The 57,671-nt window shown below is 74.0% G+C and carries 40 protein-coding genes and 3 pseudogenes (2 of these 43 cut by a window edge); 16 read left to right on the forward strand and 27 right to left on the reverse strand.

Going from position 1 to position 57,671, the window contains the following annotated elements; all coding sequences use genetic code 11:
• The 3 genes from IPL61_19885 to IPL61_19895 all read left to right on the forward strand — a co-directional run.
• A protein-coding gene (locus tag IPL61_19885) for a tetratricopeptide repeat protein (GenBank protein ID MBK9033495.1) crosses the window boundary here: on the forward strand, positions 1-1,572 show its 3' portion. 1,203 nt of this gene lie to the left of the window's left edge; 1,572 of the gene's 2,775 nt are visible here — the last part of the coding sequence; the start codon falls outside the window, past its left edge; its stop codon occupies positions 1,570-1,572.
• Positions 1,573-1,738: 166 nt separating this feature from the next.
• The gene (lpdA, locus tag IPL61_19890; GenBank protein ID MBK9033496.1) at positions 1,739-3,169 is read left to right on the forward strand and encodes a dihydrolipoyl dehydrogenase; all 1,431 of its coding nucleotides are present in this window, start codon (positions 1,739-1,741) and stop codon (positions 3,167-3,169) included.
• A gap of 298 nt (positions 3,170-3,467) precedes the next feature.
• Positions 3,468-4,067, forward strand: coding sequence for a GNAT family N-acetyltransferase (locus IPL61_19895; protein ID MBK9033497.1), 600 nt, complete (start codon positions 3,468-3,470; stop codon positions 4,065-4,067).
• Between the two features lie 157 nt (positions 4,068-4,224).
• Here the strand turns inward: IPL61_19895 and dbpA are convergent, their stop codons facing one another.
• The 5 genes from dbpA to IPL61_19920 all read right to left on the reverse strand — a co-directional run bounded on the left by dbpA (position 4,225) and on the right by IPL61_19920 (position 9,335).
• Positions 4,225-5,625, reverse strand: coding sequence for an ATP-dependent RNA helicase DbpA (gene dbpA, locus IPL61_19900; protein ID MBK9033498.1), 1,401 nt, complete (start codon positions 5,623-5,625; stop codon positions 4,225-4,227).
• Positions 5,626-5,956: 331 nt separating this feature from the next.
• Entirely contained in the window at positions 5,957-6,766 is an 810-nt protein-coding gene (locus tag IPL61_19905) for a hypothetical protein (protein ID MBK9033499.1), read from the reverse strand.
• Positions 6,763-7,683: a tetratricopeptide repeat protein gene (locus tag IPL61_19910; protein MBK9033500.1), complete on the reverse strand. Its 921-nt coding sequence runs from the start codon at positions 7,681-7,683 to the stop codon at positions 6,763-6,765. Before IPL61_19910 ends, IPL61_19905 begins: the two co-directional genes overlap by 4 nt.
• Complete coding sequence (locus IPL61_19915; GenBank protein MBK9033501.1) at positions 7,680-8,084, reverse strand: hypothetical protein; 405 nt, start codon at positions 8,082-8,084, stop codon at positions 7,680-7,682. The genes IPL61_19910 and IPL61_19915 overlap by 4 nt, the downstream gene beginning before the upstream one ends.
• Positions 8,085-8,228: 144 nt before the next feature.
• Complete coding sequence (locus IPL61_19920; protein ID MBK9033502.1) at positions 8,229-9,335, reverse strand: beta-lactamase family protein; 1,107 nt, start codon at positions 9,333-9,335, stop codon at positions 8,229-8,231.
• A gap of 69 nt (positions 9,336-9,404) precedes the next feature.
• Here IPL61_19920 and IPL61_19925 point away from each other — a divergent pair, with 69 nt between their 5' ends.
• Positions 9,405-12,206, forward strand: a complete 2,802-nt coding sequence (locus tag IPL61_19925; GenBank protein MBK9033503.1) for a serine/threonine protein kinase — start codon at positions 9,405-9,407, stop codon at positions 12,204-12,206.
• Between the two features lie 1,320 nt (positions 12,207-13,526).
• Here IPL61_19925 and IPL61_19930 read toward each other — a convergent pair.
• The 5 genes from IPL61_19930 to IPL61_19950 form a co-directional block, all read right to left on the reverse strand.
• Complete coding sequence (locus IPL61_19930) at positions 13,527-14,108, reverse strand: hypothetical protein (GenBank protein MBK9033504.1); 582 nt, start codon at positions 14,106-14,108, stop codon at positions 13,527-13,529.
• 125 nt (positions 14,109-14,233) lie between these two features.
• Positions 14,234-15,187, reverse strand: a complete 954-nt coding sequence (locus IPL61_19935) for a hypothetical protein (GenBank protein ID MBK9033505.1) — start codon at positions 15,185-15,187, stop codon at positions 14,234-14,236.
• Between the two features lie 277 nt (positions 15,188-15,464).
• Complete coding sequence (locus IPL61_19940; protein MBK9033506.1) at positions 15,465-17,288, reverse strand: acyl-CoA dehydrogenase; 1,824 nt, start codon at positions 17,286-17,288, stop codon at positions 15,465-15,467.
• Positions 17,289-17,497: 209 nt separating this feature from the next.
• Positions 17,498-18,673 carry a PQQ-binding-like beta-propeller repeat protein gene (locus IPL61_19945; protein ID MBK9033507.1) on the reverse strand — a complete coding sequence of 392 codons (1,176 nt, stop codon included), beginning with the start codon at positions 18,671-18,673 and terminating at the stop codon, positions 17,498-17,500.
• A 108-nt stretch (positions 18,674-18,781) separates the two neighbouring features.
• On the reverse strand, positions 18,782-20,767 hold the full coding sequence (locus tag IPL61_19950) for a DUF4157 domain-containing protein (protein MBK9033508.1): 1,986 nt from the start codon (positions 20,765-20,767) through the stop codon (positions 18,782-18,784).
• Between the two features lie 47 nt (positions 20,768-20,814).
• On the opposite strand from IPL61_19950, the gene IPL61_19955 reads away from it, so the two are divergent.
• From IPL61_19955 to IPL61_19985, 7 genes are all read left to right on the forward strand, one after another.
• A complete protein-coding gene (locus IPL61_19955) occupies positions 20,815-22,884 on the forward strand; it encodes an ATP-binding protein (GenBank protein ID MBK9033509.1) in 2,070 nt (689 codons plus the stop codon).
• Between the two features lie 245 nt (positions 22,885-23,129).
• Positions 23,130-23,894 (forward strand): glucose 1-dehydrogenase, encoded by a 765-nt coding sequence (locus tag IPL61_19960; GenBank protein ID MBK9033510.1) that lies wholly within the window; start codon positions 23,130-23,132, stop codon positions 23,892-23,894.
• A 55-nt stretch (positions 23,895-23,949) separates the two neighbouring features.
• On the forward strand, positions 23,950-24,660 hold the full coding sequence (locus IPL61_19965; GenBank protein ID MBK9033511.1) for a DUF2012 domain-containing protein: 711 nt from the start codon (positions 23,950-23,952) through the stop codon (positions 24,658-24,660).
• A gap of 57 nt (positions 24,661-24,717) precedes the next feature.
• On the forward strand, positions 24,718-26,976 hold the full coding sequence (locus IPL61_19970; GenBank protein ID MBK9033512.1) for a serine/threonine protein kinase: 2,259 nt from the start codon (positions 24,718-24,720) through the stop codon (positions 26,974-26,976).
• A gap of 1,248 nt (positions 26,977-28,224) precedes the next feature.
• The gene (locus IPL61_19975; GenBank protein MBK9033513.1) at positions 28,225-31,395 is read left to right on the forward strand and encodes a DUF4215 domain-containing protein; all 3,171 of its coding nucleotides are present in this window, start codon (positions 28,225-28,227) and stop codon (positions 31,393-31,395) included.
• A gap of 262 nt (positions 31,396-31,657) precedes the next feature.
• Positions 31,658-32,356 (forward strand): hypothetical protein, encoded by a 699-nt coding sequence (locus tag IPL61_19980; protein ID MBK9033514.1) that lies wholly within the window; start codon positions 31,658-31,660, stop codon positions 32,354-32,356.
• Positions 32,263-33,732, forward strand: a complete 1,470-nt coding sequence (locus tag IPL61_19985) for a VCBS repeat-containing protein (protein MBK9033515.1) — start codon at positions 32,263-32,265, stop codon at positions 33,730-33,732. Before IPL61_19980 ends, IPL61_19985 begins: the two co-directional genes overlap by 94 nt.
• A gap of 158 nt (positions 33,733-33,890) precedes the next feature.
• Here IPL61_19985 and IPL61_19990 read toward each other — a convergent pair whose 3' ends face one another.
• Positions 33,891-35,381 carry a hypothetical protein gene (locus tag IPL61_19990; protein MBK9033516.1) on the reverse strand — a complete coding sequence of 497 codons (1,491 nt, stop codon included), beginning with the start codon at positions 35,379-35,381 and terminating at the stop codon, positions 33,891-33,893.
• A gap of 271 nt (positions 35,382-35,652) precedes the next feature.
• Here IPL61_19990 and IPL61_19995 point away from each other — a divergent pair, with 271 nt between their 5' ends.
• The 3 genes from IPL61_19995 to IPL61_20005 are packed head-to-tail and all read left to right on the forward strand — an operon-like array spanning position 35,653 to position 39,000.
• Positions 35,653-36,450, forward strand: a complete 798-nt coding sequence (locus IPL61_19995; protein MBK9033517.1) for an FHA domain-containing protein — start codon at positions 35,653-35,655, stop codon at positions 36,448-36,450.
• A complete protein-coding gene (locus IPL61_20000) occupies positions 36,447-37,301 on the forward strand; it encodes a hypothetical protein (protein MBK9033518.1) in 855 nt (284 codons plus the stop codon). Before IPL61_19995 ends, IPL61_20000 begins: the two co-directional genes overlap by 4 nt.
• A complete protein-coding gene (locus IPL61_20005) occupies positions 37,282-39,000 on the forward strand; it encodes a protein kinase (protein MBK9033519.1) in 1,719 nt (572 codons plus the stop codon). Before IPL61_20000 ends, IPL61_20005 begins: the two co-directional genes overlap by 20 nt.
• A 135-nt stretch (positions 39,001-39,135) precedes the next feature.
• On the opposite strand, the gene IPL61_20010 is transcribed toward IPL61_20005, so the two are convergent.
• From IPL61_20010 to IPL61_20070, 13 genes and pseudogenes are all read right to left on the reverse strand, one after another.
• Entirely contained in the window at positions 39,136-41,616 is a 2,481-nt protein-coding gene (locus tag IPL61_20010) for a VWA domain-containing protein (GenBank protein ID MBK9033520.1), read from the reverse strand.
• Between the two features lie 115 nt (positions 41,617-41,731).
• Complete coding sequence (locus IPL61_20015) at positions 41,732-41,992, reverse strand: hypothetical protein (GenBank protein ID MBK9033521.1); 261 nt, start codon at positions 41,990-41,992, stop codon at positions 41,732-41,734.
• A gap of 91 nt (positions 41,993-42,083) precedes the next feature.
• The gene (locus IPL61_20020) at positions 42,084-42,674 is read right to left on the reverse strand and encodes a hypothetical protein (protein ID MBK9033522.1); all 591 of its coding nucleotides are present in this window, start codon (positions 42,672-42,674) and stop codon (positions 42,084-42,086) included.
• Positions 42,671-45,745, reverse strand: coding sequence for a DUF4157 domain-containing protein (locus IPL61_20025; GenBank protein ID MBK9033523.1), 3,075 nt, complete (start codon positions 45,743-45,745; stop codon positions 42,671-42,673). Before IPL61_20025 ends, IPL61_20020 begins: the two co-directional genes overlap by 4 nt.
• A gap of 132 nt (positions 45,746-45,877) precedes the next feature.
• Positions 45,878-46,138, reverse strand: a complete 261-nt coding sequence (locus IPL61_20030; protein MBK9033524.1) for a hypothetical protein — start codon at positions 46,136-46,138, stop codon at positions 45,878-45,880.
• A gap of 162 nt (positions 46,139-46,300) precedes the next feature.
• Entirely contained in the window at positions 46,301-46,714 is a 414-nt protein-coding gene (atpC, locus tag IPL61_20035) for an ATP synthase F1 subunit epsilon (GenBank protein ID MBK9033525.1), read from the reverse strand.
• The gene (atpD, locus tag IPL61_20040) at positions 46,714-48,165 is read right to left on the reverse strand and encodes a F0F1 ATP synthase subunit beta (GenBank protein ID MBK9033526.1); all 1,452 of its coding nucleotides are present in this window, start codon (positions 48,163-48,165) and stop codon (positions 46,714-46,716) included. The genes atpC and atpD overlap by 1 nt, the downstream gene beginning before the upstream one ends.
• A gap of 60 nt (positions 48,166-48,225) precedes the next feature.
• A pseudogene (gene atpG, locus IPL61_20045) lies at positions 48,226-49,097 on the reverse strand (ATP synthase F1 subunit gamma).
• Position 49,098: 1 nt separating this feature from the next.
• Positions 49,099-50,624 (reverse strand): annotated as a pseudogene (locus IPL61_20050) (F0F1 ATP synthase subunit alpha).
• Between the two features lie 59 nt (positions 50,625-50,683).
• The gene (gene atpH, locus IPL61_20055) at positions 50,684-51,223 is read right to left on the reverse strand and encodes an ATP synthase F1 subunit delta (protein ID MBK9033527.1); all 540 of its coding nucleotides are present in this window, start codon (positions 51,221-51,223) and stop codon (positions 50,684-50,686) included.
• Complete coding sequence (locus IPL61_20060; protein MBK9033528.1) at positions 51,223-51,993, reverse strand: ATP synthase F0 subunit B; 771 nt, start codon at positions 51,991-51,993, stop codon at positions 51,223-51,225. Before IPL61_20060 ends, atpH begins: the two co-directional genes overlap by 1 nt.
• Positions 51,993-52,463, reverse strand: coding sequence for an ATP synthase F0 subunit B (locus IPL61_20065; GenBank protein MBK9033529.1), 471 nt, complete (start codon positions 52,461-52,463; stop codon positions 51,993-51,995). Before IPL61_20065 ends, IPL61_20060 begins: the two co-directional genes overlap by 1 nt.
• A 282-nt stretch (positions 52,464-52,745) precedes the next feature.
• Positions 52,746-53,315: a Uma2 family endonuclease gene (locus IPL61_20070; GenBank protein MBK9033530.1), complete on the reverse strand. Its 570-nt coding sequence runs from the start codon at positions 53,313-53,315 to the stop codon at positions 52,746-52,748.
• Between the two features lie 378 nt (positions 53,316-53,693).
• Here IPL61_20070 and IPL61_20075 point away from each other — a divergent pair, with 378 nt between their 5' ends.
• Positions 53,694-53,996 carry a hypothetical protein gene (locus IPL61_20075; GenBank protein MBK9033531.1) on the forward strand — a complete coding sequence of 101 codons (303 nt, stop codon included), beginning with the start codon at positions 53,694-53,696 and terminating at the stop codon, positions 53,994-53,996.
• Positions 53,997-54,019: 23 nt separating this feature from the next.
• On the opposite strand, the gene IPL61_20080 is transcribed toward IPL61_20075, so the two are convergent.
• Entirely contained in the window at positions 54,020-54,841 is an 822-nt protein-coding gene (locus IPL61_20080) for an aldo/keto reductase (GenBank protein ID MBK9033532.1), read from the reverse strand.
• 563 nt (positions 54,842-55,404) lie between these two features.
• On the opposite strand from IPL61_20080, the gene IPL61_20085 reads away from it, so the two are divergent.
• Positions 55,405-56,427 carry a DUF2279 domain-containing protein gene (locus tag IPL61_20085; GenBank protein MBK9033533.1) on the forward strand — a complete coding sequence of 341 codons (1,023 nt, stop codon included), beginning with the start codon at positions 55,405-55,407 and terminating at the stop codon, positions 56,425-56,427.
• A gap of 75 nt (positions 56,428-56,502) precedes the next feature.
• Here the strand turns inward: IPL61_20085 and IPL61_20090 are convergent.
• Both IPL61_20090 and IPL61_20095 read right to left on the reverse strand, forming a co-directional pair.
• Positions 56,503-57,259 (reverse strand): annotated as a pseudogene (locus IPL61_20090) (class II aldolase/adducin family protein).
• Positions 57,256-57,671, reverse strand: the 3' portion of a protein-coding gene (locus IPL61_20095; GenBank protein MBK9033534.1) for a Uma2 family endonuclease. Its footprint extends 358 nt past the window's final position; only the last 416 of its 774 coding nucleotides appear in the window; its start codon lies off the right edge, out of view; its stop codon occupies positions 57,256-57,258. The pseudogene IPL61_20090 and the gene IPL61_20095 overlap by 4 nt, the downstream one beginning before the upstream one ends.

Genomic DNA, 57,671 nt, shown 5'->3' on the forward strand with positions numbered 1-57,671 from the left:
GACGACGTCGCCCTGGCCTGGCGCCGCGGCCACCACGACGCCTGCACGGCCACCCGGGTCCGGCGCGAGCAGTCGACCGCGACGATGGAGCTGCGGATGGCGTGCCTGGCCAGCCGTCGCCGCGAGCTGGCCGCGTTGACCGAGGTGCTGGCCCACGCCGATCGCGACGTGCTCGAGCACGCGGTCGCGGCCTCGGCCGGCCTGACCAGCCCCGACACCTGCGCCGACGTCGAGGGCCTGCGCCGCGACGCACGCTCGCCGCCGGCCGGGGCCCAGGCCGAGGTCGACGCGATCGGCGGCGGGCTCGACCGCGCGCTCGCGCTGCGCGCAGCCGGCCGCTACGACGAGGCCCGCGCGGTCGCCGCCGCCGCGCTCGCGCGCGCGCGCCACCTGGCGTGGCCGCCGCTGACCGCCGACGCGCTGTGGCGCCTGGGCCAGATCGACGTCGATCTCGGCCGCCTCGACGACGCCGCCGCGCACCTCGACGAGGCCAACCTCGTCGCCGAGGCCGCGGGGCGCGACGACGTCGTGTTCGAGACGCTGCTGGCCCAGCTCGGGCTGATGACCGACGAGCGCGGCGCCGGCGACGTCGGCGCGCGCCTGGCCCGGCGGGCCGAGGCCGTGCTGATCAAGATCGGCGACGCGCCGGCCCGCCACGCGCGCCTGGCGCGCAGCCGCAGCGTGCTGGCGATGACCGTCGGCGACACCGCGACCGCGCTGCGCGAGGCCGAGGACGCGATCGCGGCGGCGACGCGCGCGTTCCCGGCGCACCACCCCGACCTGCTCGGCCTCCGGCGCTGGCACGCGAGCGTCCTCGATCGCGCCGGGCGCCCGGCCGAGGCCATCGTCGAGCTGCGCCAGGTCGTCGCCGAGCTGCGCCTGGCGCTCGGCGACGATCACCCCGAGCTGGCCCGCGCGCTCTTGTCGCTCAGCATCCTGGCCGGCGACCTGCTCGACTACGACGAGGCGGAGCGGACCGCGCGCGAGGCCCTGCGCATCCGCGTCGTCGCGCTCGGCGACGACCACCCGGAGGTCGGGCTGACGCTGACCACGCTCGGCGTCGCGCGCATGTGGCGGGGCGACCGCGCGCAGGCCCGCGCCGACTTCGAGCGCGCGCGCGCGATCTTCGAGCGCGCCCCCGGCACCCACCACCTGGCGTCGAGCCCGCTGGCGAACCTCGGCGCGCTGGCGCTCGAGGAGCGGGCCTGGGCCGAGGCCGAGCGCCACTACCGGGCCGCGCTGGCGATCGACGAGCCCGCGCTCGGGCCCGACCACCCCGACCTCGGGCTCGACCTCAACGGCCTCGCGGCGGCGCTGGTCGAGCAGCGCGGGCGCGCGACCGAGGCGCTGCCGGTCGTCGCGCGCGCGCTGGCGCTCTTGCGCGGCGAGCCCCGGGCCCTGGCCGAGGGCCAGTTCACGCTCGCGCGCTGCCTGGTGCTGGTCGGCCGCGACCGCGCGCGCGCGCGCACCCTGGCGCTGGCCGCGCGCGCGTTCTTCGCCCGGGCCCCGGCGGCGCACGCCGACGAGCTGGCGACGATCGACGCCTGGCTGGCGCGCGCGCCCGGCCGCTGACGGCGGCGGCGGCGCCTCGCCCCGTCACGCCCGGCGCCGCAGCACGACGGTGATCGCGGGCACCGGCCCGCTCGCCGACGCGAACGAGCCGGCGGCGACGACGACCAGCTCGCCACAGCGCCGGCGGCGCCTTGACGCCCCGTCGGCGGCGCGGTACCCCGGCCGCATGTCCGCACAGCGCTACGACGCCGTCGTCATCGGTGCCGGTCCGGGGGGCTACCCGGCCGCGATCCGCCTCGGTCAGCTCAAGGTCAAGACCGCGATCATCGAGCGGGAGTACATGGGCGGGGTGTGCCTGAACGTCGGGTGCATCCCGTCGAAGGCGGTCATCCACGCGGCCAAGACCTTCGACAAGATCGGCCACGCCGACGAGCTCGGCATCACGGTCGGCAAGCCGACCATCGACATGGCCAAGCTGCAGACCTGGAAGGGCGGCGTCGTCACCAAGCTGACGACCGGCGTGCGCGGCCTGCTCAAGGGCAACGGCGTCGACGTGATCGACGGCGCGGCCACGCTCGGCAAGCCCGGCCCCGACGGCCACGTCATCACCGTCACCGGCCCCAAGGGCCCGCAGACGATCATCGCCAAGAGCGTCATCCTCGCCACCGGCTCGCGGCCGTTCGAGATCCCGGGCTTCAAGACCGATCAGCGGCGCATCCTCGACTCGACCGGCGCGCTCGCGCTCGATCACGTGCCCGGCCGCATGGTCGTCATCGGCGGCGGCTACATCGGCCTCGAGCTGGGCATGGTGTACGCCAAGCTCGGCAGCAAGGTCACCGTGGTCGAGGCGCTGCCGTCGATCCTGGCGTCGATGGACAAGGACTGCGTCGCGGTGGTCGCGCGCAAGCTGCGCAAGATGGGCGTCGAGGTCATGACCGAGACCAAGGCCAAGAGCTGGGAGCTGAGGCCTTCCCCAGAAGGGGGCGACCGCGCGGTGCTCACCGTCGAGAAGGCCGGCGCGCTCGCGACGATCGACGCCGACGTGATCCTGGTGTCGGTCGGCCGCCGGCCCAACAGCGACACCGCGGGCCTGGCCGAGGCCGGGATCGCGCTCGGCAAGGGCGGGTTCGTCACCGTCGACGATCAGCTGCGCACGAACGTGCCGGGCGTCTACGCGATCGGCGATCTGGTCGGCGGCATGATGCTCGCGCACAAGGCCACCAAGGAGGGCGAGGTCGTCGCCGAGATCATCGCCGGCCACAAGGCCGCGGTCGACGTCCGCACGATCCCGGCGGTGGTGTTCACCGATCCCGAGATCGCGTCGGCGGGCCTGACCGACGAGGAAGCCAAGGCCAAGGGCCACACGACCAAGATCGGCAAGTTCCCGTTCGCGGCGCTCGGCCGCGCGCTGTCGGTCAACGACACCGAGGGCTTCTGCAAGGTGGTGATCGACGCCAAGACCGAGGAGGTGCTCGGCGTGCACATCGTCGGCAACGGCGCCAGCGACCTCATCAGCGAGGCGGCCCTGGCGATCGAGATGGGCGCCGTGGCCCAGGACCTCAACCTGACGGTCCACCCGCACCCGACCCTGTCGGAGGCGGTGCGCGAGGCGGCGGCGGCGGCGCTGGGCGAGGCCATCCACATCATCAACCGCTGAGCGCGCGACGGCGCGGCGTGCGGTCGCAAGCGCGACCCGCGCAGGTCGACCCGCGCGGCGTGCGGGCGCAGCCGCGACCCGCGCAGGCGCGACCCGCGCGACGTGCGGGCGCAAGCGCGACCCGCGCAGGTCGACCCGCGCGGCGTGCGGGCGCAGCCGCGACCCGCGCAGGCGCGACCCGCGCGACGTGCGGGCGCAAGCGCGACCCGCGCAGGCGCGACGCGCGCAGGTCGACGCGCAGGCCGACAATGACCCCGCGCGGTATCGGGGCCGCGGCCGCGAGCGGTATCGTGGCCGCGTGACCCGCACCCGCGTCCGCATCGCCTGGACCACCGCCGGCCTCGAGCTGGTCGCGCTCGAGCCGACCGCCGGCGAGCTGGCCGCCCACGCCGAGGAGCTCGCGGCCGCGTACAACGATCCGGCCAACGCGACCTTGCTCGGCCACGTCGACGAGCTGACCCAGGGCGACGTGATCGAGGCCTACGCCGACCTCGCCGACGAGGGCGCGCGCCAGTTCCTGCTGTACGTCGACGGCGCGCTCGCCGGCGACGGCGACCTGCGCGGGCTCGAGGACCGCGCCGCCGAGTTCGCGTTCCTGATCGGCCGGCCCAACGCCCAGGGCAAGGGCCTGGGCACGCGCTTCGCGCAGATGATCCACGCGTTCGGCTTCGCGGCCGAGCCGGCGGGCCTCGGGCTCGAGCGGATCTACGCGTCGGTCGTGCCCGACAACGTCGCGTCGCTGCGGGTGTTCGGCAAGCTCGGCTACCGCGAGGATCACAGCGTCGAGGCCCGGGCCTGGGCCGACGCGCCCGAGGACATCGTCCTGGCGATCGATCGCACGGTCTTTTCGACCCACCACGCCGCGGCGCTCGCCGAGATCGTGATCGCGGCGCGCTAGCGGACCGCGTCAGCGCGCCGACGTTCGATGAGCCAGCGCGCCCGCGTCAGCGCGCCGACGTTCGATGAGCCAGCGCGCCCGCGTCAGCGCGCCGACGTTCGATGGGCCAGCGCGCCCGCGTCAGCGCGCCGACGTTCGATGGGCCAGCGCGCCCGCGTCAGCGCGCCGACGCGCGGCCCGGCAGCGCGACCGCGTACGCGCGGAACGAGCGGTTCTTGATCCGGCCGCGGTTGATGCCGGCCAGCGCCCGCGGGCCCTGGGCCGCGGCGATCGCGACGAAGCTGAGGCGATCGGTGATCGTGATCGGCCCGAGGTCGGCGGCGGCCAGCCCGACCTCGGTGGTGAGCGCCCCGACGATGTCGCCGGGGCGCAGCTTGTCCTGGCGCCCGCCCTGGATCGCGATCGTGACCCAGCCCGGCGGCGGCGGCCGCGCATCGGTGGCCGCCGGCACCGGCGCCGGCGCGACCTCGCCCAGCGGGCCCTCGCGCAGGTTCGCGAGCGCGAACCGATCGCTGCGATCGGCCAGGCTGAGCGCGAGCCCCGCGCGGCCCGCGCGGCCGGTGCGCCCGACCCGGTGGACGAAGACGTCGCGCTCGCGCGGCAGCTCGTAGTTGACGACCGCGCCGAGATCGTCGATGTCGAGGCCGCGCGCGGCGACGTCGGTCGCGACCACCAGCCGCAGGCTGCCGTGCCTCAAGAGCAAGAGCACGGTGTTGCGGTCGTGCTGATCCATGCCGCCGTGCAGCGCCACCGCGGTGTAGCCGGCCGCGGTCAGCGCCGCCGCGAGCTGATCGCAGGTCTCGCGCTGGTTGCAGAAGATCACCGCCGAGGTCGGCTGGTGGTGGCCGAGGATGCGCACCAGCGCCGCCGGCCGCGCCAGGCCCTCGACGTCGTAGAGCGCGTGGGAGATCGGGGCGGTCACGACCGCGGTCGGCGCGGTCACCGCCACCGCGTCCTTCTGGTAGCTCGCGCTCAGCGCCCGCACCGCGTCGGGGAACGTCGCCGAGAACAGCAGCGTCTGTCGCCGCGGCGGCGTAGCCCGGACGATCTCGCCGACGACCTCGACGAAGCCCATCTCGAGCATGCGGTCGGCCTCGTCGAGGACGAGCGTCCGGATCGCGCCGAGATCGAGCCGGCCGCGCGCCAGGTGATCGGCGACGCGCCCGGGCGTGCCGACGACGATGTCGACGCCGTGCTCGAGCTGCGCGCGCTCGCGCTGGATCGAGCTGCCGCCGCTGAGCGTGACGACGCGGGTGTGCGCCAGCGGCCGGGCCAGCCGGCGCAGCTCCTCGGCCACCTGGGCCGCGAGCTCGCGGGTCGGGCACAGCACCAGCGCGCCGGGGCGGCCCGAGCGCGGCAGCGTCCGCGCCAGCACCGCGAGGCCGAACGCCGCGGTCTTGCCGGTGCCGGTGCCGGCCTGGCCCAGGACGTCGTGCCCGGCCAGCATCGGCGGCAGCGCCAGCGCCTGGATCGGCGTCATCTGCTGGTAGTCGAGCCGCGCCAGGTTGGCGAGCTGCGCCGGGTCGAGCGGCAACGTCGAGAAGGACAGGTCGGTCATGGGGCTCGCTGGGTGCGCGGCACCGGAGCGTGCACGACGAGGACAGCGGCGCACCCTAGCACCTGCGCCCGGACCGTGGCCCGGCGGACCCGCGCCACCCGCCCGCCGGGGCGCGCCAGACCCGACCGTTCGGCGCCGCCCATACACTTCCGCGGGCTTGCGGTCGGCCCGAAGGTTGCTGTTCCCGCCCGCCATGACCTTCTATGATCGCGTGCTTGAGCCCTTGGCCGTCCTGACCGTGGCGGTGAAGCTGCTGCTGAGCTGCTGGTGACCGCCGCGCGCGCCCGATCGGCGCGCCACGCCCCGCTGGCGTGCTGCATCGGCGCCCCCGTTACGCTGCGCCGTCGTCGCGCCCGCCGCCGACCCCGAGCAGGTGCTGGCCGGCGCCGTCGACGATGACCCGGGCCGCGTTGTTGAGCTGGAGCAGCTCGGCCAGGCCGTCGCGATCGTCGACGATCCACCAGGTGCGCTCGGGCCCGAGCTCGACGCCGTGGCGCGGCTGGCCCAGCTCGGCGCCGCCGGCGACCGCGGCCGCGACCTGGCTCACGACCGCGCCGACCATCGCGGCGTCGGGCTGGCCGCACAGCGCCACCAGATCGGGCGCGCCGAACTTCCGCAGGCCGCGGGTGTGCAGCGCGTGCGCGCGATCGGTGCGGGCCGAGTCGGTCTCGAACACCACGCGGACCTCGCGCGCGGGGTCGAACTCGGCGTCGGCGGCGGCCAGCGCGTCGCCGCGCCGGTAGGTGTGGGCGTGGACGTCGAGCACGACCGTGGCGCCGCGCGCGACCATCCAGCGCGCGACCGCCCACGCGGTCTGCAGGTAGCCGAGGTCGGGCGGCAGGTCAGGCGCGGCGATGACGACGTGCAGGTGATCGGCGGCGTCGAGCGCGGCCAGGCCGTCGCCGAGATCGGTCGCGGCGATCGCGCGCAGCGAGCCGGTGCGCCAGCCGTCGAACCACGCCGGATCGGCCGCGCGCGGGATCGCGCGCACGTCGAGGTCGCCGATCAGCTCGGCCCGCGGCACGCCGAACTGCCCGAGCGACATCGGCACGTCGTCGGCGAGCGCGCCGGTCGAGAACACCACCAGCATCGCGTGCGGCCGCCGGGTCGGCGCCGCGCCGGACCACGCCCACGCGGTCATGCGGCCAGGTGGGTCAGGTACGCGCGCGCGCGGCCGGCCCACTCGCTGCCCGTGTCGAGCTCGAGGTAGCGCTCGAGGTGGCGCCGGGCCTGGGCCGCGCCGCCGACCCGGGCCAGCGCGAGGCCGAGGTTGTAGTGGGCGTCGGCGAACTCGGGCGCGGCCTGGCACACCCGGCGCAGCTCCGCGATCGCCAGGTCGGTCTCGCCGGTGTCCTCGAGCAGGTTGCCGAGGTTGTAGCGGGCCTCGGTCTGGCCGGGGTCGTGGGCCAGCGCGCGCTCGTACAGCGCCCGGGCCTCGGCGAGATCGCCGGCGCGGTGGCGCAGGTTGCCGAGGTTGGTCATCGCCGCCGCCAGCCCGGGATCGATGTCGAGCGCGCGCCGGTACAGCGCCTCGGCCTCGACCGCGTCGTCGCGATCCTCGGCCGCGCACGCCTCGACGAAGCAGGTGTACGCGGTCGGGCCCAGGTTGGCCTCGGTCGGATCGTCGGCGACCTCGGTCGGCACCGCGTCGGCGGCCGCGGCGTCCGCCGGCAGCAGCTCGGCGATCTGTCCGCCGAGCGCCGGCAGGTTGAACGCCATCACCACCTGGCCGGTGGCCGGCGTGAACGCGACGTCGTCGGCCAGCGCCACGATCGACTCGCCGTCCGAGCACAGCCGCAGGCGCAGCGCCGGGTGGACGTCGCCGGGCAGCGCGCGGCGCAGCGCCTCGAGGTTCTTGCGCACCTTCTGGGCCGACAGCCCGGCGGCGAGCAGGTCCTTCGCGGCCTTGACCGCGCACAGATCGCGGAACGTGTAGTAGAAGCGGCCGCCCTTGCGGACGGTCGGGCCGACGAAGCCGGTCTGCATCCAGTAGCGCAGGCGCGACTCCTGGAGGGCGAACAGCTTGGCGACATCACGGACGCTGTACAGCTCGGTCATGCGGTCACGCCTTTCCGGACGAGGGCCTCGACGTCGAGGGCGAAGCGGACGATCGCCCCCTGGCTCTTCACGCGCAGGTCGATCTCGGGCTGGATCAAGTGGCCGCCGGCGCGGCGGACGGCCTCGTCGAACGCGATCTGCCGGGCGCGGTGGCGCACGCGGGGATCGTCGCCGGCGAGGCCCGCGATCTGGCGCGCGGTGGCGGCGTCGGGCAGGTCCGACAGCCGGTCGGCCAGCGCCTCCAGATCGATCGTGATCGTGGTCGAGCCGACGTAGCGCTCGCCGTCGGCGGCGCCCTCGGACGTCACGCGCGGCGCCGCGAACACCAGCTCGAGCGCGGTGGCCGACAGCCCCAGCTCGATCCGGCGATGAAACACCGACAGCCGCCGGGCCCCGGCCATCGGCTTCTTCTGTGGCGGTGGGTGCGACCGCGTCAGCGGCCGGGTAGAGATGCGAGCGCGTGGCGACACGGCCATGCGCTCACGGTAGGGCAAGCCCAGGCTTGGATCCAACTTTCCTACATGTAGGACACGATCAAGTCCGCGTCATGCTTCGAGCCAGGCCCACGCCAGGTCGCCGAACCCGCGCCGCAGGTCCTTGATCTTCGCGGCCTCGGGCCGGTCGCGGGCGGGGTGGACGCGGTTGGTCAGGAGCACCGCCCAGCGCCCGCGGGCCCAGTCGAGCCACATCGAGGTGCCGGTGAACCCGAGGTGGCCGACCGCGCCGACGCGCGGCCAGGCGTCGCCGGCGTGGGACACCCCGGCCACCGATGACGGCGTGTCCCAGCCCAGCCGCCACGAGGTCGCCGGCGCCGCCGACGTGGTGAACGCGTGCTCGATCCGCGCGGCCGCGATCGCCCCGACACCGTCGACCGGGCCCCGCGCCAGCGCCTGCGCGAACGCCGCGACGTCGTCGATCGGCGCGAACAGCCCGGCGTGCCCGGCGACGCCGCCGGCGGCGTGGCAGTTCTCGTCGTGGACCTCGCCCGCGACCAGGCCGCGGCGCGGGCACAGCTCGGTGGCCGGCGCGTCGGGGCGCGGGCCGGCCGTGCGCAGGTCGACGAAGCCGGTCGCCGCGAGCTCGAGCGGCGCCAGCGCGCGCGCGGTCAGCTCCTCGAGCGGCGCGTCGCCGGCGCGCTCGCACACCGCGGCCAGCGCGATGAAGCCGAGGTCGCTGTAGATCGCGGCGGCGCCGGGCGCGCGCTCGAGCGGCGTCGCGCTGGCCATGGCCACCAGCGCCGCGCGCGGCAGGTCGGCGCCGCCGAGGTCGCCGGCCCACAGGCGCTCGTACAGCTTGACGTGGGCCGGCAGCCCGCTGGCGTGGCCCAGCAGGTGGCCGATGGTGACGGCGCGATCGAGCGCGGGCAGCCAGCGCGCGGCCGACGCGTCGAGGGCGAGCCGGCCGGCCTCGACCAGCGCCAGCGTCACCGTCGCGGTCGCGATCGGCTTGGTCAGCGAGGCCAGGTCGAAGCGGGTGGCGGCGGCGATGGCCTCGCCGCGGTCCGGCACGGTCCGGGTCGTGCCGCGCACCCAGCGCGCGCGCCGACCAGGGGCCCCGACCGCCGCGGCCGCCGCCGAGCACACGCCGCCGGCGATCGCGTCATCGAGCAGCGCGCCGATGCCAGCCTCGGGATCGCGCGGCGGTGAGGTCACGCCGCCACGGTATCGCGACGACCGACGCGAGGCCAACCCGCCACCGGCCGCATGGTAGGGTCGCGGTCCGTGACCCGCTACGAAGTGATCGAGCGCATCGGCGCTGGCCGCATGGCGGAGATCTTTCGGGGCAAGGCCACCGCCGCCGGCGGGTTCGAGAAGCCGGTCGCGATCAAGCGGATCCTGCCGCACCTGTCGAGCGACCCGCGCTTCGTCGAGCTGCTGATCGCCGAGGCCAAGATCATGTCGGTCTTGCGCCACCGCAACATCATCCAGATCTTCGACGTCGGCGTCGGCGATGACGACGAGCACTTCCTGGTGATGGAGTTCGTCGACGGCGTCGACGTCGGCGCGCTGCAGCGGCAGCTCGAGAGCCACCGCCAGCGCCTGCCGATCGACCTGGTGCTGCACATCGGCGCCGAGGTGTGCGAGGCCCTCGACCACGCCCAGCACGCGCCCGGGCCCGACGGCGAGCCCATGCGCCTGGTCCACCGGGACGTCACGCCCTCGAACGTGCTGGTGTCCAAGGCCGGCGAGGTCAAGCTCACCGACTTCGGCCTGGCCAAGCGGCCCGAGGACGGCACCAGCGCCGGCGGCCTGCGCGGTCGCTACGGCTACGTGTCGCCGGAGCAGGCCAGCGGTCTCCCGGCCGACGCGCGCACCGACGTGTTCGCGGTCGGCGTGATCATGTGGGAGCTGGCGCTGGGCCGCCGGCTGTTCAGCCACCTGGCCGACTTCGACGCGCTGCGCGCGGTCCGCGCCGACGATGTGCCCCGGGTCCGCGACCACGATCCGTCGCTGCCCGCCGACCTCGACACGATCCTGAGCGAGGCCCTCGCCCGCGATCCGGCCCGGCGGCTGCCCAACGCCGGCGAGCTGGGCAAGCGCCTGCGCGGGCTGCGCTACTCGCTCGACGACAGCTCGGGCGATCCCGCGAGCGCGCTGGCGCGCATGGTCGCGCGGGCCGAGCGCACCCCGCCGCGACCGGTCGAGGCCCCGACCGCCGCCGCCCGCGGCCACGAGCGCAGCAAGCGGACCTCGAGCGGGTTCGACGTGTCCGAGCCGACGGTGCTGCGGATCCGCACCGCCGACGGCTTCGCCAGCGACGACGAGGGCACCAGCCTGCTCCACGCCCGGGCGGTGATCGATCGGTTCGACGAGGACGAGACCCGGATGGCCCGCCTGCCGGCCGCGTTCGGCGAGCAGCCGACCAGCCGCACCGATCGCGACTCGCTGGCGCTGCCGGCGCAGAGCGCGCCGATGCACCTGCCGCGCGACTCGGGGGAGGTCACCGCGACCGCGCCGCCGCTCGACGTCGGCCCACCCCGGGCGCGCCTGCGCCCGCGCGCGGCGTCGCAGGCCGGCGGCCGCGAGCGCGTCACCACGCCGCCGCCCGTGCCGGTGCGCCCACCGCCGCGGCCGGCCGCGCCGCCGCACGCCCCGTCGGCCGCGCCGACGTCAGCCCCACCGTCCGCGCATCCACCGTCGGCTGCGCCGCCGCGCGGGACCGAGCCCGTCGAGCGCCCGGCCCCACCCGCGGCCCCACCCGCCGCGCCGCCGCGCGCGCCGGTCGTGCACCAGTCGCGCCTGCCGTCGATCGCACCGCCGCCGTACGTGGCGCACCGGGCCGGCACGATGCAGCCGTATCCGACGCCGCCGTCGGGCACGCGCCGCTGGTGGATCATCGGCGGCGCCGCCGCGGTGATCGCGGCGCTGTCGTTCCTGATCACCCGCGCGGCCCTCGAGCCGCCCGAGCTGCGCCCGGCGGCGAGCGCCCTCGTGGACGCCGGCGTCCCGCTCGACGCGGCCCGCACCGTCAGCCCGGCCCGGGTCCCGATCGACGCCCGCGCGGTCGACGCGCGGCCCCCGGTCGACGCCGCCGTCGACGCGCCGCCGTCGACGCGCCGGTCGACGCGGTCGTCCCGGACGACGCCGCCGCGCCCGCCGACGCGGCGGTCGCCCCCGACGCCGCCGCGCCCACCGACGCCGCGGTCGCCCCCGACGCCGCCGCGCCCAGGCCGGCGCGGAAGAAGCCGGTCACTCCGGCGCGGAAGAAGCCGGCGCCGAAGCCACCGAAGAAGAAGGGCCGCTGAGCGGCCGGCTCCGACGGTACGCGACCAGGATCACCGTCGCCCAGATCGCCGCGGTCGTCAGCGACGCGACCAGCGTCACGAGCCCGTTGGCGAGGGTCCACTCGGCGACGACGTCGCCGAGGCGCCGGGTCGTGCGACCGTCGGCGAGCGCGCGGTCCACGCCGCGCTGGGCGAGCACCGCGTGGACCGCCCCGACCGCAGCCACGAGCGGGACCGCGAGCACCGCCAGCGCCGCGGTCGCGACCGGGACCGCCCACGATCGCACCATCCACGCCAGCCGCGCCGGCCGCCGGATCAACGTCGCCAGCAGGTAGACCTTGCCGGCGACGAACACGCCGACCAGCGCGACCCGCACCGCGATCAACGTCGCGAGCGACGCCGGCGGCACCAGGCCCAGCCACGCCGCCAGCAGGCTGACGCCGCCGTGGCGCAGGTCGACCGCCGGCATGAGCCCCATCACCACCAGCGTCAACGCGACGCCGTGCCGACCATGCGCGTGATCCGGATCGGTCACGGCGCCGCCGCGAACTCCCGCACGACCGCGTCGAGCACCTCGGCGCCCCAGCGCAGCCCGGCGATCGGGATGCGCTCGTTGTGGCCGTGGAACATGTCGGCGAACTTGATGCCCGACGCCTTCTCGATCTTCACCGGCGAGAAGCCGTACCAGCGCGCGCCGAGCTGGGTGAAGTACTTGGCGTCGGTGAAGCCGGGGATCATGTACGGCACGACCGTCGCGTCGGGCTCCCGCGCCACCACCTGGCGCGCGATCACGTCGTAGAGCGGCGACGCCACCGGCTCGGTCACCGTCGGCGGCGCCGCCTTCATCACCTCGAGCTCGACGTCGGGCCCCAGCACCGCGCGCAGCTCGCGCAGGAAGTCCTCGGTCGACTGCCCCGGCAGCGTGCGGCCGTCGATCTCGACCTCGGCCACGCCCGGGATGACGTTGGTCTTGCTGCCGGCGCGCACGACCGTCGGCGACGCGGTGTTGGCCAGCAGCGCGCCGAGGCTGCGCGCGATCCCGGCGTCGGGCCGCAGCCGCAGCGCCCGCGCGAGGAGCTCGGGGCGGGTCAGGAGCTTGAGCAGCGGCCGCGCCACCGCCGGCTGCCGCGCCGCCACCGCCTCGAGGAACCGGGTCAGCTGGGCGGTCGGGTGCACCGGCAGCCGGGCCCGACCGAGCGCCGCGATCGCCGTGGCCATGCGCACGACCGCGCTGTCGGCCCGCGGCATCGAGCCGTGGCCGGGCTCGCCGGTCCAGCGCGCGCGCACCCAGCACAGGCCCTTCTCCGCGACCTGCACCGGGTAGAACGTGGCGTTGCCGAGGTGGAGCGAGAACCCGCCCGACTCGCCGATCGCGTACTCGGCGCGCACCAGCTCGGGGTGCTGCTCGACCAGGAACCGCGAGCCCAGATCGCACCCGGCCTCCTCGTCGGCGACGCCGGCGAAGATCACGTCGCGGGCCAGCTGGGGCTTGTCGACCGCGAGCTTGCGCATGATCGCGACGCTCATCGCCGCCATGTTCTTCATGTCGATCGCGCCGCGGCCCCACAGGCAGCCGTCGGCGACCGCGGCCGAGAACGGCGGGTGCGCCCACTTGCTCGGATCGGCCTCGACCACGTCGAGGTGCGCCGACAGGAGCAGCGGCGCGGCCCGACCGTCGCCGCGGTAGCGGGTCACCAGGTTGGCGCGGGTCGGCGCGCTCTCGAGCACCGTGACCTCGTAGCCGACCTCGCGCAGCTTGTCGGCCAGGTAGGCCGCGGCCGGGCGCTCGTTGCCGGGCGGGTTGGTCGTGTCCATGCGCAGCAGGGCCGCGCACATCTCCTCGGCGTCACGCGCGAGCGGCGGTAGCGTCATCGCCGCCGACGATACCCGAACCGGCGCCGATCACACGCCGTCGACGCCCGCATCGAGCGGCGGTCGCGTCATCGCCGCCGACGATACCCGAGCTGGCGCCGGTCACACACCGTCGACGCCCGCGTCGAGCGGCGGGCGCGTCATCGCCGCCGACGATACCCGAGCTGGCGCCGGTCACACACCGTCGACAGCCCGCGTCGAGCGGCGGGCGCGTCATCGCCGCCGACGATACCCGAGCTGGCGCCGGTCACGCACCGTCGACGCCCGCGTCGAGCGGCGCCGGGGCGTCGATCCCGCCGTCGCCGTCCTCGATCATGCACGGCACGGTCTGATCGAACTGGCAGCTGCACATGCAGTCCGACGCGGCCCAGCCGGCGCACCGCGGGCTGACCGTCGTGGTCGTGGTCGCGGTCCGCCCGTCGCTGTCGCGCAGGGTCAGGTCGACCTGCCAGGTCATCGCGTCGAAGTCCGCCGGGCCCGGCACCGGCCCGCACACCGGCAGGTTGACCTGGTCCTGGGTGCCCGACTCCGGCATCGCCCAGCCGTCGCTGCCGAGCACGAACGCCGCCGGCCGCTCCTCGAGCGACAGCACCTGGGTCGCGGTGGTGCCGCGGAGCGCGCCGCTGAGCGACGCGCCGCGCGCGTGGACGTTCTTGGCCCGCACGCCCACGTAGATCACGTACCCGCCCTGATCGGGCGGCTGGATGTCGACCACCGCGCCGGCGGTCGCGTCGACGACGGCGCCGCCGCGCAGCCCGGTCGGCGCCAGCTCGAGCGGCAGCGTGCAGTCGCCCAGGCACGCCGACGGCGGGTCGCTGCAGGCCCCCATCCCCAGCGCGACGAGCGCCGCCGCCCCGACGATGTTCCGGCCGATCGTCGGGCCCGCTCGATCCGCGGGCCCGCCCCGCGCCGATCGCGCGCGCGCCGCTCGATCGTTCGCCGTCGACGCCCGGCTCAGAAGCACGTCACGTCCTGGGTCTTGGGCCAGTAGTACAGGAACACGTTGCAGTGCTCGCTGGTCTCGACCATCGGCCCGAACGTGTAGCAGCAGTCGTTGGCGTGCTGCGGATCGAGATCGTTGAGGACGTCGCAGCCCTCGGCCGGCTCGGTCCACTGGTAGTCGCAGGTCCAGTACACGCCGCCGCCCTGCGGCAGCGCCACCGCCAGGTTCGTCTCCATGTCGGGCTCGGCCCAGTCCTCGCTCTGGTAGAAGCGGTCGCTGTCGGGCGGGCGCGAGGTCGAGACGCCGTCCCAGGCGAAGATCGAGAAGCGCCGACCGCGCGAGTGGAAGTGGCCGTTGGCCGCGGCGACGGTGTGGAGCCCGTCGGGCATGCCGCACGCGCCGCCGTAGGTCGGGCGCGGGTTCGACGCGCAGATCCGGATGTTCTGCTGGGTCGCGAACAGCGTCCCGAGCTCCTGGGTGTCGCCGTCGGTCGAGCGGTACAGGTTGATGCCGCCGCGGCCCAGGTACGGCGTGTCCTGGGTGGCGGCGTTGACGTAGTGGATCTGGAGCATCAGCGTCTCGCCCGGCTCGAACCGGGTCGCGACGCCGGCCGGCAGCGGCCACTCGAGCACCTGCTGATCGATGCTCGACTGCTGGCTGTTGGCGACCAGCGGCCAGTCGGCCCAGTTCGACGACCGCCAGCACTCGCCGGCCTTGATCAGGGTGCCCTGGACCGCGCCGAGATCGACCGGCGCGCCGTCCTCGGGCCGCAGCTGCTGCAGCGTCTTGACCCGGAACACGTTCATGTGGTGGCTGCCGGGGTTGAGCGCGAGCTGCAGCCGATCGACCCAGAGCGCGCCGTCGGGCTGGGCCGGCACCTGGAAGAAGTAGCAGTCCTGGATCTCCTCGCCGGCCGCGACCTCGAACTCGGGCGTGCGGATCCACAGGCCCTGGGCCGGCGTCAGCGTGTCGAGGAGCCAGGGCTCGAACGGCGACTGGTTGTCGCCGCACGCCGCGAGCGCCACGGCGAGCGCCGCCGCGCTCAGGAAGCGAAGGGAAGCCATGGCGCCGATGGTAGCGCCCCGCCGCCGCCGCCGCGCCCTCGACCTCGCGGGTTCGCGCGTCGGTGCGAGCCCCATCACGTCCACGCTCAGGTTTCTGAGGCGCCTCGGACCGCCGCCGTCGGGTTTCCGAGGCGCCCGCGGCCGCTCGGGCTCCGACCGGATGATCCTGAACCGGAGCTCAGACCGTCGCGAACGCGTCGGTCGGGATCTCGAGCGGGGTCTTGTCCTCCTTGCCCACCATCTGCGCCTTCTGCGGCACGGTCGCGACCACGTTGACCGCGTAGAACAGCGCCGCGTACTTCTTGCCGGCGTAGAACGCGCGGTCGGCGTGATCGGCCGGCAGCTGCTCGGCGGCCGCGTCGGCGATCACCGCCGCCTCGAGCAAGAGCCAGCCGATCGCGGTCTCGCTCATCATCTCGAGGAAGCGGTTGGCCGCGAGCGGCACCATCTCCATCTTGCCGCCGCCGAACCAGCCCAGGAACCGCATCGCGGTGCCCATGATGGCCTCAGCCGCCATCGCCAGGTGCGCGCCCGCGTCCTTGTAGGTCGGGTGGTCCTTGAGCGTCGCCGCGAACGTCTGCACGTCCTTGATGAACGCCTGCAGGTTGGCGCCGCCGCGCTGGCCGAGCTTGCGGCCGACCAGGTCGAGCGCCTGGATGTGGTTGGTGCCCTCGTAGATCGAGAAGATCTTCGCGTCGCGCGCGTACTGCTCGACCGGGTGGTCCTTCAGGTAGCCGGCGCCGCCCATCGTCTGGATCGCCGTCGTGCAGATCTGGAACGCCTGGTCGGAGCCGTAGGCCTTGACCAGCGGCACCAGCAGATCGACCTGGCCCTGGTGGTAGGCGTCCTCGGCAGGATCGCCGACCGCGGCGCTGGACTTGTCGAGGTGCAGGCACAGCTTGACGATCAGCGCGCGGATGCCCTCGACCCGCGCCTTCATGTCGAGCAGCATGCGCCGCACGTCGGGGTGCTCGATGATCGGCACGCGCGGCGCGGCCGCGTCCTTCCACTGCTTGATCGACGGGCCCTGCAGGCGCTCCTTGGCGTACTCGACGGCGTTGAGGTACGCCGACGACGCCACCGCTACGCCCTGCACGCCGACGCCGATGCGGGCGTAGTTCATCAGGTGGAACATCTGGGACATGCCCTTCTGCTCCTCGGTCCCGACCAGCTCGCCGATGCAGTTGTCGTCGTCGCCGAAGTTGAGCACCGCCGTCGACGACGCCCGGATGCCCATCTTGTGCTCGATCGACGCGACCTTGACGTCGTTGGACTCGCCGTCGGGGCGATCGCGCGGGACCACGAACAGCGACAGGCCCTTGGTGCCGGCCGGCGCGTCCTCGGTCCGGGCCAGGACCAGGTGCAGGATGTTCTTCGAGAGGTCGTGATCGCCGCCCGAGATGAAGATCTTGGTGCCCTTGATCTTGTACTTGCCGCCCCCCATCGGCGCGGCCTTGGTGGTCGCGCTGCCGACGTCGGAGCCGGCCTGGGGCTCGGTCAGGCACATCGTCGCCGCGTAGGTGCCGTCGTGGAGCTTGGTGCAGTAGGCCGCGACCTGCTCCGTGGTGCCGAAGTGCTGGATGACGTCGGCCACGCCCTGGGTCAGCGCCGGGTACATGTTGAACGCCGTGTTGGCGCCGCACATGATCTCCTCGGCCATCGCGTGCAGCGTGAACGGGCCGGCCATGCCGCCGAACTCCTCGGGGATCGACAGCCGGCGCCAGCCGACGTCGTAGAGCGACGTCCACGCCGCCTTGAAGCCCTCGGGCGTCTTGACCTTGCCGTCGACGAGCTGGCACCCGGTGGCGTCGCCGACCGAGTTGAGGGGGCCGAGCTGATCCTTGGACCAGCTGTAGACCTCGCCGAGGACGGTCTCGACCTCCTCCTGGCCCCAGTTCTCGAACGGGGCCTTGCCGAGGATGTCCTGGAGCTTGAACTGCTCGAACAAGACGAAGCGGACGTCGCGCAGGTCGGCCTTGTAGCGGTTGATCGGCTGGGACATCGGGAACTCCTCCGGTCGGCGTGCGGGGGTCGGATCGTCGGGATGCGCGATCCGAGAGTGAATGAACCGTCATTCATTTATGGCCGACGCGCCGCGTCGCGTCAAGCGCCGTCGGTGCGGTCCGACGCCGCGCTCCCCCGCCAGGCCCACCGCGCGGCCACCCCCTGATAACTACAGAGATTTCAGGCTCTTGCAGACGCTGATCGACGTCAGCGCGCGAACCGGGCGATCGTGCCGCTGCGGTCGAGGGTCAGCGCGCCAGCCGAGGTGAGCTCGATCTGGACCAGCGCGTGCCTGCTGGCGGACAGCCCGACCGCGAACTCGCCGAGGTCGCGCTCGCGCAGCGAGGCGCCGGCGCGCACGTACCAGCGGGCGTGGCCGTCGACGGTGAGGATCGCGCCGCCGGCCGCGGCCGCGATCACGCGGTCGTCGTCGCGCAGGCGGTGCTGCGCCACCTCCGCGATCGTGCCGGCGCTGACGTCGACGATCGTCACCGCGCTGGGTAGCGCCAGCACCACCGCCGAGCCGTCGAGCGGCGCCACGAGGGCGTGCCCGCCGGTCGGCTGGCGCCACGACACGGTGCCCGCGCGGTGGTCGATCGCGCGGATCGAGGCGGCGTCGGCCACGATCAGTCGCGCGCCGGCCCAGGCCCACGTCGCCGGCGCCACGATCGGCTCCTCCCACCGGGTCTCGCCGGTGGCCGCGTCGATCGCGACCACGGTGCGATCGCCGTCGACGACCAGGTACATGCCGTCGCGGTGGCCGGTGCGCTGGGCCACGGCCGTGGCCTCGTAGGGCCGCGACGTCGGCGACGGCGTCAGCCGCCGCTCCCACCGCAGCGCGCCGGTCGCGAGATCGAACGCGCGCAGCTCGTCGCGCTCGGCCGAGCGCGTGATCACGACGCCGTCCCCGACCGACAGCTGGGTGGCGGGATCGAGATCGTCGGCCCGCCAGGCCAGCGCCCCGGTGGCGCGGTCGATCGCGACGACGCGCGCGTGCCGTGACAGCAGGTACAGCCGGGTCGCGTCGACGACCGGCGTGTGATCGATCGTGAAGGCCTCGAACGGCTCGACGTCCGGCACCAGCCGCGACCAGCGGATCGCCCCGTCGGCGGCGGCGACCGCCGCGACGTGCCCGCCCTGGGCCAGGTAGATCGTCTGGCCGGCGCGATCGGCGACCGTCAGGACCCCCGACAGCGCGCTGGTCAGCATGAAGTCGGGCGTCGGGGTCTCCCAGGACGGGTCGCCGTTGGCCACGCGGAAGGCCCGCAGCGCGTTGGGGGCCTCGCCCGGGGCGGGCAAGGTCACCACGTCGCCGGCCAGCGCCAGGCGACTCGACGATGGCGCCGAGGTCGTCGCGCTCCAGTCCGATCGTGCTCGATTCATGACGTACACCCTGCGCTCGAGGTCGTGGCCGCGGCCGGCACCTCGTGCCACGCCGCGCGCGCCGACCCTACCACCGCCGCGCCCGCCGACCGAGCGTGTTGGCGCGCCTTACCGCAAGATCGCGTTGATCAGCACCGTCGGATCGATCGAGCCGACGTAGTCCATGATCTTGTCGACGATCGCCCCGGCGTAGGCCTGGATCATGGCCGTGTAGTGCCCCAGCGTCGACAGCGCCGACGCGATCGCGGCCTGGACCGCCTCCCGGACCTTCTCCTTGAGGGCGTCGGTCGCCGACGCGACGGTGTCCTTGACCGAGTTGATGGCGTTCTGCTTGACCTGGGCGCGGTAGGTCGGGTTCATCGTCGCCCAGTGCCAGTCGCGGGCCCCGCCCGGGGTGGTGCCCTCGTTCTTGGTCGCGTCGGTCATCTGGGGCAGGCGGCTGGTGATCGGCGCCAGCGAGATGAACGGCATGACCTCGCGGGTGGCGTTGGCGGCGCCCTTCTTGGCGACGCCGGCCGCGTGGAGCTGGTGCATGTGCGTGGCCGAGGCGGTGCTGGCGGCGATCGCGATCTTCTCGTTCTCCGCGGAGCCGGCCAGGTTGTGGTCGCCCTTCGACACCCAGTGCTCGCCGGCGTCGTTGAAGGCCTCGACCCCGTGCTCGTTGTCGTAGTCGTGGAGCACCTTGGCCGAGAAGCCGGCGACGCTCGACGCGATGGCCTCGCCGATCTGATCGGCGACCGGGTTGAGCTTGGCGCGGATCGCGGTCTTCATCGCGACCAGGCTGATCGACATCGCCGGGATCTGATCGCCGACCCAGCCGGTCACGCCGCGGACCATCGCCGGCGACGCCGCCGCGATCCCCTGGCGGATCCACGAGGTCACGTCGAGCGAGTTCGGGATCGGATCGACCAGCTTGCCGACCTCGGCCCGGGCCGCGGCCTTGAAGACGCGCTTGTACTCCTCGGCCATGGCCGTGCGCGGCGTGCGCATGTGGCCGGCGGCGAACGCGTCGGTCAGGTAGTGGAGCGCGCCCGCGTCCATCGCCACCGCCGCGCCGCCGAACGGCTTGCCCTGCATGCCGTCGAGGAACGCGCGCTGGCCGGCCGACAGGTGCATCGTCAGCCACTGACCGATGTTCATGCCGAACTTGCCCTTGGCCGCGTCGATCTCGGGCTTGTAGGCGGCGTTCATCGTGGCGGCGCCGTCGAACAGCGCGTCGCTGTCGGCGCTCTGATCCGAGAAGTGATTGAAGTTGGCCGACGCCAGCCCCAGGTACTCCGTCGCCCGGGCGCCGCGGCCCGCCAGCATGATCGGCCCGTTCGAGTCGGGCTCGGGGTTGTTCGCGGGATCGCGCAGGTGGGCCGCGCGCAGGCGCCCCTCGCGCTGGAGGATGCCGTAGTACTCCATGATCAGCGCGGGGTTGGACGTGCAGGTGCGCTCGAGCTCGGCCCAGGTACCGAAGAAGTCGCCCTGCATCGCGGTGAACGCGCCGGCCGGGAGCGTGACCCCGCCGACCGTCACCTGCTGGTCGTTGTAGGCGGCGTTGCCGAGGTCCATGTGCTCGGCGCCCTCGAAGCACATGATCGACTCGGCGCCGACCTGGCTCACCTTGGCCGGCGCGCCGATCATGATCGCGGCCGCGGCCTGATCGGCGTCGACCTCGTGGGCGCTGCCGCGGGCGCCGCGCTCGGACAGCATCGCCACGCCCGGCGCCGCGCCCTGCTGCTGCGCGACGTGGGCCAGCTCGTGGGCCATGACCGGGTTGGCGCTGTTGGAGGCGCCGGCGCCGAGCACGACGTCGGAGCCGTGCGCGAACGCCCGCGAACCCAGCTGGCTGTTGGCGGCGCTGGCCTGCTCGCCCTGGTGGACGCGGACGCCGCCGAGATCGACGCCGAGCGACTGCTCGGCCCGGCCGCGCATGCCGCTGTCGAGCGGGCTGGCCTCGCTGCCACCGGCGAGGAAGCCGTCGAGGCGGAGGTCCTGGGCCTGGCCGCGCTGCGCCGCCGCGCTGTCCGCGTCGGCGGTGGGCGCCTGCTCGGCGGTGACGGGCGCCTCGTGGCCTGATTCGCGCGCGCGTGCTTCAGCGGTCTGCATGTCGTGGCTCCCCCCGCGGACGTTCAGAACAGCGTAGCATGGCGGAGATGGCCACCGACGCGTTCGTGCTGGCGGCGCTCAAGGGCTACGTCGCACGCCACGGCCACCGCCTGGTCCAGGCCGACGGCCGCTTGTCGGACCTCTTCGTCAGCCTGGGCGAGGCCCGCAACCTGATCGGCCTGCCGATGACGCCGCCGGGCCGCGTGGCCCAGCGGGCCGGCTGGCCGTCGCTCGAGGAGACCACGGTCGAGCTCGCCGCCGCCCGCGCGCAGCTCGATCGCGCCGGCGGCACGATCGCCCGGCTGCGCAAGGTGTTCGGCCTCGACGACGAGGAGGTCCGGCTGCTCGTGGTCGCGGCGGCGCCGTACCAGTCGGTCGACGTCGGCCGCCTGTACACGTTCGCGCAGGCCGACTTCACGCTCAAGCGCCCGACCGTCGGCTTCCTGGCCGAGCTGGTGGCCGAGCTGCCCGGCGAGGTCGCGGGGCTGGTGCGGCGGCTGCGCCCCGACGCGCCGCTCGTGCAGCATCGGCTCGTCCGCGTCGACGCGCCGACGGGCTGGGGCGCCGACGCGCCGCTGCTCGCCGCCGCGGTGTCGGTCCCGACCCGCGTGCTCGACGAGCTCGCCGGCTTCGACGCCACCCTGCCCCCGCACCTCGCGGCGCTCGCCGAGGTCGAGCCGGTCGACTGGCCCGGCCCCGACGATCTCATCATCGATCCCCGGGTCGTCGCCGCGGTCGCGGCCGGGGTCGCGGCGCCGCGGCCGCGCATGGTCGTGTCGGGCCCGCGCGGCGCCGGACGCCGCTCGGTGATCTGCAGCCTGGCGCGCCACGGCCTGCGCGCCGGGGTCGTCTCGGTCGATCTGGCGGCGCTCGCCGACGATCGGCTCGGCGCCCTCGATCAGCTGGCCGAGCTGGCGCGCGAGGCCACGCTGCTCGGCGCGGTGCTGCACCTGCGCGCCGACGCCTGGGTCGACGCGCCCGAGCGGGTCGCGCGCGCGACGCTGGGCCTGCGCAGCCTGTTCGCCCATCACCGCGGCGGCATCATGATCACCTGCGACCGCTCGACCGGACCGATCCACGCGATCGCGCCGGGGCTGCACGAGGTCGCGCTGCCGCCGCTGCCGCCGTTCGAGCAGCGGCGGGCCTGGGCTCACGCGCTGGCGTCCTACGCCGACGGCGCCGCGCTCGAGGCCCGCCTGGCCGATCGCTTCAACCTGACCCCGGGCCTGATGATCCGCGCGGTGCGCGAGGCCGCGAGCCGCGGCGGCGGCCAGGTGACCGCGCCGGCGATCATCCACGCGGTCCGGCGCCAGGCCGATCACGCGCTGTCGGAGGTGGCCGAGCCGTTCGCGACCACGCTGACCTGGGACGACGTGGTCCTGCCCGACGACGTGTCCGACGCGATCATCGACATCCTCAGCCACGCCAAGCACCGGGCCCAGGTGTTCGATGGCTGGGGCTTCCGCCGCAAGGTCTCGTACGGGCGCGGGCTGTCGTGCCTGTTCTCGGGCCCGCCCGGCACCGGCAAGACCATGGTCGCGGCGGTGCTGGCCCAGACGCTCGAGCGCGAGCTCTACCGGATCGATCTGTCGCGCGTGACCTCGAAGTGGGTCGGCGAGACCGAGAAGAACCTGGCGCGGGTGTTCGACGAGGCCGAGCGGGCCCAGGTGATCCTGCTGTTCGACGAGGCCGACAGCCTGTTCAGCGCCCGCACCGACGTGAAGAGCGCCAACGATCGCTTCGCCAACAACGAGATCAACTACCTCCTCCAGCGCATGGAGGCCTACGACGGCATGACGATCCTGACGACCAACCTCGACGCCGCGATCGATCCGGCGTTCCGGCGCCGGATCAAGTTCCGCGTCACGTTCCCGATGCCCGAGGCGGCCCAGCGCGCGATGCTCTGGCAGTCGATGCTGCCGCCGAGCGCGCCGGTCGAGGCCGGGCTCGAGTTCGACGAGCTCGGCACGCGCTACGAGCTGTCGGGCGGCAGCATCAAGAACGCGGTGCTGCGGGCCGCGTTCCTCGCCGCCGACGCCGGCACCGTGATCACCGCCGAGCACCTGCGGCGCGCGGCCGTGGCCGAGGTCGAGGAGATGGGCCGGCTGGTCCAGTGACCGCGCGCGCCGTGACCGCGATCGAGGCGCTGGGCCGGCTGGTCCAGTGACCGCGCGCCGCGCGCGCCGTGACCGCGATCGAGGCGCTGGGCCGGCTGGTCCAGTGACCGCGCGGCGCGCGCGCCGTGACCGCGATCGAGGCGCTGGGCCGGCTGGTCCAGTGACCGCGCGGCGCGCGTGATCTGGGCGCGCCGCGGCCCGTGACCGCGCGCCGCCGGCCGCGCCCGATCTGATAGCTTCGCGCCATGCCCACGCCCCTCCTCCTCGCCGACAAGGTCGTCATCGTCACCGGCGGCAGCCGCGGCATCGGCCAGGCCATCGCCGGGGCCTGCCTCGACGCCGGCGCCAAGGTCGTGATCGCGTCGCGCAAGCAGGCCGATCTCGATCGCGCCGCCGCCGAGCTCGCCCCGCGCGGCGAGGTCGTGGCGATCGCCTGCCACACCGGCAAGGCCGACGACGTCGACGCGCTGTTCGCGGCCGCGGTCGCGAAGTACGGCCGGGTCGACGGCGCCGTCAACAACGCCGCCACCAACCCGTACTTCGGCCCGCTGATCGACACGCCCGACGCGGCGATCGACAAGACCATCGAGGTCAACGTCAAGGGCTACCTCTACGTCGCGCGGGCGCTGGTCCGCCACGCCCGCACCCGCGACGGCGGCGCGGCGCTGGTCAACGTCGCGTCGGTCGCCGGCCTCCGGGCCGCGCCGATGCAGGGCATCTACGGCGCCACCAAGGCCGCCGTGATCTCGATGACCCAGACGCTCGCGTTCGAGCTGGGCGGCGCCAACATCCGCGTCAACGCGATCGCGCCCGGCCTGGTCGAGACCAAGTTCGCGAGCGCGATCGTCGGCAACCCGATGCTGCGCGACCACGTGATCAAGCGGACGCCGCTCGCCCGCCACGCGCAACCCGAGGAGATCGCCGGCGCCGCGGTCTACCTGCTGTCGGACGCGGCCTCGTTCACGACCGGCTCGGTGCTCGTCGCCGACGGCGGCCTGACCTCGGCGTGAGGGCCCGATGATGACGTTGAAGATCGCGCGCCCGACCGCCGTCCAAGCCGGGCCCATGCCGCGCCTGCTCACCGCCGCCGCCGTCCTCGCCGCCACCGCGACCCTCGCCGCCGCCGGCCCGACCACCGGCTCGATCGTCGGCACGGTGGCGTGGAAGGGCGCGCCGCCGCCACCGACGCCGGTCGATCGCTCGAGCGATCCGGTGTGCGCCAAGACCGCGCGCGGCGCCGAGGACGTCGTCGTCACCGACGGCAAGCTCAAGGACGTGCTCGTGCGCATCGCGATCGGCGGCGCCGCCGCGGCGCCCGCGCCGACCGCGCCCGCGCTGATCGCCCAGAGCGAGTGCATGTACGGCCCGCGGGTGGTCGGCGTCGTCGCCGGCCAGACCCTCGAGATCCGCAACCTCGACGCGACGTTCCACAACGTCCGCGGCAACCTCGTCAAGAAGGTGCTGTGGAACCTGGCCCAGCCCAAGGGCGCGGCCCCGCTCGTGCGCGACAAGCTCGGCGCGCCCGGCGACGTCGTGTCGCTGCACTGCGACGTCCACCCGTGGATGGCCGCGTGGGTCGTCGTCCACGACCACGCGTTCTTCACCGTCACCGGCGCCGACGGCGCCTTCACCTTGCCCGACGTCCCGCCCGGCACGTACACCGTCGAGGCCTGGCACCCGACGCTCGGCCTGCGGTCCGCCAAGGTGAAGGTCAAGAAGGGCAAGGCCGCGCGGGCGACCTTCACGTTCGCCGCGCCGCCCGCGGCCAGGCCGTAGCGCGGGCCGCGGCCGCGACCCAGCTCGGGGCGGCGAAGCAGGGTTACACTCGCGCCGATGGCGCAGCCCGATCCGCTCGACGTCGGCTTGGTCGGCGCGACCTTGGCCGGCCGCTACGAGATCCTCGAGGGGATCGGGCGCGGCGGGATGGGCGAGGTCTACCGCGCGTTCGATCGCGAGCTCGACGAGGTGGTCGCGCTCAAGGTGGTGCACGCCGCGGTGGCGCGCCTGCCGGGCGTGGTCGAGCGGTTCCGCGCCGAGGTCAAGCTGGCGCGCCGGGTGACCCACAAGAACGTGGCCCGCACGTTCGAGCTGGGCCTGGCCGACGGCGAGGTGTTCCTGACGATGGAGCTGGTGACCGGGCCGTCGCTGGCGGCGCGCCTCGAGCACGGCCCGCTGCCGGCCAGCGACGCGATCGCCGTCGCGGTCGAGCTGTGCGACGCCCTGGCCGCGGCCCACGCGGTCGGCGTCGTGCACCGCGACCTCAAGCCCGACAACGTGCTGCTCGCCGACGACGGCCGGGTAGTGCTGACCGACTTCGGCGTCGCCAGCCTCGCCGCCTCGACCGATGACACCGCCAGCGGCACGCCGCGCTACATGGCGCCCGAGCAGGCGCGCGGCGAGGCGCCGACGGCCCAGGTCGACGTCTACGCGCTGGGCCTGGTGCTCTACGAGATGCTGACCGGCGTGCCGGCGTTCGTCGGCGGCCTGGGCACGGTGCTCGACGCCAAGCAGGCGCCGGTGGCGCGCCCGGCCAAGCTCGACGAGCTCGAGCCGGCCCTGGCGGCGATCATCGCGCGGGCGATCGCCACCGATCCGGCGCAGCGGTGGGCCGGGGTCGCGGCGCTGCGCGCGGCGCTCGCGCCCGATCAGCCGACCGCGCGGGCGAGCGCGCCCCGTCGCCCCGGCACCTCGCCGCTCGGGCTGCCGACGGTGCAGGTGCTGCCGGCCGAGGCGCCGGCCGAGCTGGCGCCGCTGGTGCTGGGCCTGCACGCCGAGCTGCTGCGCCGGCTGGCGCGCCGCGGCCACCTGCGGCTGATGCGCGGCCACGCCCGCGACCTGGCCGACGGCGCCTGGGTCAACGTCGTCGGCGTCGTCGGTCGCGGCGCGGTGGTCACCGTCCGGCTGCCCGACCGGACCGATCGCCTCGAGCTCACCGTCGCGCTCGACGTCGACGCGCTGGTGGCCGGCGCCGAGCTGGCCAGCCGCCTGATCGCCGCCGCGGTCGGCGCCGGTCCCGAGCGCGGCGCCGACGAGGTGCCGATCCCGACCGAGGCCCGCGCGCACCTGTGGCGCGCGATCGAGCGCAGCCGCCACGACGAGCGCGATCGGCTGGCCGCGCACGACGACTTCCAGGCGGCGGCGCGGCTGGCGCCCGACGACACCCGCATCATGGCGCACCTGGCGATGTGCGAGGTGCGCGGCGCGTTCTTCTCCGAGCCGCCGGACCCGGACCAGCTCAACCGGGCCACCGCGCTGGCGACGCGGGCGGTCGCGCTCGCGCCGCACCTGGCCGAGGCCCACCTCGCCCACGGCCGGGTGCGCCTGCACCACGGCGACGCCACGGCCGCGGCGGTCCACTTCCGCACCGCGATCGCCTGCGCCCCGTACCTGACCGATCCGCACGAGTGGCTGGGCCGGATGCTGCTCGAGAGCGGCTTCCTGGTCGAGGGCCTGGCCCGCATGACCGACGTCCTGGCGATGGACCCGGACCTCGAGTTGCCGCGCTGGGACCTGGCCCGGGCCTACGCGCTCGAGGGCCGCTGGGACGAGCACGACCAGCTGATCGGCGCGACGCGCGACCCGGGCATGTCGTCGCGGCTCGCGGTGGCGCTGCGCACCGCCGGCTGGCGCAACGATCGCGCGACGATCGCGCGGATCCGCGATCTCACCGCCCAGATGCCCGAGATGCCGATGTTCGAGCGCTCGCTGATCTTCGCGGTGTGCGACGCCGTGCTCGCCGACCGCTGGGCGGCGGTGCGCGATCAGATCGTCGGCGTCGTGACCATGGGCGCGGCCGTCGGCGGCGCCCGCCGGCGCGCGTTCGTCGGGCAGATCGTGTGCGAGGTCGCGGCCGGCTCGAACGACCTCGACACCGCGTTCGCGATGCTCGGGCTGGCGGTCCAGCACGGCCTGTTCGATCGCCACTGGCTCGAGCGGTGCCCGCTGCTCGACGCGGTGCGCGCCGACCCGCGCTACCCACCCCTCCACGCCCGGGTCAGCGCCCGCGCCCACGCCATCCTCGACGCGCTCTACGGCGACCACGCCCACCGCGCCACCGCCGACACGCTCCTGGTCGCCAGCGCGACGCCGTGACCCGGGCGCGCGCCGGACCGGTCGGCCGGCCGGCGAGGTGACCTGGCGCACCCCAGCCGCCCGCGGCGCCGCCGGCGTCCGCGCGCGCTGGTAGCATGCGCGCTCCTCGGAGGTCCGCATGCGCCGTCGCGTCGTCCTGCTCTCGCTCGTCACCCTCGCCGCGCTGGTCGCGACCGCCGCGGCGGACACGATCATCGCCGGCGGCAACGTCATCAACCAGACCTGGACGCCGGCCGGCAGCCCGTACGTCATCCAGGGCGACGTCACCGTGCCGACCGGCGCGTTCCTGACGATCGACGCCGGCACGACCGTGCAGTTCGCGTCGACCGACAGCCAGGCGTCGGGCCTCAGCACGACGCGGGTCGAGCTGACCATCAAGGGCACGCTTTCGGTCAACGGCACGACCCTGCAGCCGGTGACGATGTCGGGCACCGCAGCTGGATCCTGGTACGGCCTGGTGATCGACACGCAGGCGGTCAGCGTCACGGTGGCGGGCCTCGCGATCACCAATCCGATCCGCGGCATCAGCTACGCGGCCACCGGCGCGTCGTTCGCGTCGGACAACGTCACGGTCCAGGGCGCGTCGCAGTACGGCCTCTACGTGTCGGCAGGTGCCCCGACCGTCTCGGGGTTCTCGTCGATCAGCGCCAACAACGCCGGCGCCTACGTCGACGCCGCCGGCTCGCTCACGCTCACCAACTGCGTCCTGCGCAACAACCTCTCGGCCGGCATCTACTTCGCCCCGACCTCGGCCGCCCGCGCCCTGACCGTCACCAACTGCTCGATCAACAACAACGGCTCGTACGGCATCCGCACGCTCGCCTCGAACCCCGGCACCGTCGCCGTCACCAACTCGATCGTCACCAACCACGGCGCCTACGGCGTCGCCCGCAGCGACGCCTCGACCGTCACCACCACCTACTCCGACGTCTGGGGCAACTCCACCAGCAACTTCCTCGGCGGCAGCCAGAGCAACGTCATCGCCTCCAACCCGTTGTACGTGTCCGCGACCAACCTGCGCCTGACCTCCAACTCACCCGCGCGCTTCGGCGCGATGGGCGGCGGCGACCAGGGCGCGCTGCCGTACATCGCCGACGCCACCCCGGCCTCCACGGCACGCTCTGGCCCAGCACCGCGCTCACCCTCGCGGGCAGCCCGTACACCGTCGCCGGTGACCTCACCGTTGGGCCGGGCGTCACCCTCTCGATCCCCGCCGGCGTCACCTTGTCGTTCGCCTCGACCGACCTCATGGCCGCCGGGCTCAGCACCACCCGCGTCGAGCTCGAGGTCGCCGGCACCCTGCTCGCCGACGGCACGCCCGCCAGTCCGATCAACCTCACCGGCGCCAGCGCCAGCGCAGGCAGCTGGTACGGCCTCGAGTTCCTCCCGACCGCGACCGGCTCGGCCGTCGACAACCTCGTCATCTCGTACCCGATCCGCGGCCTCAACCTGGCCGCCGCCGCCGCCAATACGCTCGCCGCGATCACCGTCCAGAACGCCTCCCAGTACGGCCTCTACGCCTCCGCCGGCGCCCCGACCGTCGACGCCTTCATCTCGATCAGCGCCAACAACGCCGGCGCCTACGTCGACGCCGCCGGCTCGCTCACGCTCACCAACTGCGTCCTGCGCAACAACCTCTCGGCCGGCATCTACTTCGCCCCGACCTCGGCCGCCCGCGCCCTGACCGTCACCAACTGCTCGATCAACAACAACGGCTCGTACGGCATCCGCACGCTCGCCTCGAACCCCGGCACCGTCGCCGTCACCAACTCGATCGTCACCAACCACGGCGCCTACGGCGTCGCCCGCAGCGACGCCTCGACCGTCACCACCACCTACTCCGACGTCTGGGGCAACTCCACCAGCAACTTCCTCGGCGGCAGCCAGAGCAACGTCATCGCCTCCAACCCGTTGTACGTGTCCGCGACCAACCTGCGCCTGACCTCCAACTCACCTGCGCGCTTCGGCGCGATGGGCGGCGGCGACCAGGGCGCGCTGCCGTACATCGCCGACGCCACCCCCGGCCTCCACGGCACGCTCTGGACCAGCACCGCGCTCACCCTCGCGGGCAGCCCGTACACCGTCGCCGGTGACCTCACCGTTGGGCCGGGCGTCACCCTCTCGATCCCCGCCGGCGTCACCTTGTCGTTCGCCTCGACCGACCTCATGGCCGCCGGGCTCAGCACCACCCGCGTCGAGCTCGAGGTCGCCGGCACCCTGCTCGCCGACGGCACGCCCGCCAGTCCGATCAACCTCACCGGCGCCAGCGCCAGCGCAGGCAGCTGGTACGGCCTCGAGTTCCTCCCGACCGCGACCGGCTCGGCCGTCGACAACCTCGTCATCTCGTACCCGATCCGCGGCCTCAACCTGGCCGCCGCCGCCGCCAATACGCTCGCCGCGATCACCGTCCAGAACGCCTCCCAGTACGGCCTCTACGCCTCCGCCGGCGCCCCGACCGTCGACGCCTTCATCTCGATCAGCGCCAACAACGCCGGCGCCTACGTCGACGCCGCCGGCTCGCTCACGCTCACCAACTGCGTCCTGCGCAACAACCTCTCGGCCGGCATCTACTTCGCCCCGACCTCGGCCGCCCGCGCCCTGACCGTCACCAACTGCTCGATCAACAACAACGGCTCGTACGGCATCCGCACGCTCGCCTCGAACCCCGGCACCGTCGCCGTCACCAACTCGATCGTCACCAACCACGGCGCCTACGGCGTCGCCCGCAGCGACGCCTCGACCGTCACCACCACCTACTCCGACGTCTGGGGCAACTCCACCAGCAACTTCCTCGGCGGCAGCCAGAGCAACGTCATCGCCCAGAATCCCCAGTTCGTCTCCCCCACCGATCTGCGGCTGCAGTCGTCGAGCGTGTGCATCGACGCCGGCACCGCGGCCGGCGCGCCGGCGGCCGACATCCGCGGCACCAGCCGGCCGCTCAACGGCGACGGGCTGGGCGGCGCCGAGTTCGACCTGGGCGCGTACGAGTTCGTGCTGACGGTGGTGTGCGGCAACGGCGCCGTCGAGCCCGGCGAGACCTGCGACAGCGGCGCCGCCAACGGCACCTACGGCAACTGCAACAGCACCTGCACCGGCCTGGGCCCGCGCTGCGGCGACGCCGTGACCAACGGCCCCGAGACCTGCGATGACGCCAACACCATCGACACCGACGCGTGTCGCAACACCTGCGTCGTCGCGACCTGCGGGGACGGCGTGGTCCGCACCGGCGTCGAGACTTGCGACGACGGCAACCTGCTCAACACCGACGCGTGCCTCAACACCTGCGTCCCGGCGACCTGCGGCGACGGCTTCGTCCGCACCGGCGTCGAGACCTGCGACGACGGCAACACGATCGACACCGACGCGTGCCGCGCCACGTGCGTCCCCGCTACCTGCGGCGACGGCGTGGTCCGCACCGGCGTCGAGACCTGCGACGACGGCAACGTCAGCAACGACGACGCCTGCCTCGCCACCTGCGTGCCCGCCACCTGCGGTGACGGCTTCGTCCGCACCGGCGTCGAGCAGTGCGACGACATGAACTCCGACAACACCGACGGCTGCGTCGGCACCTGCGTCAGCGCCCGCTGCGGCGACGGCTTCGTCCACAACGGCGTCGAGGCCTGCGACGACGGCAACACGATCGACACCGACGCGTGCTCGAACACCTGCGCGTCCCCGACCTGCGGCGACGGCGTGATCCAGGCCGGCGAGGAGTGCGACGACAACAACACGATCGACACCGACGGCTGCCGCAACACCTGCGCGCTGGCCCGGTGCGGCGACGGCGTCATCCACGTCGGCGTCGAGCAGTGCGACGACGGCAACACGGTCAACACCGACGCGTGCACCGCGACCTGCCAGACCGCGACCTGCGGCGACGGCATCCTCCACGTCGGCGTCGAGGAGTGCGACGACGCCAACGGCGACGACACCGACGCCTGCGTCGGCACCTGCATCGCCGCCCGCTGCGGCGACGGCTTCGTCCGCGCCGGCATCGAGGCCTGCGACGACGGCAACACGATCAACACCGACGGCTGCACCAACGCCTGCGCGCTGTCGTCGTGCGGCGACGGCGTGGTCCAGGCCGGCGAGGAGTGCGACGACGCCAACCTGGTCGAGACCGACGCCTGCCGCAACACCTGCCTGGCCGCCCGCTGCGGCGACCTGGTCGTGCAGACCGGCGTCGAGGGCTGCGACGACGGCAACACGATGGCCGGCGACGGCTGCAGCATGACCTGCCAGGTCGAGTCGACCGTCGACGCCGGCGTCGACGCGCCGACCGGCCCCGACGCCGGCACGCCTGGCGAGGGCGACGGCGGCGGCTGCTGCTCGACCGGCCGCGGCGGCCGCGAGACCGGCGCGCTCGGCGCGCTGATCGTGGCGCTCGCGATCGGCCGGCGTCGGCGGCGCGTCGCCTGAGCCGCAGGTCATCACGCCGGTCGCCCGAGCCGCAGGTCGCCGCGCGCAGGTCGCCCGAGCCGCAGGTCGCCGCGCGCAGGTCGCCTGAGCCGCAGGTCGCCGCGCCTGAGCCTCAGGTCAACGCGCCCCATCCTCAGGAATCTGCGGACCCCACCGTGCGATTTCACGGGTCTGGACGCGCCGGCCGTAGGGTCAACTGACCTGAGCGATGGGACAAGTTCCCCATCTTCCAGGCAGTTACGAACGCGGGCAGACTCCGATCATGAAGCGAGCCCTGGGTACGGCGATCCTCACGGCGGCCCTCGCGACCGCCGCGTGCGGCGGCGATGACGGCGGCAACGGCGACGGCGACGGCGGCGGGCCGGTCGACGCTGGGGTCGGCGACGGCGATGGCGGCGACGGCGACGGCGGCGTCCCGACCTGCACGTTCACGCCGACCGGCAACTTCGATCCCCAGGTCGAGTGCCGCTGGGACGCGCCGACGATCGCCGAGGGCTACGCCGCGTTCGACGACGTCACCATGACGCCGACGGTGATGAACCTGACCGACGACAACGGCGACAACCAGGTCACGCTCGACGACATCCCCGACATCGTCTTCGTGTCGTACCGCGATCAAGAGGACCGGCTCAACGTCGGCGGCGTGCTCCGGGTCGTGTCGGGCGCGTGCGGCGCCGACGGCCGCCTGGCCCAGCACTTCGTCGTCGGCCCCACCCAGATCGAGGCCGACACCGGCCAGGCCGGCATCTACTTCGATCCGTCGGGCGGCGTCGCGCTCGGCGACATCGACGCCGACGGCTCGGCCGACATCGTCGGGTCGCTCAAGGGCGGCGGCACGATCGCGCTCGGCCGCGACGGCCACGTGCTGTGGATCAACCGCACCGCGCCCAGCGGCGCCGACACCTTCCCGCGTCGCAGCCGGCGCTGGCCGATCTCGACGGCGACGGCAAGCCCGAGGTGATCCAGGGCCGCGTGATCCTGAACGGCGAGGACGGCACCGTCGCCGGCACCGGCACCGGCGACCTCGGCGTCAACGGCTTCCTCGGCCCGGTCGCGGCCACCGGCGACCTCGACCTCGACGGCCTGCCCGAGGTGCTGGCCGGCGGCACCAGCTACGACCCGCTCGGGATGATCCGGTGGGCGTTCACGTTCCCGGTCGCCGCCACGACCGCGCTGTGCCAGCAGCTCCCGTGCGACGGCTTCACCGCCACGGGCAACTTCGACGCCGACGACGAGGGCGAGGTCGTGATCGTCCGCGGCGGCACGATCTACATCCTCAACCACGACGGCACCGAGCTGATGCGCGCCGGCGCGCCGGTGCGGATCGCGATCCCCAAGGACGACTGCACGAAGAACGAGGGCGGGCCGCCGACCGTGGCGGACTTCGACGGCGACGGCCGGGCCGAGATCGGCGTCGCCGGCGCCGACTTCTACGTCGTCGCCGACCTCGACTGCCTGGGCGCGCCGACGCCGGCCGGCTGCTCGGACCCCGGCATCCGCTGGAAGGTGGCGAACTTCGACTGCAGCTCCCGCGTGACCGGCTCGAGCGTGTTCGACTTCGACGGCGACGGCTCGGCCGAGGTGGTCTACGCCGACGAGCAGAACTTCCGCATCCTCGACGGCACCACCGGCGCGGTCCGCCACTCGATCCCCAACAACTCGCGCACGCGCCTCGAGATGCCGATCGTCGCCGACGTCGACAACGACGGCAACGCCGAGGTGGTGTTCGTCGAGAACTCGGTCGCGACCGCCGGCGCCAAGCAGGGCCTCCGGGTGATCGGCGACTCGACCGACAGCTGGGCCGCGACCCGGCGGGTCTGGAACCAGCACGCGTACCACGTCAGCAACATCAGCGAGCTCGGCGTGATCCCGACCCACGAGCTGGCCAACTGGCGGATCGACTCGCCCAACACCGTGTCGGGCAAGATGAACAACTTCCGCCAGAACCTGCCCGACTTCGACGCCCTGGCCGCGCCCGACCTGACCGTGGCGCTGGCGCTGATCCCGGTGGGCTGCGAGCTCGAGGCCCACGTCTGCAACGTCGGTGACGTGGTCGTGGGCATGGGCGTGCCCGTGCACTTCTACGACAACACCTCGATGGCCGAGATCACCTGCGAGGGCGGCCCGCTCACGACCCCTGGCCCGCTGGCGCCGGGCGCGTGCGTCGACGTGAGCTGCGTGTGGCTGGCGGCGCCGGCGACGATCGACGTCCGCGCGTGCGTCGACAACGCCGGCTACGACTGCGGGTCGGCGGCCGGCAGCCAGAACAACGAGTGCCACGAGGACAACAACCGCGACGACCGCGACGGCCCGTTCGCGTGTACGCCGATCGGGTGATCGCCGGTGACCGCGGGTGATCGCGGGTGGCGGCGGGTGCGGCGGGGACCACTTCTCGCGAGCGCGCGTGACCCCGCGTCCGCAGGGAGCGCCGGACGCGCGCGTGACCGCGACTGACCGCGCGTGACCGCGCGCGACGCCGGTGAGCGCGACGGCGGTCAGGGCGCGGTGAGGTAGACGTCGACGCAGCTCACCGACTCGGCCACGAGCGAGCCGGCCAGCGCCACCGCGCACACCTGGTTGCGCCCGCGCCGGAACGCCAGGTCGGTCACGGCCACGGTGCCGTCGAGGCCGGGGCTCGCGTCGCCGGCGGCGGTGTCGTTGAGCCGGATCGGGAAGGCGCGGCCGGGCTGGCCCGTGAGCGTGAGCGAAGTCAGGCTGGGGGCGATCACCGGCGTGGTCGTCGCCCAGGCCGGGCCGCGGATCGCGCCGGGGTTGGCCGCCATCGCGCCGACGTCACCGCTGCCGACGTCGATCCGGATCCGCCCGACGCCGCCGCGGCCTCCAGCGTTGGTCGCGCCGGTCGAGGCGCCGCCGCCGGGCGCCGACAGCCACGCGCCGGCCGCGGTGATCACGCCGCCGGCGCGGACCAGGATCGCGCCGCCCGAGCCGCCGCCGCCGCCGCCCGAGCCGCCGTTCGACGTGCCGCCCGCGGCCGCGATCGCGCCGGCGCCCTCGACGACGATGTCGCCGCCGGCCGACAGCGCCACCACGCCGCCGCCGCCACCACCCACGCCGCCCATGCTGGTCAGGGCCGCGCCGCCGCCGCCGCCGCCGTTGCCGCGGTTGCCGGCGGCCCCGGTGACGCTGACCAGCGGCACCAGCATGTCGTTGCCGGTCACGCCGCCGGGCCCGCCGGCGCTGTCGCCGCTGCCGCCGGTGCCGGCCGCGCCGAAGCCACCGCCGCCGCCGCCGCTGCCCGACAGGCCGAGCCCGTTGTTGGTGGTGCCGCGGCTGCCGCCGCCGGGCGTGTAGTCGCCGTCGGTGGCCGCGGCGCCGCCCGCGTTGCCGTGCGGACCCGGCGTCGTGCCCTGGGCGCCGCCGTCGAGGCGCGCCGCGACCCGCACGTCCGCGGTGGCGACCAGGCGCACCGGATCGGCGCCGGTCCAGCGCACGTCGCCGGTGATCTCGATGCGCGAGTACACCTGGGGCATCGCGCTCGCGGTCGCGGTCGGTCCGGTGAGGGTCAGCTCGGCCAGGCCCAGCACCGTGACGTCGATCGTCGCGGCGACCGCGCCCTGGGTCACGGTCAGGCGCAGCGTCCGCATCGCGCCGGCGCCGAGATCGGTGAGGACCGGCACCCGCAGCTCGAGCGCGGCCTCGGTCCCGTCGGCGCTCGCGACGAAGCCGGTCACCGTCGGCGTGTCCCCGCCGCCGATCAGCTCGGCGGTCACGACCGCGTCGCCGACCAGGCTCTGACCGTGGAGGACCACCAGCACCGGCCGACCGCCGCCGGCGCCGACGCCCTCGGCCACCGACGCCGGCTCGACCGAGGCGAGCGTCAGCAGCGTCGGATCGGCGTCGATCGGCACCGCGTCCACGACCGGCGCGTCGGTCGCGTCGGTCGGCGGCGGCAGGTTGTCGGCGTCGTAGACGATGGTGCAGGCGCCGCACAGCGCGGCCAAGCCGAGGATCAGGGGACGGGGCACGAGCTCACGGTAGCGCGGTTGGCGGGATGCGGGATGGGCCTCACGGTCAGCTCACGGTCGCGATGTGGGAGGTGCGTCTCCCGCATCTCACGGACGCCTCTCTGGTCAGGTGGCCTGGGGCACCGCATGGTGGTGGGATGATCACGACGAGCTGGACCGAGCCCACGTGACCGATCCTCGCAGCGCCTCGACGCTTCTGGTCCCGTCGCGATGGCATCGCACAGACGGCTTGGGCACGATCACGACCATGGCTCGGTGTGTGCTGTGTTCGATGCCGTCCGGCCGGGGCCTCCTGTGCGACGGTCACCGCAAGGCCATCGGCAAGAGCGGCCTCACGCCCGAGCAGATCGCCGCGCGCCGCGCGACCGGCGCCGCGAGCCTGATCGACGCCTGGGGCGTCGGCTGGGCGGTCGGTGATCCGTGCGTGGTCGGCCGGGTGCTGGCCGATTGCGATCTCACGCTGCTGCACGCGTCGGTGTCGTCGCAGCACGCCCGGCTCGAGCGCCTCGACGGCGTCTGGCGCCTGGTCGACCTGGGGAGCCGCAACGGCACCTACGTCGACGGCGTCCAGATCGAGGTCGCGCCGCTCGCCGACGGCGCGCGGCTCCGGTTCGGCGAGGTCGACCTGTACTTCGTCGAGCGCGCCGTCGCGAGCGCCGCGTCGCCGGCGGGGCCCGGCCGGACCGCCCCGAGCCGCCGCGATCAGCTGGTCTTCACCGCCGCGGTCACGACGCCGACCGGCGCCCGGGTCGAGCTGGCGCAGCGGATCGAGGGCGGCGTGGTGCGCGTCGCGGGCACGCGGCTCGAGCTGGCGCGGCTCGAGTTCCACCTGCTGCAGCTCCTGACCGAGGCCCGCCGCGACGCCGTCACCCCCGAGCTCGCGTACGTGCCCTGGACCGCGATGGCCGAGCGCCTCGAGTTCCGCTCGCGCGACGCCGACAGCGAGAACGTCCGCGAGCTGGTGCGCCGGGTCCGCCGCAAGCTCGAGCAGGCCGGCCTGCCGGAGCTGATCGAGTCCCGCCACGGCGTCGGCTACCGCCTGGCCGCCGCGCCGGAGGTCACGCGATGACGGCCGCGCGGATCATCGCGGCGCTCGTCGCCGCCGCGGCGACCGTCGCGCTCGCGCCGGCGGCGCGGGCGCAAGCGCCGGCGACCACGCGCGTCGCGGTGATCGTCGACCTGGTCGCCAACGTCACGCCCGATCGCGCCACCGAGCTGGGCGGCGCCGTGGCCGACGCGCTCGAGCGCGCGCTGGTGGTCGACGCGACCGGCGGCGCCGACGTGGCGCGCCGGCTGCCGGCCGAGGGCGTGCCCGACGACTGCGTGGCGGAGGCCGCGTGCATCGCCAGCCTGGCCCACCGGCTCGACGCGACCGAGCTGCTGTTCCTGGCGATCGTGCAGGTCGGCACCACGGTCCAGATCGACGCGACCTGGGCCAGCGCCGCGACCGGCGAGACCCGCTCGCGCCCGCGCATCGATCTCGAGGCGGACGCGCGCGCCGGCGAGGTGTTCGCGGCGGCCGCCGAGCGGCTGCTGCCGCACGTCGAGCACCGGTCGGCCGTGGTCATCGCGCCGCCGCCGCGACCGACCGAGCCGCGGCGCCGCATGACGACCGCCACCTGGGCGCTCGGCGGCGGCGCCGTCGCCGCGCTCGCCGGCAGCGTCGGACTCGGCCTGTCCGCGCGCGCGACCTACCAGCGCTGCGACAGCGATCCCGATCGCTGCGACGCCGACGATCGCGCCGGCCTGCGCACCCGCGCGGTCGTGGCCGACGTGCTCGGCGCGGGCGCGCTGGTGGCCGGCGGCGCCGCGCTGGTGCTGTACCTGCGCTCGGCGCGCGCCGACGGGCCGCGGCCGGTCCAGGCCTGGATCACGCCCGTGCGGGCCGGAGCCATGGCGGATGTCCGCGTCGAGTTCTAGCGCGGCGGCGCCGAGCCGCGCGAGCTGCCCCGCGTGCAAGGCGGTGTTCCGCGGCGACTTCCGGCGCTGCCCCAACGACGGCGGCCTGCTGGTCGAGAGCGACACCGATCCGCTGGTCGGCACCGTGCTGGCCGAGCGCTACCAGATCGAGGCGGTGCTCGGCGACGGCGGCCTGGGCCGGGTCTACCGCGCGCGCCACGTGCGCATGTCGCGCCGGTTCGCGATCAAGGTGCCGTTCGGCGAGGTCGGCTACGATCGCAAGTCGCGCGCGCGCCTCGCCAACGAGGCCGAGGCGGCCAGCCGCCTCGACCACCCGAACGTGATCGGCGTGATCGACGTCGGCGAGACCCCCGCGGGCCTGTTCTACCTGGCGATGGACCTGGCCGACGGGCCCAGCCTGGCCGAGCTGGTCGCCGACGATCAGATCGCGCCCGACCAGATCCTGACGCTGCTGGTCCAGCTCGCCGACGGGCTCACCCACGCCCACGAGCGCGGCCTGGTCCACCGCGACCTCAAGCCGGAGAACGTCGTCGTCACGACCGCCGCCGACGGCACGATGCTGCCGCGCGTGATCGACTTCGGCCTGGCCCTGGTCGACGACGGCGAGCCGAGCACGCGCCTGACCACCGAGGGGCTGGTGGTCGGCACGCCGTACTACATGGCGCCGGAGCAGGCGACCGGCGAGGATCTCGATCACCGCGCGGATCTGTTCGCGCTGGGCATCATCCTGTTCGAGCTGCTGGCCGGGTGCCTGCCGTTCGACGGCGCCCCCGCCGAGGTCGCGCGCCAGAACGTGACCGCGCGCCTGCCGACGGTCTTGGCCCGATCGGGCCGCGTGGTCGACCCGCTGCTCGAGGCGCTGGTGACCTGGCTGACCCGCAAGCGCCGCGCCGAGCGCCCGCTGGCGACCCGCGACGTGCTGGCGTTCGCGCGCCGGCTCAGCGCCGGCGATCGCGCCGGCGCCCGCGAGCTCATCTCGCCGCCCTTCCGCCCCCCGGCCGACGCCACGCTGGCGATCGAGCCCGCGCCCGCCCCGCCGCGCCCAGGGCTGGTGGCCGAGCCCGCGGCCGAGCCGCGCGCAGGGCTGGTGGCCGAACCCACGGCCGAGCCCGCGCCGGGCGCGGAGCTGGAGCCCGCGCTCGATCTTCCGCCGCGCCGCCGCCGCTGGCCGCTCGCGGCGCTGGCGCTGATCGCCGTCATCGCGGCGATCGCGCTGGTCGCGTGGCCGCGCTCATCGCCGACGACCGCGCCGGCCGCGATCGCGGTCGTCGATGCCGGCGTGCCGGTCGACGCCGCGGACATCGTCGCGCTGGCGCCGGTCGTCGACGCCGCGCCCGCGGTCGCGCCCCCGGCGATCCCGCTCGACGCCGCGCCCGCGCCGAGCGTGCGCGCCCGCCCGCCGATCGACGCGGCCGTGTCATCACGCCCGCGCGCGCCCGTCGACGCCGCGCCCGCCGCGCCGCCGCCGTCGCCCGCGATCAGCCTCGACGGACTGTCGCTCAAGGCCCAGTACAAGCGCATCGCCACCGAGCTCGACGCCGCGATGTCGCGGCTCGGGACCGATCGCACCGCGGCGCTGCGCCGCCGCTTCGACGCCGTGCCGCCCTACCTCGACGCGGTCCGCAAGCCGACGCTGCGCATCGAGGCCGAGGCCGAGCTGCGCGCGCTGGCCCGCGATCTGAACAAGCTGCCGCGCTGAGCTTCCCGACGGGTGAGGCCGCTCGGTGCGCGGCCCCGCGCGCGGCCATGGGCGCGGTGACCAAGCGCGCCGCCTTCGACCGCCACCGCGCGGCGATCGAGGAGGCGCGCGGTACGCCCGGCATGAAGGTGCCGCTCAGAACGCCAGGCTGACGCCCAGGGTCGCGGCGGCGCCGTGGTCGTCGTCGAGCTGCTCGCCGAGCCCGAGCGACAAGAGCGGCCGCGCCCGGCCGAGCCGCGGCAACGGGTGCAGCAGCTCGGCCCGCCACGCCGGCGCCGGCGTGACGTCGTCATCGAGGGTCGCGCCGAGCCCGAGCCCCAGGCGCAGCGCCAGCTGGCGCCACAGGCCCCAGCGCGTCAGCGTCGCCAGGAAGCCGAAGGTCGACGGCGACGACGGCCGCAGCGTCAGCCCGGCCCCGAACCCGAGCTGGTACCGCGGCGTCAGCGTCAGCCCGACCTGGCCGCGGATCTCGGCGAGGCCGCCGCCGCCGCGGTCGAGGCCCGCCGCCACGCTCAGCTCGCCGCGCGCGTCCCCGACGCCGGCGCTGTTCTGCGCGACGTCGTGCGGGCCGGTCGACCCGTCGATCGTATAGCCCGTCGAGGTCGACGACGTATCGATCATCGGCGCGCGGTCACTGATCTCGATGGTCTCGCCGCCGTAGCCGTCGCCCTGGCTGCCGGCGGCGGAGCCCAGCACCGTCCCGAACGTACGGCCGGTCGGGATGTTGCGGGTGTACTCGTCGGTGATCGACTGCGTGATCACCGGCACCGCCAGCGTCGGCACCGGCTGGCCCTCGACCCGCGGCCGGTCATCGACCGCGACGAACGACGTGTACGGAGACGCCAGCGCGTGGGCCAGCGCGATCGTCGTGATCGCCCCGCGCGCGGCCTCGGCGTCGCCGGTGCGGCCCGCCGCCGCCAGCTCGCGGATGCGGTGCCGCGCCCACAGCCGACCCAGGAGCGCGCCGTCGCCGCCGGCGCCCGGCAGCGCGATGGCCTGCTCGAGCGTCGCGACCTGGTCGCCGATCCGACCGATCACCCGCACCCGCCCGCGCGCGCCCGCGGCGTAGCGCGCGGTCACGACGATCGGCTGGCCCGCGAACAGATCGCCCACGATCGCCGGGGTCACGTCGGTGACGCCCAGCCCCGGGAACTCGACCCGCACGTCGCTCCACATCGGCGCCACCAGCTGGCGGAAGAACCGCGCGATCTGCGGCTCGGGCGGGTCGTCGAGCAGCAAGATCTGCGACGCGCCGTGCCCGTCGCGAGCCATCTCGTCGAGCAGGGACCGGTTGACCGACGAGCCGACGCCGAACGAGAACAGGTGGACGTTGGCCGCCCGGGTCCGCGCGATCTCCGCGAGGATCTCGTCGTCGTTGCCGATGAACCCGTCGGTCATGAAGCAGACGTACCGGACGCGGCCGTCGGTCGGCGGATCGGCCAGGGCCGCGCGGATGCCGGCCAGCATCTCGGTGCCGCCGGCGCTGGCCAGCCCGTCGACGAAGCCCCGGGCCCGGCGCAGGTTGGCCGGCGTCGCCGCCAGCAGGGCGCCACCGTCGAGCCCGCCGACGTCGATCGAGAAGTTGAGGATGCGGATCCGGTCGCCGGGCTGCACGTGATCGAGCGCGTACCGGATCGCCCGCTGGACCAGCGCCAGCGGCGGCCCCGCCATCGAGCCCGAGGTGTCGAGCACGAACACCAGCTCGCGCGGCGCCGCGGCGATCGGCGGCAGCTCGGGCGGCTGGATGATCGCCGACAGGTAGCCCTCGGCGCCGGCGAACCCGGCCAGCACGCCGATGGTGGGCTCGGCGACCTCGACCCGCCAGCGCACCACCAGGTCCTTGTCCGCGGCCGCGGCCGGCGCCGCCAGCGCGATCGCGAGGTGATCGTGATCGAGCTCGGTGGCGATCAGCTCGTGGGTCGGGCTGTCGACCTCGGCCACCGGCAGGCCCGGCTGCAGGTCGAGCCCGAAGGCGAAGACGGTCGCCGGCGCGCCCATCGCCTGGAGCGGCGGCGAGATCCGGGCCGCGTCGGGCACGCGCTCGGTGTCGGCCGCGACGCCGACGCCGGTCCGGGTTCCGGACGGCGCGCCGGGGATGTAGCGCGGGCCGACCACCGTCGGCAGCGCCAGCTCGGTCCAGCCGTCGTGCGGCTCGAGCAGCACGTCGTAGGTCAGCTCGATGTCGATGACCTCGCCCGGCAGGATGCCGCTGACCGACTGGGTGAACACGTTGGGCCGCTCCTGCTCGAGCAGCGCCGCGGTCTGGCCGACCGCGCGCGCCCGCTCGTAGGTGGCCCGGGCGTCCTCGCGCCGCGCGATCTTGGCCACGATCGTCCGCGCGCCGATGCGCATGGTCATGGCGCCGACCGCCGCGCGCTCGGGCAGCGGGAAGATGTAGACCGCCTCGATCGCGGTCGTCGCCGGGTTGGCGAAGTGCTGGGTGTGGCGGACCTGGGCGATCGCGCCGCGGACCGCGACCCGCATGTCGCTCGCGACCAGCGGCAGCTCGGCGCGGACGTTGCCGGCCGCGATCATCTCGAGTCGAGGGTGGTCGTCGGCGCGAGCCGACGCAGCCGCGATCGTCAGCGCGAGCGCGCACAGGAACAGGCGTGCCATGGAGTCCTCCTCCAGGGCCAAACGCCGCGGCTTGGCTCCGGATCCATGACAGCTCCTGGCCCGCCGGCGCGCCCGCGCTCACCCGGGTGTCGCAGGGCCCGAACCCTCGAGGCGCTCAGCCCAGGAAGCCGGGCAGCGCCGCGCGGTCGAGGATCGCCGCTGCGAAGATCGCCCCGAGCCCCATCAGCTGGAGGAAGAACGGGTCCTTGGCCTGGCGCCAGTGGAGGATCAAGAAGAACAGCGACACGAACGGCAGGAACACGCAGCCCAGCCCCCACAGCACGCCCTCGCTGAAGGCGCGGACCAGCATCCACAGACCGCCGACGACGAGGGCGAACACTCCGGCGAGCGCGACCAGGGTGAGCAGTGCGTGCATGCGCGAATCGTGACGCACCCCACCCCGGGGTCAAGCGAAATCGGAACGCCCGCGATCGATCAGCGGAGGCACGCGCGGCGCGCGCGCTCGATCAGCTGAGCCGCCACAGCTCGCTGTACGCGCCGGCCGGCGCGTACGGCGCGCCCGACGCGGTCGCGGTCGACCGTGGCTCGAGCACCAGCAGCCGCGCGCCGGCCTGGCGCACGAACGCGCGCGCGTCGGGGCCGCCGTCGATCACCGCCGACAGCCCGCGGGCCGCGACGATCGGTCGGTAGCCGTGGACCGGCTCGGCGGCGCGGACGTAGGCGACCGCGGGGCTGGCGCCGACCGCGCGCTCGGCGCGCAGCGCGGCGACCACCTGCTCGAGGTCGGTCTCCTCGGCGAAGCTGGTCGAGCGCAGCGGCGCGATGAAGCCCCGCGGCGCCGGACCGCGGCCGTCGACGCGCGCGAACGCGTAGCTGCGGGTGCTCCCGGTGGCGCGCAACGTCACGCGGGTCCCGAGCCACACCGCCTCGGCGTCGTCGGGCCAGCCCGACACGCTCGGCGCCGCGACGAACTCGGTCGCGATCCGGATCGCGTCGTTGCGCGGCAGGCCCGGCGCCTCGGGCACCGGCGCGATCCACGACACGATCGCCGACGCGTCGACGTCGTCGAGGTCGGCCTCGCCCAGCGCGCTCGTCATGGCGCCCGCGGCGTCGGCGCCACCACGGGCACGTCGACCAGGGGCCCGGGCGCGTCCGGCGCGCTGCCGTGCGCGCCGCGCAGGTGCTCGATCAGCGCCGGGCCCAGCTCGCCGCCGACGAAGCCGCGCACCGTCGACTCCCAGAACGACTGGTTCGCGGCCGGGTGGTCGAAGTAGAGGTTCACCGCCCGGTCGATCGCGTCGAGCGCCGGGGCGGTGGCCGCGACGGGGTGGCCCTCGTCGACCTGCGCCCAGCACGCGTTCACCGGGACCCCGACGCCCGTGGTCGCGAGCTGCGCCAGCGCCATCGCGAGGCCGTTGAGCCAGTTGCCCTCCTCGACGTGGCCGCCGCCCGCGTGGGCGTGCGCCTCGCCGGGGCGGTTCTCGATGTCGCCGTGGTCCTTCGCGATCTCGCTGTGGCTCGGCGGCGTGTAGCTGGCCGGCGCGATGCCGGAGTAGTGCCCGGCCTCGCCGCCGCCGGGGGCGCCGGTGCCGGGCCGCGGCCGACCGTTGTCATCGAAGAACTCGCTGACGTTGCCGAAGGTGTCGGCGACGTGCTGGCGGGTCTCGCGGAACGGCCCCGCCGCCACCGGTCGACGGTTACCCGACACGTTGGTCTGGTTGCGGATCGCGCCGATGAACTCGTTGAGGACCGCGGTGCCGGCGTCGAGCGCCGCGTTCCACAGCGTCCCCAGCAGGCCCTCGATCAGCGCGTGGATCTGCTGCTGCGCCATCTCGATCGCCGCGGCCGCCGCCGGGCCGACGACCGGGATGTTGCGCGCGGCCGCCTTGAGCAGATCGAGCGGGCCGTGGCCGTAGGCCCACTGGTACAGCTCGCGCAGCGTGTGCTGGCGCGTGCGCAGCTGCTGCTCCTGCGCCTGCAGCTGCGTGACCAGCCCGCGGATGCCGTCGGCCGCGGCGCCGGTGGCCCCGGTCGCGCCGCTGGCGACCGCGTCGCCGCCGGCGGTCACCGCGCGCGCGCCGCCGTGCAGCGAGGCCGCCGCGTCGCCGCCGACGCCGGTGTGGCGGTGCAGCAGGTCGGCCCCGGCGCCGAGCGTGTCGAGCGCGCCGCTGCCGAGCGCCGCGAGCCCGTGGGCCCCGCCGGCCGCGACCGTGCCGGCGCCGTCGACGACCGCGGCGCCGCCGCTGCCGAGCGCCGAGATCGTGGCGACCGCCGGGTGGATGAAGTCGGCCATGGCCTGGCCGCAGCCGTTGATGTTCGCCGGGTTGGCCGGGTCCATCTCGATGTAGTCCATCGCGGCCAGCATCAGCGGGCTCGGCTCGTCGGGCTTGACCCGGAACGGGTCGAGCGCGCGCCACTTGGCGCTGAGCTCCTCGGCCAGGCTGTCGATCGTGTCGGTCAGGTTGAACGAGCCGGTCGTGATGACCTCGCGGTCGCCGACCGTCAGGTTGGGCGCGGTCGGGTTGCCGTGGGCGTCGTTGCCGTGGACGTGCGAGTCGAGCACGCGCCCGCCGACGCCAGCGACCGAGCTCAGGTCGGCGGTGGTGGCGGCGGTGACGGTGCGGTGGTTGGCCGCGTCGCGGCTCTCGGTGGTCGCGGTCGCGACGCGCAGGCCGCCGGCGCGGACCAGGATGTTGAGCGCGATCTCGCAGAAGTTCGAGTGCGCGAAGTAGTCCTGCAGCGTGTGGACGCCGCTCGAGAACATGCGCGGGCCGTGCAGCGTCTCCTCGGCGGGGCTGCCGTCGGCGTTGTGCAGGTTGCGCTGGGTGCCGAGGCGCGCGGCGTTGCGCAGGGTCTGGGTGCACCAGTCGCGGCTGCCATAGATGTAGTTGGGGATCGCGGTCTCGTCGACCTGGAACGCGGTGGCGTCGTGTCCGTTGACGGCGTCGTGCCCGCCCTCGGCGGTGTGCGAGTTGTGCCGGTAGCGATCGTCGAGGTCAGCGTAGGCCTGGTGGCCGGTGCCGGCCGCGCCCACCGCCGGGTGGGCGCCGGAGATCGACGCCGCCGTGTCGGGGTTGGCGCCGTCGGGGTGACGCGCGGGCGTGCCCGCGGCGCCGCCCTGATCGATCACGTCGGTGCCGCGCAGGCCGGTCGGGTTGTCGATGTGCTCGACCGGATCGTAGGTGCCGAACGACGACAGGTTGATGCCGCGCCCGAAGTCGTTGAGCGCGATCAAGTTGAGGATCTTCATGACCGGCCGGTCGGGCGCGGTCAGGCCGAGGCTCGCGGTGGTCGGGGTCAGGACCTGGGACAGATCGCGCTCCCAGTTGCCCATGCGCGCGGTGCGGACCTCGGCGTCCGACAGCCCGCCCATCCCGTGCAGCGCGGTCTCGGTCAGGCGCGCGTGACCGCCGCCGCCGGCGGTCGGGCCCTCGTCCTGGGCGAAGAAGCGCACCTTGGGCGCGGCCGATGACAGCGGTGCGCGTTGGCCGGCGAGCGCGGCGGTGGCCGCGGCGCTGGCCTCGACCTCATGGACGTCGCCGGTCTGGCCGGTCTCGAGGGCGGCGTGGGCCGCCGCGTCGGCCTGGTGCTCGGCCGGATCGTCGGTGGCGCCGACGCGCTTGGCCTGAGGCGCCGGCTGGCTGCCCTGCTGCGCGACGTGCGCGAGCTCGTGGCCGATCAGGAACTGGCCGCTCGACGAGCCGGGATCGTACTGGCCGGAGCCGAAGAACACGTCGCTGCCGTAGGCGAACGCGCGCGCCCCCGAGGCGTCGACGGCCTGGGACGCGGACGCATCGGTGTGCACGCGGACGCTCGACAGATCGGTGCCGTAGGCGGCGCCGAAATGCTGCTGCACCGGGCCCGGCAAGCTGGCGCCCGAGCCCTTGCCGGCGATCGCCGCCGTGGCGATGTCGCCGCGATCGCCGGCCTGGCGCTGGGCGGCGCCGGCCGCGGGCGCGGCCTTGCGCATGATCGGCAAGGTCGGCAGGCTGGACAGGGTCGGCAGGTGCAGCGCGAACGGGTCGTCGACGACCTCGGTCGACGCGGCGGCGGTCGACGCGGTCGCTGCCGAGGGATCCGTGCTCGCGCGACGCCGCACGGCGAGCCCGTCGGTGCGGGCGCGCTTGCCGGGGGCGGCGCCGCCCAGCGAGTCCGCGCCATCGTCCACGCCCTGTCGGTCGCCGGTCCGATCTCGGGTCATACCCGCCACGACGGACGCCGCCCCGGATCTTCCCCAGAAGAAGGGGCCCGAAAACGACAACCACCTGAAATAGCGCGACAATCTGCTCGTGCACCGCGGTCAGCGTACGACCGACGGCACCGCCGACGGATCGACCAGCGCGGCCCCCACCACGGCCGCGAGCCCCAGGAACTGCAGGAACAGCGGATCCCGCGCCTGACGCCAGTGCACCAGCACATACGCGACCGCGACGGGCGGGATGAGCATGCCCAGGCCCCAGAGCGCGCTGGTGCTGAACGCCTGCCCCAGCATCCACAGGCCCCCCAGCACCATTGCGAGCAGGCCGAGGACGGCCGCGAGCGTGGCGAGGTAGTGCAGCATGCCTTGATCGTGGGCACGCCGCCGAGGTCTCGCAACCGCGGATCCGACGCGACCGAGCGCCGCACGGCGGTGGCGCGGCGCCTGCCAGCGTCCCCGCGGTGACGGGTCAGCGACCGGCGACCTGCGACCGCCGCGGCGTCGACCGCAGCGCGACGAGGACCGTCAGCGACCGCTGGCCGCGTCGAGCCGCGCCTGCGCCCACGCCACCTTGTTCACCAGGATCTTCCAGTCACCGTCGGTGGGCTTGTCGCCCCACTTCGCCAGCTCGGCCTCGCTGGTCTTCAGGTCGGCCTTGGCGACGTCGACGTCGACGTCGGCGCCCGGCACCGCCTGCTCGACCAGCACCTCGACCGCGCCGGCCGGGTCGATCCGCAGGTAGCCGGTCGAGATCGCGTAGCGCGCCTTGGTGCGCTCGCCGATCGTCAGCACGCCCGGCTTGAGCGCGGTCAAGAGCGGCGTGTGGCCCGGCAGCAGCTCGAACTCGCCCTCTTCGCCCGGCGCGGTCAACGCGTCGGTGTCCTCGTGGGCGATCACGCCCTTGGGCGTGACCACGTTGACGTCGAGCGCGGTCGCCATCAGTTCTTCTCGGCCAGCTTGGCGGCGGCGGCGCGGACGTCGTCGATCGTGCCGGTCATCGCGAACGCCTGCTCGGGCAGGTCGTCGCCCTTGCCCTCGAGGATCTCCTCGAACGAGCGGACCGTGTCGTCGCGGGTGACGAAGATGCCCTTCATGCCGGTGAACGTCTCGGCGACGTGGAACGGCTGGCCCATGAAGCGCTCGATCTTGCGGGCGCGCGCCACGGTCAGCTTGTCGTCCTCCGACAGCTCGTCCATGCCGAGGATGGCGATGATGTCCTGCAGGTCCTTGTAGCGCTGCAGCAGGCGCTGGACCTCGCGGGCGACCGCGTAGTGGCGCTCGCCGACGACGGCCGGCGACAAGATCGTCGAGGTCGAGTCGAGCGGATCGACCGCCGGGTAGATGCCCTTCTCGGTGATCGCGCGGTTGAGCACGGTCGTCGCGTCGAGGTGGGCGAACGCCGTCGCCGGCGCCGGGTCGGTGAGGTCGTCGGCGGGCACGTAGATGGCCTGGACCGAGGTGATCGACCCGTCCTTGGTCGAGGTGATGCGCTCCTGGAGGCCGCCCATCTCGGTCGACAAGGTCGGCTGGTAGCCGACGGCCGACGGGATGCGGCCGAGGAGCGCCGACACTTCCGAGCCGGCCTGGGTGAACCGGAAGATGTTGTCGACGAACAGCAGCAGGTCCTGCTTCTCGACGTCGCGGAAGTACTCGGCGATCGTCAGCGCCGACAGCGCGACCCGCTGGCGGGCGCCGGGCGGCTCGTTCATCTGGCCGAACACCATCGCGGTCTTCGAGAGCACCGAGCTGCCGTCGAACAGCTTGGCCTCGGCCAGCTCGTGGAACAGGTCGTTGCCCTCGCGGGTGCGCTCGCCGACGCCGGCGAACACCGAGTACGACCCGGACTTCTTCGCGACGTTGTTGATGAGCTCCTGGATGAGCACGGTCTTGCCGACGCCGGCGCCGCCGAACAGGCCGATCTTGCCGCCGCGGCGGTAGGGCGCGAGCAGGTCGATGACCTTGATGCCGGTCTCGAACATCTCGACCTGCACCGACTGATCGGTGAACTTGGGCGCCGCGCGGTGGATCGGGCGGGTCTCGGTGTGCACGACCGGGCCGGCCTCGTCGATCGGCTTGCCGATGACGTTGAGGATGCGGCCGAGCACGCCGGCGCCGACCGGCATCGAGATCGCGGCGCCGGAGTTGCGCACCTGGGCGCCGCGGACCAGACCGTCGGTCGAGTCCATCGCGACGCACCGGACCATCTTCTCGCCGAGGTGCTGGGCGACCTCGATCGTGAGGTTGTCGGCCTTGGCGTCGATCGACGGGTTCGACACCAGCAGCGCGGTGTTGATCTCGGGCAGCTCGGCCGCGTCGAAGGCGACGTCGACGACGGGGCCGATGACCTGGACGACGCGACCCAGCGAGTTCGGAGAATAGTCAGTGGCCATGGTGTGCTCTCGGACGAGGAGGGTTGGTTGCGAAAACGGGGGAGCGGGCCGGCGCGCGGCCTAACCCTTGAGGGCCTCGGCGCCGCCGATGATCTCGAGCAGCTCCTTGGTGATCGAGGCCTGGCGGGCGCGGTTGTACTGGAGCGTGAGCTTGTTGATCATCTCGCCGGCGTTCTTGGTCGCCGACTCCATCGCGCTCATGCGGGCGCCGAACTCGCCGGCGATCGACTCGAGCGCCGCGCGGTACAGGCCGATCTGCACGTACAGCGGCACCAGCCGGGTCAGGAGCTCTTCCTTGCTCGGCTCGTAGTCGTAGTCCTGGCCGACCACCTTGGCCGGCGCGCCCTTGACCTGCTCGGGCACGACCGGCAGCACCTGCTTGACGACGGTGTCCTGGGTGATCGCGACTTGAACTCGTTGTAGACCACGAACACCCGGTCGGTCTTGCCCGAGGTGAAGTCGTCGATGATCCGCAGCGAGGTGTCGCCGGCCACCTGCAGCGCGGTCGCGCCGATCGGCGCGCCGTCGAAGCTGGTGATCTGGTAGTTGCGCCGGCTGAAGTACTGGTTGGCCTTCTTGCCGATCAGCCGCAGGCTGACGTCGCACCCGACCAGCTCCTCGCGGATCAGGGCCTCGGTGCGCTTGATGATGTTGGTGTTGAACGCGCCGGCCAGGCCGCGGTCGCTGGTGAAGACCACCACGATCACGCGCTTGCCGTCGCGCCGCTCGAACAGCGGGTGCGCGTCGGTGCCGGCGACCTCGGCCAGCTCGCTCACGACCGTCGCCAGCGCCGCCGCGTACGGGCGGGCCGCGATGATCGCGTCCTGGGCGCGGCGCAGCTTGGCCGCCGCGACCAGCTTCATCGCGCGCGTGATCTTGCGGGTGTTCTTGACCGACCCGATGCGCTTGCGGATGGCCTTGAGCGACGGCATGTCAGTTCTTCTTGGCCTCGACCACGAACTGCTTGCCGAACTCGGTGAGGGCGGCCTTGGCGGCGTCGGTGTCGAGCTTGCCGGTGGTGCGGATGCTCTCGATCAGGTCGCTCTTGCGGCTCTTGATGAACGACAGGAGCTCGGTCTCGTACCGGCCCAGCGCCGCCAGCGGCAGGTTGTCGACGAAGCCGTTGGTGCCGGCGTAGATCACGATGACCTGCTCCTCCATCGACTGCGGCGAGTACTGCGCCTGCTTGAGCAGCTCGGTCATGCGCTCGCCGCGCTGGAGCTGGGCCAGCGTGGCCTTGTCGAGGTCCGAGCCGAACTGCGCGAACGCGGCCTTCTCGCGGTAGGCGGCCAGCTCGAGGCGGAGGCGGCCGGCGACCTGCTTCATCGCCTTGGTCTGGGCGGCGCCGCCGACGCGCGACACCGAGATGCCGACGTTCACGGCCGGGCGGATGCCCGAGTAGAACAGGTCGGCCTCGAGGAAGATCTGGCCGTCGGTGATCGAGATGACGTTGGTCGGGATGTACGCCGAGACGTCGCCGGCCTGGGTCTCGATGATCGGGAGCGCGGTCAGCGAGCCGCCGCCCTCCTTGTCGGACATCTTGGCGGCGCGCTCGAGCAGGCGGCTGTGGAGGTAGAAGACGTCGCCCGGGTACGCCTCGCGGCCCGGCGGGCGGCGGAGCAGCAGCGAGAGCTGGCGGTAGGCGACGGCCTGCTTCGAGAGATCATCGTAGACGATCAGCGCGTGGCGGCCCGAGTCGCGGAAGTACTCGGCCATCGTGACGCCGGTGTACGGCGCGATGAACTGCAGCGGCGCCGGCTCGGACGCGCCGGCCACGATCACCGTCGTGTACTCCATCGCGCCGGCCTTCTGAGGCGGTCGACGACGGCGGCCACCGTCGACTGCTTCTGGCCGATCGCGACGTAGAAGCAGAACATGTTCTGCCCCTTCTGGTTGATGATCGTGTCGATCGCGATGGCGGTCTTGCCGACGCCGCGGTCGCCGATGATCAGCTCGCGCTGGCCGCGGCCGATCGGGATCATCGAGTCGATGGCCTTGATGCCGGTCTGCATCGGCTCGTGCACCGACTTGCGGGCGATGATGCCGGGCGCCTTGATCTCGACCTTGCGGGTGTGGGTGCCGGCGATCGGCTTGCCGCCGTCGATCGCGAACCCGGTGGCGTTGACGACGCGGCCGATCAGCTCCTCGCCGACCGGGACCTCGACGATCTTGCCGGTGCGGCGGACGGTGTCGCCCTCCTTGATCGTCTCGAACCGGCCGAGGATGGCGACGCCGACGTTGTCTTCCTCGAGGTTGAGCACCATGCCCTGGACCTTGTCGGCGCCGCTGCCCTCGAACTCGAGCAGCTCGCCGGCCAGCGCGCCCGCCAGGCCGTAGACGCGGGCGATGCCGTCGCCCGCGGTCAGCACGGTGCCGGTCTCGGTGACCTGCACCTTCTTGTCGTAGTTCTCGATCTGCTTCTTGATGATGTCGCTGATCTCGGCGGCGCGGATGTCCATGGCGGCTTCCTTCGATCGTTGGGGATGCGTGCGGGAATCGGTGGGCCCGGCGGACCGGGCTAGCGGGACAGCTCGTCGCGCAGGACCCGGAGCTGGGTGCGCAGGCTGCCGTCGTAGACGACGTCGCCGACCTTGGCGACGACGCCGCCGAGCAGGGTGGGATCCTCGCGCTTGGAGAGGACGACCTTCTTGCCCGACAGGCGCTCGAGCGTGGCGGTGAGCTGCGTGACCTGGGCTGGGGTGAGCACGGTGGCCGAGACCACCTCGGCCGCGACCCGCCCGGCGCGCTCCTCGACCATCGCGTCGACCTCGCGCGCGATGTCGGGGACGACCGCGAGGCGCTCGTTGTCGAGCAGCAGGTTGCAGAACGTCTTGGTCAGCGGCTGGGCCGCGAGCCGGGCCAGCAGCGCGTCGACGATCGCGCGGCGCTTGGCCTTGGGGTACGAGTGGTTGCCGAGCACCTCGCCCAGCTCGGGCGCGGTCTTGTAGGCGGCGGCCAGGCCGCGCAGGTCGGCGGCGACCTGGTCGATGACGTTGGCGGCGACCGCCAGATCCATGATGGCGCGCGCGTAGCGGCGCGCGAGGCTACCAGCCTGCATCAGATGGCTCCCTTGCTGCCGCGCGCGGCGGCCTCGACGTCGCGGATGAAGCCGTCGACCAACGACGCGTGGTCGGTGGCGTTGGTCTTCTCGCGCAGGAGCTTCTCGGCGGCGCCGGCCGCCGCGACCGCGACCTCGCGGGCCAGCTCGGCGCGGGCGCGCTCGATCTCGGCGGCGATGCGCAGCTCGGCGTCGCGCTTGACCGCGGCGGCCTGGGTCTCGGCGTTGGCGAGGATGCGGGCCTTGTCGGCCTCGGCGTCGGCGCGCATGCCCTTGAGCAGCGCGTCCATCTCGGCCTCGGACGCGGCCAGCTTGCCGTTGTACTCGTCGAGCTTGGCCGCGGCCTGCTTGCGCAGCTTGGCGGCCTCGTCGAGCGCGCCCTTGATCTCGTCGGACCGCGTCTCGGCCATCTTGCGCGCCGGCGGACCGCCGAGCTTCGCGAGGATGACCAGCAGGATGCCGAAGTTGAGCAGCATGAGCACGAACGGCGCGCTCATCGGCTCTTCTTCGTGACCCTCGGCCAGCGGCGCGTCGCCGAGCTTGCCGTCGCCCATCTTGCCGCCCGCGACGTCCTTGTTGCGGTAGCTGATGCCGAAGAAGTTGAAGTGCTTGCTCGGGTCGGCGTGGCCGCCGTGGGCCTCGCCGTGCTCGGCGCCAGCGTGGGCCTCACCGGCCGGGACCTCGGCCTGATCGGCCGGCTGGGCCAGCGCCACCGCGGGCGCGCCGACGAGCGCGGCGGCGAGCGCGAGCGAACGAACGAAGGAGCGCATCAGGCGATCTCCCGGCCGAGCAGCTGCTTGGCCATGCGGCGCGCGATCAGCTGGGCCTGGGGCACCAGCTCGGCGCGGGCGGCCTCGGTCTCACGCTTGACCGTGGCGGTGGCGGTGTCCATCGCCGCCTGGGCGGTGGTGCGGGCCTTGTCCGAGACCTCGCGCTCGTGCGCGGCGGCCTCGGCGCGGATCTTCCGCTGCTCGGCCGCGGCCTTGGCGCGCGCCGCAGCCAGCTTGGTGTCGTAGTCCGCGAGCTTGCTGTCGGCCTCGGCGCTCATGCGCTCGGCCTCGGCGCGCGCGCCGTCGATGCCGGCGATGCGCTTGGCGCGGAGCTTCAAGTACGGCTGGAACAACAGCTTGTTGGCGGCGAAGAACATCACCGCGAACAGGACGAACTGGATGATGATCGTCCCGTCGATGTCGATCAGGGGCTGGTTGCCTGCAACCACCTCGACCAGCGTCGGTTCCATTGTAACCTCTTGAAAATCCTAGCGTCCAGGCGTTTTGCCTCGGCGCGGGGCGCTTATACGGTGGGCCCCGCCGTACTGTCAACCCAGGGATGCCGCGGCCCTGGACGATCGCCTGCGACAATCCGACGCACACGCCCGCTACACCCATATATGGCGGCGGGTTGGGGCGAGCCCGCGGGGTCTGCGGCGATCGCTGATCCCTGCGGATTCATTTTCACCGCGAATGGTCCTCAACCAGGCCGGATCTTGCCGGGTCCCCACCTGCGGCGGAGCCCGCGCCCTTCAGCCCTCCGGCAACAGCGTCGCGACGGCGAGGGCGACCTCGGGCAGACCGGCGACCGTCAGCGTCGCGTCGGATCCCACGGTCATCACGCGGCGGTACTCGCCGTCGATCGGATCGGTGTGGACATGGACCGCGCGGTGGACGAGATCGACGACCCAGTAGGTCGGCACGCCGCCACGGGCGTACGCGCGGGCCTTGGGCCCGAGGTCGTAGGCCAGCCGTGAGCGCGACACCTCGACCACCAGCACCGCGGAGCGCGGTCGCTGTGGCCGCGCGGTCGCGGCGACCACGGCCACATCGGGCTCGGGCAGGGACCAGTCGGAGACCGCGAGGCCGCTGTGCGAATACACCATCCACGCGTCGCCGAGCGCACGACTCAGGTGACGCGCCAGCACGGCGACGACCCACGCGTGGGTCTCCCCTTGTGGGCTCATGACGACCAGCTCGCCGTCGAGCAGCTCGATCGGCTCATCCTCGAACGCCCCGAGGTCGATCAGCTGCTCGAACTCCACGCGCTTGAGGCCGCGCACCGGCGGCCGCGCGTCGGCTCCACCTGTCCGGTCCTGCATCGTCCCGACCATACCACCTCCCCATCGAGCCACGCTCCAGCAATCCACGCGCCACGGCCAACCGCGCGGATCGTCGTCGCACGATGTCCGGATCCCGGACGAATGGCCGAGGCTCGGCCGGCGCACGCCGGACCTCGGTCGCTGGCGCATGTCCGGCGGCGTGATGGCACGCGGCGCGATCGATGCGTCGGACGACGGCGCCGGTCGGTGCGCGCCGCGTCCGGCCTCCCGGCGCGGGTGACGCGGCCGCCGAAGCCGCCGGCGCCTTGACCCGCGCCGCGTCGGCGTGCGGTCGCAGCGCGGCGCACCGAGGCCGGGTCGCCGACGCCGCGACGGCAAGCGGGTACCGCCGGCGGCGCTTCGATGCCACCCTGGGGCATGGCCAAGAAGCGGATCACCTCGGTGCGGCTCGTCGATGGCGCGCCCGCGACCGGCTGGCAGCCCAGCGACATCGCGCGGGTCACGTGGCAGGAGGACGGCGGGATGTTCCCCGCCGACCACCCCGCCGACAAGGTCGCGCGCGCGATCAACGCCGGCGAGCAGTACTACGTGCGCGCCGCCGACGGCACCGACACCCCGGTCGCGACCAAGCTGCGCCACGGCGCGTACTCGCTCGTCGCCCCGGCCGAGCCGGCCGACCCCGCCCTGCCCGATCGCCTGACCGCGCTGCCGACGTACTGAGCCTCAGAGGGTCCGGCGCGGCGCTACGCGCCGATCGCCTCGACGACCGCGACGTCGGCGGGGTCGAGCGTGATCACGAGCGCGGTCAGGTCGGCGCGCAGGTGCTCGGCCGAGCTGCTGCCGGTCAGCGGCAGCATGCCGACGGTCCGCGCGAACGCGAACACCGTCTGGGACGGGTCGAGCCCGCGGCGGCGGCCGACCGCGGCGAGCCGCGGGCTGGTCAGCTCGCGCTGGTTGGCGGTGAGCAGCGAGAACCCCTGGTAGGTCACGCCGTGGGCGGCGCACGCCGCGCGCACCTCGCGGTCCCAGCCCATGCGCGCGTAGCAGCGGTTCTGGACGAACGTCGGCGCGATCCGCGCGCTGGCGACCAGCGCGGTGAGCTGATCGGCGCTGATGTTCGACACGCCGAGGTGGCGCACCCGGCCGGCGTCGTGGAGCGCCTCCATCGCGGTCCACACCTCGCGATCCTCCGGCCGCCAGCCGAGCGCGGACCACGGGCCGTGCAACACGTAGCTGTCGATCACGTCGGTCCCGAGGTGGCTGCACGAGCTGGCGAACGACTGTGCGACCTGATCGGGGAGCGGCGCCGCAGGGTCGTACGGGAGCCGCTCGTCCTGGCCGCGCGCGTAGGTGAACTTGGTCTGCAGGAACAGCTCGGCGCGCGGGACGCCCGCCTGCGCGATCGCCTCGCCGACGGCGGCCTCGACGTAGTGCTTGCGCTGGTTGGCGGTGTCGATGCCGCGGAAGCCCGCGGCCAGCGCCTGCGCGGTCAGCGCCGCGGTGCGCTCCTCCTTCCAGGCGGTGCCGTACAGGATCGGCGGGACGGGGGCGCGCGCGGTCGGCATGGGTCCACGCTACACCGAGCGCCGAGGACCGGCGCCCGTTCCCGCGTCCGGCTCCGGCGCCCGTTCCGGCTCCGGCTCCGGTTCCGGCTCCGGTTCCCGTTCCGGCTCCGGCTCCGGTTCCGGTTCCGGCTCCGGCTCCGGTTCCGGTTCCGGCGTGGGCGCCAGCAGCCGTCTTCCGATCGGCCGACACCCGGCCCGCCTGCCAGCTCCCGATCGGCTGACACCCGGCGCGCCGCCAGCTCCCGACCCTCGGCCGCCAGCTCCCGATCGGCCGCCAGCTCCCGATCGGCTGACACCCGGCGCGCGGCCAGCTCCCGATCGGCTGACACCCGGCGCGCGCCAGCCAGCTCCCGATCGGCTGACACCCGGCGCGCCGCCAGCTCCCGATCGGCCGGCCAGCTCCCGATCGGCTGACACCCGGCGTCCCGCCATCGTCCGATCGGCTGACACCCGGCGTCCCGCCATCGTCCGATCGGCTGACACCCGTCGTGCCGGACACCCGTCGTGCCGGCGATCACGGGCGGGTGGCCGCGGCGCCGCGGATTCTGGGGTAGCGTGTGCCGGTGCGCTTCGTCGTCGCCACGCTGATCGCGCTGGTCGCGGTCACCGCCGCGCCCGCGGCCCGCGCCGATTGCACCCTGGCCCTCGCCGACGCGCCGTGCCTGACCCCGTGGCTCGATCAGGGCGCGCCGATGCCGTGGCGCGCGCCGGCGCCGCCGCCCGATCATCGCGGGCGCGCGGCCGCGGTGGTCGGCGGGCTGTACGTCGGCTTCAGCGCGTGGGCCTACCTGGCGTGGTACCGCGACGTCGAGTCGCTCGACGAGTTCGGCGTCGGCGGCGACGGCTGGTTCGGGCGCAACACCTACGCCGGCGGCGCCGACAAGCTCGGCCACGCCTGGGCCACGTACACGCTCGGGCGCGCGACCACCGGCGTGCTGCGCTGGGGCGGCTTCGGCCGCACCTCGGCCGCGATCGCCGGCGCCGCGCTGTCGTGGAGCCTGTTCCTCGCCGTCGAGGTCAAGGACGGCTTCTACTACAAGTTCTCGCCCGGCGACTTCGCGTTCAACAGCGCCGGCGCCGCCCTCGCCGCGGCGATGGTGCTGGTGCCCGCGCTCGATCGCTGGCTCGACTTCCGGGTCCAGTACTTCCCGAGCGACGAGTACCTGGGGCTGTGGCGCGGCGAGTACAACGGGCCCAAGAAGGGCAACAGCCTGAACATCGCCGAGGACTACTCGGGCGAGACCTACGTGCTGGCGCTGCACCTCGGCGCGGTGCCGCGGCCGCGCGCGACCCCGCGGGCGGTCGCGACCGCGCTCGAGTACCTCGACCTCGGCGTCGGGTTCGAGAGCCGCAAGTACAAGCCCGACGCCGCGGCCGACGCCGTCCCGACGCAGCGGCTGTTCCTCGGCGTCACGCTCGATCTGCAGCACGTGCTCGATCGCGCGCTGGGCGGTCGCCCGAGCCGGGCCGCGCGCGTCACCCGCGCGATCGGGCGCAACCTGTTCGAGTACCTGGCGCCGCCGTTCGCGCTGGTGCCGGTGGTGTCGAGCACCCGCGACGCCAGCGGTCCGGCCCCGCCGCAGTAGCGGTACGCGTCGGGCGTTCGACCGGGTCGCCGTGACCGCGACGCAGCGGCCCGGCCCCGACGCAGTAGCGGCGATCTACAGGTGGTAGCCGGGGTTGTCGCGCTCGAGCTTGCGCAGGAGCCCCGGCCACGCCAGCCCGGCGCCGAGGCCGCGCATGACCGCCGCCTGCTGCGCGTTGGCGCCGGCGATGATCCGCGGATCGACCGGGATCAGCTCGCCGCCGCCCTGGGCCCGCACCTGGATCGCGCAGGTCGCCTCGAACACGTACATGCGCAGGAACGCGTCGGCGACCGACTCGCCGACGGTGAGCAGGCCGTGGTTGCGCAGCATCAGGAAGCCGTTGGTGCCGAGGTCGTTGACCAGCCGCGGCTTCTCGTCATCGCGCAAGGCCACCCCCTCGTAGGCGTGGTAGCCGAGCGACGCCAGGACGAAGATCGACTGCTGCGAGATCGGCAGCACGCCGCCCTGCTGGGCCGACACCGCCACGCCGTTGAGGCTGTGGGTGTGCAGCACGCACTGCGCGTCCTCGCGCGCGGCGTGGACGGCGCTGTGGATCGTGAAGCCGGCCGGGTTGATCTCGTGCGGGCTCGGCAGGACCGGGCGCCGGTGAGGTCGACTCTGACCAGGCTCGACGCGGTGATCTCTCGAACAACATCCCGTACGGGTTGATGAGGAAGTGGTGGCTGGCGCCCGGCACCCGGGCAGAGATGTGGGTGAACACCAGATCGTCCCAGCCGTAGCGCGCCACCAGCCGGTAGCACGCGGCCAGATCGACCCGGGTCTGCCACTCGTCGCTGCTGACCTGACCGCGGACCGAGTCGGAGCTGCTCATGATCCGGGTGTCGCAGCTTCCGCATCCATCCGCAAGGCGGTCGTCCACGGCAGCGGGATCAGGTCGTCGATGGCCAGCCGCAGGTGCGGGTGGCTGCGGTGCTGGGCCACGTCACCGCGCCGCCGCACGCCCATCGACGCCCAGTGCCCGAGCGCCGGGTCGCGGTCACCGAACACCTCGATGCAGCCCTGCTCGAGATCGACGATCCAGTACTCGTCGATCGGGGCGTGCGCGTACAGGAGCCGCTTGGGCCCGCGGTCCTTGTCGAGGGACGCGCCCGCGACCTCGATCACCAGCAGCGTCCGATGACGACCACCATCCCAGTGCGAGGTCGCCGTGGTCACCGCCAGGTCCGGCCGCGGCGCCGAGAACTCGCCCAGCGGCAGCGGCGTCTGACCAGCACCCGACCGGT

The organism is Myxococcales bacterium (genome assembly GCA_016717005.1).
Taxonomy (GTDB): Bacteria; Myxococcota_A; Polyangia; order Haliangiales; family Haliangiaceae; genus UBA2376.

Bases quoted from the DNA above. Each gene is read 5' to 3' on its own strand.
- IPL61_20075 (MBK9033531.1), top strand. From the start codon at position 53,694: ATGGCCAAGAAGCGGATCACCTCGGTGCGGCTCGTCGATGGCGCGCCC.
- IPL61_19945 (MBK9033507.1), bottom strand. From the start codon at position 18,673: ATGAATCGAGCACGATCGGACTGGAGCGCGACGACCTCGGCGCCATCG.
- IPL61_19980 (MBK9033514.1), top strand. From the start codon at position 31,658: ATGAAGCGAGCCCTGGGTACGGCGATCCTCACGGCGGCCCTCGCGACC.
- IPL61_20080 (MBK9033532.1), bottom strand. From the start codon at position 54,841: ATGCCGACCGCGCGCGCCCCCGTCCCGCCGATCCTGTACGGCACCGCC.
- IPL61_19965 (MBK9033511.1), top strand. From the start codon at position 23,950: ATGCCGCGCCTGCTCACCGCCGCCGCCGTCCTCGCCGCCACCGCGACC.
- IPL61_19915 (MBK9033501.1), bottom strand. From the start codon at position 8,084: ATGGCCGGGGCCCGGCGGCTGTCGGTGTTTCATCGCCGGATCGAGCTG.
- IPL61_19950 (MBK9033508.1), bottom strand. From the start codon at position 20,767: ATGCAGACCGCTGAAGCACGCGCGCGCGAATCAGGCCACGAGGCGCCC.
- IPL61_20000 (MBK9033518.1), top strand. From the start codon at position 36,447: ATGACGGCCGCGCGGATCATCGCGGCGCTCGTCGCCGCCGCGGCGACC.
- lpdA (MBK9033496.1), top strand. From the start codon at position 1,739: ATGTCCGCACAGCGCTACGACGCCGTCGTCATCGGTGCCGGTCCGGGG.
- IPL61_19955 (MBK9033509.1), top strand. From the start codon at position 20,815: ATGGCCACCGACGCGTTCGTGCTGGCGGCGCTCAAGGGCTACGTCGCA.
- atpC (MBK9033525.1), bottom strand. From the start codon at position 46,714: ATGGCGACCGCGCTCGACGTCAACGTGGTCACGCCCAAGGGCGTGATC.
- IPL61_20070 (MBK9033530.1), bottom strand. From the start codon at position 53,315: ATGCAGGACCGGACAGGTGGAGCCGACGCGCGGCCGCCGGTGCGCGGC.
- IPL61_19995 (MBK9033517.1), top strand. From the start codon at position 35,653: ATGCCGTCCGGCCGGGGCCTCCTGTGCGACGGTCACCGCAAGGCCATC.
- IPL61_19975 (MBK9033513.1), top strand. From the start codon at position 28,225: ATGGCCGCCGGGCTCAGCACCACCCGCGTCGAGCTCGAGGTCGCCGGC.
- IPL61_20020 (MBK9033522.1), bottom strand. From the start codon at position 42,674: ATGACGAGCGCGCTGGGCGAGGCCGACCTCGACGACGTCGACGCGTCG.
- IPL61_20005 (MBK9033519.1), top strand. From the start codon at position 37,282: ATGTCCGCGTCGAGTTCTAGCGCGGCGGCGCCGAGCCGCGCGAGCTGC.
- IPL61_19910 (MBK9033500.1), bottom strand. From the start codon at position 7,683: ATGACCGAGCTGTACAGCGTCCGTGATGTCGCCAAGCTGTTCGCCCTC.
- IPL61_20065 (MBK9033529.1), bottom strand. From the start codon at position 52,463: ATGGAACCGACGCTGGTCGAGGTGGTTGCAGGCAACCAGCCCCTGATC.
- IPL61_19930 (MBK9033504.1), bottom strand. From the start codon at position 14,108: ATGGGGGCCTGCAGCGACCCGCCGTCGGCGTGCCTGGGCGACTGCACG.
- IPL61_20015 (MBK9033521.1), bottom strand. From the start codon at position 41,992: ATGCACGCACTGCTCACCCTGGTCGCGCTCGCCGGAGTGTTCGCCCTC.
- IPL61_20010 (MBK9033520.1), bottom strand. From the start codon at position 41,616: ATGGCACGCCTGTTCCTGTGCGCGCTCGCGCTGACGATCGCGGCTGCG.
- IPL61_19940 (MBK9033506.1), bottom strand. From the start codon at position 17,288: ATGTCCCAGCCGATCAACCGCTACAAGGCCGACCTGCGCGACGTCCGC.
- IPL61_19960 (MBK9033510.1), top strand. From the start codon at position 23,130: ATGCCCACGCCCCTCCTCCTCGCCGACAAGGTCGTCATCGTCACCGGC.
- IPL61_19970 (MBK9033512.1), top strand. From the start codon at position 24,718: ATGGCGCAGCCCGATCCGCTCGACGTCGGCTTGGTCGGCGCGACCTTG.
- dbpA (MBK9033498.1), bottom strand. From the start codon at position 5,625: ATGACCGACCTGTCCTTCTCGACGTTGCCGCTCGACCCGGCGCAGCTC.
- IPL61_20030 (MBK9033524.1), bottom strand. From the start codon at position 46,138: ATGCTGCACTACCTCGCCACGCTCGCGGCCGTCCTCGGCCTGCTCGCA.
- atpH (MBK9033527.1), bottom strand. From the start codon at position 51,223: ATGCAGGCTGGTAGCCTCGCGCGCCGCTACGCGCGCGCCATCATGGAT.
- IPL61_19905 (MBK9033499.1), bottom strand. From the start codon at position 6,766: ATGACCGCGTGGGCGTGGTCCGGCGCGGCGCCGACCCGGCGGCCGCAC.
- IPL61_20060 (MBK9033528.1), bottom strand. From the start codon at position 51,993: ATGCGCTCCTTCGTTCGTTCGCTCGCGCTCGCCGCCGCGCTCGTCGGC.
- atpD (MBK9033526.1), bottom strand. From the start codon at position 48,165: ATGGCCACTGACTATTCTCCGAACTCGCTGGGTCGCGTCGTCCAGGTC.